This is a genomic window from Streptomyces sp. NPDC028907 (genome assembly GCF_055564995.1).
In genome coordinates this window covers 57672-115342 of record NZ_JBVHVE010000016.1, presented here as the reverse complement: position 1 = coordinate 115342, position 57671 = coordinate 57672, and the positions used below count along the sequence as shown (strand labels likewise).

35 protein-coding genes (2 of these 35 cut by a window edge) are annotated in these 57671 nt (G+C 72.1%); 17 read left to right on the top strand and 18 right to left on the bottom strand.

The window, feature by feature from the left end:
• Together ACZ4UU_RS37085 and ACZ4UU_RS37080 are read right to left on the bottom strand one after the other, a co-directional pair.
• Positions 1 to 406 carry the 5' end (the start) of a B12-binding domain-containing radical SAM protein gene (locus tag ACZ4UU_RS37085; RefSeq protein ID WP_471907815.1) on the bottom strand. The gene continues 1523 nt to the left of window position 1, outside the view, so 406 of the gene's 1929 nt are visible here — the first part of the coding sequence; its start codon is at positions 404 to 406; its stop codon lies beyond the left edge, outside the window.
• A gap of 198 nt (positions 407 to 604) precedes the next feature.
• Complete coding sequence (locus ACZ4UU_RS37080) at positions 605 to 1804, bottom strand: MalY/PatB family protein (protein WP_471907814.1); 1200 nt, start codon at positions 1802 to 1804, stop codon at positions 605 to 607.
• 343 nt (positions 1805 to 2147) lie between these two features.
• Between ACZ4UU_RS37080 and ACZ4UU_RS37075 the strand changes: the two genes are divergently transcribed.
• Positions 2148 to 4544, top strand: a complete 2397-nt coding sequence (locus ACZ4UU_RS37075; protein WP_471907813.1) for a non-ribosomal peptide synthetase — start codon at positions 2148 to 2150, stop codon at positions 4542 to 4544.
• Positions 4545 to 4597: 53 nt separating this feature from the next.
• Here ACZ4UU_RS37075 and ACZ4UU_RS37070 read toward each other — a convergent pair whose 3' ends face one another.
• From ACZ4UU_RS37070 to ACZ4UU_RS37055, 4 genes are read right to left on the bottom strand one after another with little or no spacing between them, the layout of a single operon-like run.
• A complete protein-coding gene (locus ACZ4UU_RS37070; RefSeq protein WP_471907812.1) occupies positions 4598 to 5830 on the bottom strand; it encodes a cytochrome P450 in 1233 nt (410 codons plus the stop codon).
• On the bottom strand, positions 5820 to 6029 hold the full coding sequence (locus tag ACZ4UU_RS37065; protein WP_471907811.1) for an MbtH family protein: 210 nt from the start codon (positions 6027 to 6029) through the stop codon (positions 5820 to 5822). Before ACZ4UU_RS37065 ends, ACZ4UU_RS37070 begins: the two co-directional genes overlap by 11 nt.
• A gap of 42 nt (positions 6030 to 6071) precedes the next feature.
• A complete protein-coding gene (locus tag ACZ4UU_RS37060) occupies positions 6072 to 13082 on the bottom strand; it encodes an amino acid adenylation domain-containing protein (protein ID WP_471907810.1) in 7011 nt (2336 codons plus the stop codon).
• A gap of 20 nt (positions 13083 to 13102) precedes the next feature.
• Positions 13103 to 16273 carry a non-ribosomal peptide synthetase gene (locus ACZ4UU_RS37055; RefSeq protein ID WP_471907809.1) on the bottom strand — a complete coding sequence of 1057 codons (3171 nt, stop codon included), beginning with the start codon at positions 16271 to 16273 and terminating at the stop codon, positions 13103 to 13105.
• A 348-nt stretch (positions 16274 to 16621) separates the two neighbouring features.
• Between ACZ4UU_RS37055 and ACZ4UU_RS37050 the strand changes: the two genes are divergently transcribed.
• The 10 genes from ACZ4UU_RS37050 to ACZ4UU_RS37005 all read left to right on the top strand — a co-directional run bounded on the left by ACZ4UU_RS37050 (position 16622) and on the right by ACZ4UU_RS37005 (position 32856).
• Complete coding sequence (locus tag ACZ4UU_RS37050) at positions 16622 to 16885, top strand: phosphopantetheine-binding protein (protein ID WP_471907808.1); 264 nt, start codon at positions 16622 to 16624, stop codon at positions 16883 to 16885.
• Positions 16886 to 16888: 3 nt separating this feature from the next.
• Complete coding sequence (locus tag ACZ4UU_RS37045; protein WP_471907807.1) at positions 16889 to 19966, top strand: non-ribosomal peptide synthetase; 3078 nt, start codon at positions 16889 to 16891, stop codon at positions 19964 to 19966.
• An 87-nt stretch (positions 19967 to 20053) separates the two neighbouring features.
• Positions 20054 to 23080: a type I polyketide synthase gene (locus tag ACZ4UU_RS37040; protein WP_471907806.1), complete on the top strand. Its 3027-nt coding sequence runs from the start codon at positions 20054 to 20056 to the stop codon at positions 23078 to 23080.
• On the top strand, positions 23077 to 24198 hold the full coding sequence (locus ACZ4UU_RS37035; protein WP_471907805.1) for a MupA/Atu3671 family FMN-dependent luciferase-like monooxygenase: 1122 nt from the start codon (positions 23077 to 23079) through the stop codon (positions 24196 to 24198). Before ACZ4UU_RS37040 ends, ACZ4UU_RS37035 begins: the two co-directional genes overlap by 4 nt.
• Complete coding sequence (locus ACZ4UU_RS37030) at positions 24195 to 26006, top strand: condensation domain-containing protein (RefSeq protein ID WP_471907804.1); 1812 nt, start codon at positions 24195 to 24197, stop codon at positions 26004 to 26006. Before ACZ4UU_RS37035 ends, ACZ4UU_RS37030 begins: the two co-directional genes overlap by 4 nt.
• Complete coding sequence (locus ACZ4UU_RS37025) at positions 26003 to 27298, top strand: MFS transporter (RefSeq protein ID WP_471907803.1); 1296 nt, start codon at positions 26003 to 26005, stop codon at positions 27296 to 27298. The genes ACZ4UU_RS37030 and ACZ4UU_RS37025 overlap by 4 nt, the downstream gene beginning before the upstream one ends.
• Entirely contained in the window at positions 27291 to 28583 is a 1293-nt protein-coding gene (locus ACZ4UU_RS37020) for a condensation domain-containing protein (RefSeq protein WP_471907802.1), read from the top strand. Before ACZ4UU_RS37025 ends, ACZ4UU_RS37020 begins: the two co-directional genes overlap by 8 nt.
• Entirely contained in the window at positions 28580 to 29269 is a 690-nt protein-coding gene (locus ACZ4UU_RS37015; protein ID WP_471907801.1) for a thioesterase II family protein, read from the top strand. Before ACZ4UU_RS37020 ends, ACZ4UU_RS37015 begins: the two co-directional genes overlap by 4 nt.
• 166 nt (positions 29270 to 29435) lie before the next feature.
• Positions 29436 to 31040 carry an amino acid adenylation domain-containing protein gene (locus ACZ4UU_RS37010; protein WP_471907800.1) on the top strand — a complete coding sequence of 535 codons (1605 nt, stop codon included), beginning with the start codon at positions 29436 to 29438 and terminating at the stop codon, positions 31038 to 31040.
• Between the two features lie 25 nt (positions 31041 to 31065).
• Positions 31066 to 32856 (top strand): 2-isopropylmalate synthase, encoded by a 1791-nt coding sequence (locus ACZ4UU_RS37005; RefSeq protein WP_471907799.1) that lies wholly within the window; start codon positions 31066 to 31068, stop codon positions 32854 to 32856.
• Between the two features lie 72 nt (positions 32857 to 32928).
• Here the strand turns inward: ACZ4UU_RS37005 and ACZ4UU_RS37000 are convergent, their stop codons facing one another.
• Together ACZ4UU_RS37000 and ACZ4UU_RS36995 are read right to left on the bottom strand one after the other, a co-directional pair.
• Positions 32929 to 33630 carry a PE-PGRS family protein gene (locus ACZ4UU_RS37000; protein ID WP_471907798.1) on the bottom strand — a complete coding sequence of 234 codons (702 nt, stop codon included), beginning with the start codon at positions 33628 to 33630 and terminating at the stop codon, positions 32929 to 32931.
• Positions 33631 to 34038: 408 nt separating this feature from the next.
• A complete protein-coding gene (locus ACZ4UU_RS36995; protein ID WP_471907797.1) occupies positions 34039 to 34200 on the bottom strand; it encodes a hypothetical protein in 162 nt (53 codons plus the stop codon).
• 110 nt (positions 34201 to 34310) lie between these two features.
• Here ACZ4UU_RS36995 and ACZ4UU_RS36990 point away from each other — a divergent pair, with 110 nt between their 5' ends.
• Positions 34311 to 35081: a hypothetical protein gene (locus tag ACZ4UU_RS36990; RefSeq protein ID WP_471907796.1), complete on the top strand. Its 771-nt coding sequence runs from the start codon at positions 34311 to 34313 to the stop codon at positions 35079 to 35081.
• A gap of 6 nt (positions 35082 to 35087) precedes the next feature.
• Here the strand turns inward: ACZ4UU_RS36990 and ACZ4UU_RS36985 are convergent, their stop codons facing one another.
• Together ACZ4UU_RS36985 and ACZ4UU_RS36980 are read right to left on the bottom strand one after the other, a co-directional pair.
• The gene (locus ACZ4UU_RS36985; protein ID WP_471907795.1) at positions 35088 to 36272 is read right to left on the bottom strand and encodes a Rieske 2Fe-2S domain-containing protein; all 1185 of its coding nucleotides are present in this window, start codon (positions 36270 to 36272) and stop codon (positions 35088 to 35090) included.
• Between the two features lie 240 nt (positions 36273 to 36512).
• Positions 36513 to 36719, bottom strand: a complete 207-nt coding sequence (locus ACZ4UU_RS36980; protein ID WP_471907794.1) for a DUF2180 family protein — start codon at positions 36717 to 36719, stop codon at positions 36513 to 36515.
• A gap of 252 nt (positions 36720 to 36971) precedes the next feature.
• On the opposite strand from ACZ4UU_RS36980, the gene ACZ4UU_RS36975 reads away from it, so the two are divergent.
• Positions 36972 to 38204 (top strand): malic enzyme-like protein, encoded by a 1233-nt coding sequence (locus ACZ4UU_RS36975; protein ID WP_471907793.1) that lies wholly within the window; start codon positions 36972 to 36974, stop codon positions 38202 to 38204.
• 64 nt (positions 38205 to 38268) lie between these two features.
• Here the strand turns inward: ACZ4UU_RS36975 and ACZ4UU_RS36970 are convergent, their stop codons facing one another.
• Genes ACZ4UU_RS36970 through ACZ4UU_RS36955 form a run of 4 tightly spaced genes read right to left on the bottom strand, consistent with a single transcriptional unit; the run spans position 38269 to position 41122 of the window.
• Positions 38269 to 38619, bottom strand: coding sequence for a zinc ribbon domain-containing protein YjdM (locus tag ACZ4UU_RS36970; RefSeq protein ID WP_471907792.1), 351 nt, complete (start codon positions 38617 to 38619; stop codon positions 38269 to 38271).
• Between the two features lie 36 nt (positions 38620 to 38655).
• Positions 38656 to 39051: an anti-sigma factor antagonist gene (locus tag ACZ4UU_RS36965; RefSeq protein ID WP_471907791.1), complete on the bottom strand. Its 396-nt coding sequence runs from the start codon at positions 39049 to 39051 to the stop codon at positions 38656 to 38658.
• Positions 39048 to 40784, bottom strand: coding sequence for a SulP family inorganic anion transporter (locus tag ACZ4UU_RS36960; RefSeq protein WP_471907790.1), 1737 nt, complete (start codon positions 40782 to 40784; stop codon positions 39048 to 39050). The genes ACZ4UU_RS36965 and ACZ4UU_RS36960 overlap by 4 nt, the downstream gene beginning before the upstream one ends.
• Entirely contained in the window at positions 40781 to 41122 is a 342-nt protein-coding gene (locus ACZ4UU_RS36955) for an ArsR/SmtB family transcription factor (protein WP_471907789.1), read from the bottom strand. Before ACZ4UU_RS36955 ends, ACZ4UU_RS36960 begins: the two co-directional genes overlap by 4 nt.
• 237 nt (positions 41123 to 41359) lie before the next feature.
• Between ACZ4UU_RS36955 and ACZ4UU_RS36950 the strand changes: the two genes are divergently transcribed.
• From ACZ4UU_RS36950 to ACZ4UU_RS36940, 3 genes are all read left to right on the top strand, one after another.
• Complete coding sequence (locus ACZ4UU_RS36950; protein WP_471907788.1) at positions 41360 to 41800, top strand: VOC family protein; 441 nt, start codon at positions 41360 to 41362, stop codon at positions 41798 to 41800.
• 213 nt (positions 41801 to 42013) lie between these two features.
• Positions 42014 to 42451: an NfeD family protein gene (locus ACZ4UU_RS36945; RefSeq protein WP_471907787.1), complete on the top strand. Its 438-nt coding sequence runs from the start codon at positions 42014 to 42016 to the stop codon at positions 42449 to 42451.
• 29 nt (positions 42452 to 42480) lie between these two features.
• On the top strand, positions 42481 to 43581 hold the full coding sequence (locus ACZ4UU_RS36940; protein ID WP_471907786.1) for an SPFH domain-containing protein: 1101 nt from the start codon (positions 42481 to 42483) through the stop codon (positions 43579 to 43581).
• Positions 43582 to 43690: 109 nt separating this feature from the next.
• On the opposite strand, the gene ACZ4UU_RS36935 is transcribed toward ACZ4UU_RS36940, so the two are convergent.
• Positions 43691 to 44116, bottom strand: coding sequence for a hypothetical protein (locus tag ACZ4UU_RS36935; RefSeq protein ID WP_471907785.1), 426 nt, complete (start codon positions 44114 to 44116; stop codon positions 43691 to 43693).
• 143 nt (positions 44117 to 44259) lie between these two features.
• The gene (locus ACZ4UU_RS36930) at positions 44260 to 44835 is read right to left on the bottom strand and encodes a hypothetical protein (protein WP_471907784.1); all 576 of its coding nucleotides are present in this window, start codon (positions 44833 to 44835) and stop codon (positions 44260 to 44262) included.
• Positions 44836 to 45413: 578 nt separating this feature from the next.
• Here ACZ4UU_RS36930 and ACZ4UU_RS36925 point away from each other — a divergent pair.
• Positions 45414 to 47315 (top strand): NAD-binding protein, encoded by a 1902-nt coding sequence (locus tag ACZ4UU_RS36925; RefSeq protein WP_471907895.1) that lies wholly within the window; start codon positions 45414 to 45416, stop codon positions 47313 to 47315.
• A gap of 128 nt (positions 47316 to 47443) precedes the next feature.
• Here the strand turns inward: ACZ4UU_RS36925 and ACZ4UU_RS36920 are convergent, their stop codons facing one another.
• Positions 47444 to 51403 carry a non-ribosomal peptide synthetase gene (locus ACZ4UU_RS36920; protein WP_471907783.1) on the bottom strand — a complete coding sequence of 1320 codons (3960 nt, stop codon included), beginning with the start codon at positions 51401 to 51403 and terminating at the stop codon, positions 47444 to 47446.
• Positions 51400 to 57671: the 3' portion of an amino acid adenylation domain-containing protein gene (locus ACZ4UU_RS36915; RefSeq protein WP_471907782.1), read on the bottom strand. The gene runs 688 nt beyond the window's last position; the window shows 6272 of its 6960 coding nt (coding positions 689–6960); its start codon lies beyond the right edge, outside the window — the gene reads right to left on this strand; its stop codon occupies positions 51400 to 51402. The genes ACZ4UU_RS36920 and ACZ4UU_RS36915 overlap by 4 nt, the downstream gene beginning before the upstream one ends.

The window sequence follows — 57671 nt, the reverse complement described above, 5'->3', positions numbered from 1 at the left end:
GGTCGCTGCCGTACGGCCGGTAGCCGTCCGCTCCGGCGGCCAGCCGGTACTCCTTGGACGGTAACCGGGTCCACTCGGGGGCGAAGTCGGTGTAGTGCGTGGCCTCTGTCAGTGGTCCCGCGTCGTCGACGGCACGGTGCACGGCCACGCAGAGCGCCGCGTAGAGGCACATCGGATCACCGGGATAGGTGATCTCTCCCTCTGCCTGGGTCATGACGGGTGCCAGGACCGACAGCACCGGGAAGTAGCGGCGTGCCGTGCGTCCCCGTGTCAGGTCGTCGAGCAGTCTCTCCCGGCGTACGCGGCGCAGTTGCCGGAAGGAAGCGAGGTCCGCCGCCTCCCCCGGCTGATGTACACGTACATTTCCGCCGGTGAATTGCACGCTTTCGACAGTGTGAATGGTCATCAGCCCTCCGGATCGTTAGACGGCACTGATTGAGTTGGCCGTCTGATCCCGGTTGTGCGGGTCCGACACGGAGCACCTGATAATCGGTTCGACTGGCATGGTTTGTCGACCGTGCGCGTAATCAAGAAAACCCCCGTGATCTTTGTTGTCACCTTACTAGGCGGCGCCCGGTGCGCGTCAACAGGACAAAGAAGACAGTCACTTCGGCAGGCGCCGGACAGCGATGTGCATACGGTCCAGTGTTTCGTCGAGCACCTTGAGGGAAGTGCCGAAATTGAGGCGCACGAATCCGTTTCCCGCCGCGCCGAAGGACGGGCCGGAGAACAGCAGCACCTTGGCCTCGTCGCGGAAGAAGCCCATGGGATCGTCGCCCACGTCCAGGCGGCGGCAGTCCAGCCAGGCGAGGAATCCGGCCTCCGGAATCCGGTAGGACACTCCCGCGGGCAGCCGCTCGGCCACCCGGTGGCGGTTGCGGTCGAGCAGTGCCATGACCTCCTCCAGCCAGGAATCGCCCGAGGTCCAGGCGGCCTTGAGCGCCTCCACCGCGAGCACGCCGACCTGACCGAAGAGCAGGCCCCGCCGGGCGTCGACGGCCTCGCGCACGGCCTTCGGGCCCACATGGGCGACCGCGCAGCGGATCCCGGCCAGGTTGAACGCCTTGCTGCCCGAGGTCAGGGTGACGGTGCGGGCCGCCACCTCGGGGCCCAGGGAGGCGAACGGGATGTGCCGGTGCGGGGCGTGGGTCAGATCCGCGTGCACCTCGTCCGAGACGACCAGCAGGTCGTGACGGAGCGCCAGCTCCGCGAGCGCCTCCAGCTCGTCACGCCTGAACACCCGGCCCGTGGGGTTGTGCGGGTTCACCAGGAACAGGGCGCGGCACCGCCCGGATCCCGCATCCGCCACGGCGCGTTCCATCCGGTCCGGATCGAACCCCCAGCCCGTGCCGTCGTCCTCGATCGGCACCGTCAGCGGCCGGCGCCCGATCCGCTCGATGACCTCGACGAACGGGGGGCAGGCCGGGGTGTGCACCAACACCGCCTCGCCGGGAGCGGTGGCCAGCTGGAGGACGGCCAGCATCGCCTGGTTGATGTCGGTGAACAGCCGCACGTGGGTGGGGTCCGGGGTGTGTCCGTGACGGCGCCGGGTGCGCTCGGCGAACACCTCGCCGAGCGGACCACCCTCCGACTCGTCGAACCACGTCGGATAGCCGAGGTCCCCCGCGACGCGGCGTGCCACCGCCTCACTGATCGCGGGTGCCGTGGGAAAGTCCATGTCCGCGACCCAGGAGGCCAGCACGTCCGCTCCGGCGTACGCCCATTTCTCGCCGTCCCGGCGTGACAACTCGCCAATGTCGAGAGAATCCAGTGCCGACTGCGCGGCCAAAGCGGTGGAGTTCATGGTGCGACCTCCCGGCCGTTCGGGAAAGTCCCGCTGCGGAGCCGATACCCCGAAAGACATTGCATCAGGTTGTGCTCCCACTTCTCGAATAAATTCTGTGACGCTCGTCACCTTGTGATGGCCGGAGGTGATCGATAATCTCGCCAACCAGTCGTTGTCGCAATGTACTTGGCAATGCGTCAGCCAGGGACCGGTCGCGTGCCGAATACGCGCATGCGCCGCCCGGAACTCCGAGACGGAAGGCGGGGAATTGACTTTCTATGCCGTTCAGCTCCCAGGCGACCGGACGAGCGGCGGTTCCCAGCCGCGCCGCACGGGAACGGCGCGCCGGAATGTCCCCGCGATGCACGACGCCGGCCTCGAGACGCTGGCGAAGACCTGTGGCACCACCCGGGAACGGGTGGCCGTCGCCGCGTTCGCCGCTCTGCTGTACCGGTACACCGGCCGCAACCACGTCGAACTCGGGCTGAGCCGGGACCGCTCCGACGACACCGCCGTCCGTCTGACGGTCACCGGGGAGGCCACCTTCCGCGCGCTGGTGGAGGACGCCGGAGCGGCACAGGAGCACCCCGCGGAGGGCCGCGTCCGCACGGTCGTCAGCAGCGGAGCGACGGTGCCGGCCGACGTCCCGTACGAGGCACTGCTCGTTCTGCCCGCCGTCGGCGAGGGTCCGCTGCCGGTCGAACTCCGCTACGACCAGTCGGTCTTCGACGCCGCCACGGCCGAGCGACTGCTCACCCATTTCCACGCCCTGCTGGCCGAGGGACTCGCCCGCCCGGACCTGCCCCTGGCGGAGCTGGAGTACCTCGGCGAGAGCGAGCTGCACCGGATCCTCGTCGACTGGAACGACACCGCGGCGGAACTGCCGCACCCGCGATCGTGTCTGCACGAGGCGTTCGAGGCTCGGGCGGCGCGCGCCCCCGACGCCGTCGCCGTGGCCCAGGACGACCAGCTGCTGACGTTCCGCCAGGTCAACACGGCCGCCAACCAGCTGGCCCACCAACTGCGGCGACTCGGCGTCGGCCCGGACCAACGGGTCGGCCTGTACCTCGACCAGTCGCCCGATCTCCTGATCGCCATCCTCGGCGTGCTCAAGGCGGGCGGCGCCTACGTACCGCTCGACCCCGGCTACCCGAGCGCGCGCGTGGCCACCATGATCACGGGCGTCTCCTGCGTGGCCGTGATCAGCCGAAGCGACCTCGCCGACGGCCTCCCGAAGGCCGAGGGCCCCGGAGCCCATCTGATCGTCCTCGACCGCGCGGCCGACGAGCTGGCAGCCGAGCCCGACCACGATCCGCATCCCCTGGCCGGTCCGGACAACTTCTGCTACGTCATGCACACGTCCGGCTCCACCGGCACGCCCAAGCCCATCGCGCTGTGCCATCGCGGCGTGATGAACAACATCGCGGACCTCAACACCCGCTTCGACGTGGGACCGGGCGACAGCGTCCTGGGCCTGTCGTCGCCGAGCTTCGACATGTCCGTGTACGAATTCCTCGGCGTGCCCGTCGGCGGGGGCACCCTGGTGCTGCCCTCGCCCGGCCGCACCCGGGACCCCGGGCACTGGGCCGAGCTGTCGGCCCGCCACCGGGTCACCCTCTGGAACACCGCGCCGGCGCTGCTGGAACTGGTCCTGGAACACCTCGACCACGCCGAACGGTCCGCACCCGACGAGCAGCGGGCCGACCCGCAGCCGGCCGGCCGGGCGCTGCCCCTGCGCGACCTGCGGCTGGTGATGCTCGCCGGTGACTGGATCCCACTGCGGATGCCGGACCGGATCCGGTCCCGCGCACCCGAGTGCCGTTTCATCTCCCTCGGCGGCGCCACGGAGGCGTCCATCTACTCGACCGTCTTCGAGGTCGAGGCCACCGACCCGGCCTGGACGAGCATCCCGTACGGGCGCCCGATGGCCAACCAGCGGGTGTACATCCTGGACGACGCCCTGCGGCCCGTACCCCCCGGTGTCACGGGCGAGTTGTACCTGGCCGGCACCGGGCTCGCCCGCGGGTACCTGGACCAGCCCGAGCGGACCGCGGAGCGCTTCCTGTCGTGGTCGTACGGACCTGTCAGCGAGCGCCTCTACCGCACCGGGGACCTGGCCCGGTTCGACGCGAACGGACTGATCGAGCTGATCGGCCGGGTCGACCTGCAGGTGAAGATCCACGGCCTGCGCGTCGAACTCACCGAGATCGAGGCGGCGTTGCGCGCCCACCCGGCGGTCAAGGAGGCCGTGGTGACGGCACAGGCCGATGCCGCCGGCGCCCCGGTGCTGGTCGGGTACGCCGTGCCGCACGAGAGCGCCGGCTTCCGGGCCGACGACGTACGCGAGCACCTGGCGTCCCTGCTCCCGCCGCACATGGTCCCCGGTGCCCTGCTCACGCTGCCGGCGATGCCCCTCAGCCCCAACGGCAAGATCGACCGCAAGGCCCTTCCCGCCGCGTTCGCGCCCGGACCGGCCGGACCGGACCTCGCGGTGCCCGCCGAGGACCGGCCGCAGGGCCCCTGGGAAGCACGGCTCGGCACGGTCTGGCAGGAGGTCCTGGGCGTCGCGTCGGTGCGCCGGGACGACGACTTCTTCATGCTCGGCGGCGACTCGATGAAGGCGATGCGCACCATGACGCTGATACCGGGCTTCACCCTGGCGGACCTGTACCGGTATCCGACCCTGCGGGAGCTGGCCGGGCATCTGGCGGACACCGTGGGCGACCCGGACGCCGGGCGGCCCGGCGACTCCGCCTGACCGGCCGGCCGCACCGGCGGGCAGCACCGTGGCGGGCCGCCCGCCCCGGCCCGTCACGAGCCCGCCGAACATCGCACCGGGAGCCGGCTGACGCCGGTCAGAAAGCTGGAGGTCATCCGCTCGACCGGCCCGGCCGGCTCCAGTTCACCGACCTGACCGCGCAACTCCTCCAGCATGACTCGCAGTTCCACCCGGGCCAGCGGTCCCCCCAGGCAGAAGTGCGGGCCGTGGCCGAGGGTCAGGTGCCGGTTCGGGGTACGGGAGATGTCGAAGCGGTAGGGATCCTCGAAGATCTCCGCGTCCCGGTTCGCCGAGATGTTCCACAGCGTGACGATGCTGCCGGCGGGGATCCGCCGGTCCCTCAGCTCGATGTCCACCGTGGCGGTACGGCCGATGTGCGTCACCGGAGTCGTCCAGCGCAGCACCTCCTCCACCGCGGGGTCGAGCAGCCCCTCGTCCCGGCGCAGTCGCTCCCACTGCTCCGGATGCTCCATCAGTGCCAGCGCCGCCCCCGCCGACGACAGCCGTGTCGTCTCGTCGCCGCCGATGATGATGTTGTAGCAGTTCAGCAGCACCTCGGCGTCGCTGAGCCGGGCACCGTCGGCCTCCTCGGTCGCGAGCAGGCTCACGATGTCCTCCCCGGGCGCCTTGCGGCGACCGGGGAGCAGTCCGGCGTAGTAGAGCAGGATCTCCTGCTGGGCCTGCGCGGCCTCCTCCTGGGACTCCTGGGAACCGTCCGCGCCCAGCGCGGCCATGGTCATCTCCAGCATCGCGGCACGGTCCGAGGGCGGCACGGCGAGCAGCTCGCAGATCGCGACGAGCGGGATCTGCGCCGCGACATCGGCGACGAAGTCGCCCCCGCCGGCGTCCACCAGGGCCGCCACCAGGCTGCGGGTAGCGGTCCGCACGCCGTCCACGACCGGGGCCATGGCCCGGGCCGAGAACGCGCCCATCAGCATGCGGCGCAGGGCGGTGTGCCGGGGCGGATCGGTGACCACCAGCATCTGGCCGCCCGCTGAGTCCCCGCCGGTGAGCAGGGTGCCGAGCATGTTGCCCTGCTCCGAACTGAGCCGCGCGGTGTCCCGGTAGACCGCGGCGATGTCACGGTAGCGCGTGACCGCCCAGAACCCCGGGCCGCCGTTGCCGGTCTCGCACCGGACGACCGGGTGCTCCTCCCGCAGTCGGCGCCAGGTGTCGCAGGCGTCCGGGTCCGGGTGCACGGCCGGATCGATCATGTGGAAGGGAATCGTGGGCCCGCCGACGGTGCCGGTGATGTCAGCGGTCATGCGATGCCCCGATGAGGTCGTCCGCCCAGGATCGTTCGATCAGCTCCAGGCAGTCCACCCGGGCGGCCGGCCCGTACGCGACCGACCACCCTGCCGGCACGTCCGCCGCCGCGGGCCACAGCGAGTACTCGTGCCGGTCGTTGACCAGAGCGAGGAAGCGGCCCGCGGTGTCGGCCGGGGCGTCGAAGGGACTTCTCACAGGTGTCTCCTGACAGGTCGGGCAGGATGCCGGCGCGATCGCTCACGCGATGTGGTCCGGGCCGTCCAGGTGCCGGGCGAGCACGGCGGCGATGTCGGCGAGGGGGCCGGGGGCGAGCATGTCACCGTGCCGGCAGGCGATCGGATGACTCTCGATCCGTCCGCTCGTGTACGGCGCCCAGTCGCCCGGCCGCTCGGGATCCGGCGCCTTGTCCTGAATCGCCTCGAAGAACAGCACGTCCACGTCGACGGGCCGGGAGTCGTGCCGCCGCTGTGCGTTGAGGTTGTTGGTGAACACCTCGGCCACCGAGGCCAGCTGATCGCTCGACAGCGTGCCGAGCGGGCTGCCGTGCTCCGCCAGGACGCGCAGGGCCGCCGCCGGGTCGAGCGGCGGCGCGCCGTCCGGGTGCCGGATGCCGAGCGAGTGCAGCACCTCCGCGAGGGCCTCGGGCTGGTCGTAGTCCACCGGGCGGGCGTCCGGGCGCCGGGGATAGGAGTCGAGCAGCGCCAGCAGCGCGACCTCCTCGCCCTCGGCGCGCAGCAGCCGGGCCGCCTCGTGGGCGAGGATGCCGCCCATGGACCAGCCCAACAGGTGGTAGGGGCCGTGGGGTTGGACGGAGCGCAGCTGTGCCACATGGTCCCTTGCCATCGCGGCCAGGTCCGGGATCAGGGCGGCCGGGTCGTCCAGGCCGCGGGACTGGAGGCCGTAGACCGGGCGCTCGGCATCCAGGTGGCGCAGCAGCCCCGAGTACACCCAGCCGAGCCCGACGCCGGGGTGGAAGCAGAACAGCGGCTCCCTGCCGCCCTGCGGCCGCAGCGGGATCAGCACGTCCAGCGCCCCGTCCGGGTCGACCTGCGGCGCCGGACCGTCGAGGAGGGCGGCCAGACCGGCCACGGTCGGGACGCGGAACAGCGTGTCGATGCCGAACCGGGCCCCGAAACGGGAGCGCAGCAGCCCCAGCAGCCGGAAGGCGAGGAGTGAGTGACCGCCGAGGTCGAAGAAGCTGTCGTGCGCACCGGGCCGGCCGGCCGGCCCGTCCGTGCCCAGGACCTCGCCGAAGAGGGCGGCCAGCTCCTTCTCCAGGGCGGTGCCGGGCGGCCGCTCCTCGCGGCCCGCCGCGCTGCCGGCGTCCGGCGCGGGCAGCGCCCGCCGGTCCAGCTTGCCGTTGGGGGTGCGGGGCAGGGCCGGCAGGATGACGACCATCGGCACCATGTGCCGGGGCAGTGTGCCCGCCACGTGGCGGCGCAGCGCCAGGGCGTCGGCCGCGGCTCCGGGTTCCAGGACTACGTAGCCGACCAGCCTGCGGTCACCGGGCCGGTCCGCACGGACCGCGACGGCCGCCTGAGCGACGTGGGGATGGCGGACGAGGGCCGCCTCCACCTCGCCCAGCTCGATCCGGAAGCCGTTGATCTTGACCTGGTCGTCCAGCCGTCCGAGGAACTCCAGGTTGCCGTCCGGCAGCCAGCGCACGAGGTCGCCCGTGCGGTACATCCGGGCTCCCGGCTCGCCGTGCGGGTCGGCGACGAAGCGTTCCGCGGTCAGCGAAGGCCGGCCGAGGTATCCGGTGGCCAGGCCCGGCCCGCCCAGATAGAGCTCGCCCGGCACGCCCACGGGGACCGGGCACAGTCCCTGGTCGAGAACGTAGGCGCGGGTGTTCCAGGACGGGCGGCCCACCGGGGGTGCCTGGTCGAAGGGGCCGCCGCCGACCCAGCCGGTGGCGTAGACGGGAGCCTCGGTGGGGCCGTAGATGTTGACGACGCGTGCGCCGGGGAACGCCGCCGCGATCTCGTTCGCGACCGCGGCGCCCAGCTGTTCGCCGGCCAGCACCACCGTTCCCGCGGTGACCGCCGGGTCCAGGCGCCGGACCAGGTCGGCGAAGACCGAGGGGACCCCGCTGACCAGGGCCGGCGCGGTGACCGGGCCGGCCGCCAGGGTCTCCTCCTCCGCCAGGGCGAGCAGATCCCGGTGGATCCGGACGGTGCCGCCAGTGGCGAGCGGGCCGAAGACCTCGAAGACGGAGATGTCGAAGCTGACCGAGGTGGTGGCCTGTACCTGGGCGAGCCCCTCCGTGCCGAGGAAGCCGGCCGACCAGGCCAGCAGATCGGTCATGTTGGCGTGGGAGACGACCACGCCCTTGGGCCGCCCGGTGGACCCGGACGTGTAGATGATGTACGCCGGGTCCGCCGGGCTCAGCGGGCGCGGGCGCTCGGTGTCGGTGACATCGCCGTCGGGCCGGCATGCCTGGTCGACCGCGGGATCGTCCAGGACGAGCCGCGGGACGCCGGCCGCGGGCAGCGCACGGTCCGTCCCGGCGGTGGTCACCAGGAGCGTCGGCCGGGCGTCCGTCAACAGCAGGGCGATCCGTTCCCGCGGGTACTGCGGGTCGATGGGCAGATAGGCGGCGCCGGTCTTCAGCACCGCCACCAGGGCCACGAGCAGCTCGGCGGAGCGGGGCAGGGCGAGCGCGACGATGCGGCCGGGGCCGGAGCCGCGGGCGAGCAGTTCCCGGGCCAGCCGGTTGGCCCGGGAGTTCAACTCCGCGTAGTCGAGCGTGGCGCGGCCGTCGACGACGGCCGGCGCGTGCGGCCGCTCCCGCGCCCGGTCCTCGAACAGCGCCGGGAAGAGGCGGTTGCCGTCCCGTGGGACGGGATCGCCGTGCCACCGGTCGAGTCGGCGCAGTTCCGCCTCCGAGAGCAGCACGGTGTGTTCGTACCGGTCCCCGGGAGCGGTGGCCAGCGCGGTGAGCGTCCGCCGGTAGTAGCCGCCGATCTCGGCCACCTGCTCGTCGGTGAACCGGTCGGCGTCGTAGCGCAGATGCAGTCGTACCGCGGCCGAGGTGAGGTCCTGGGAGAACTCGGCGCCGAACGGGATGCTGGTGTTGGTGACGCGCCGCTCGTCGAGCACCTCCAGTTCGGCCGCCCTGTCCAGGACCGAGCGGTAGACGTGGAAGCGGGTGAAGTTGAAGAAGCTCTCGAACAGCTCCCGACCGCCGACGGCCCGCTTGATCTCCGGCATGGGGAAGCGCCGGTGCGGCTGTACGGCGATGTCGGTGCGGTTGACGGCGGTCACCAGGTCGTCCCAGGTGCCTCCGGTCAGCCGGGTCCGGAAAGGCAGGGTGTTGAGGAACATGCCCAGCACCCGGTCGCCGTCGCGGTCCTCGGTACGGCCGTTGTAGACGACGCCGGTGACGACGTCCGGGCTTCCGGTGAGCAGGGAGACCACGCGCAGGTGGGCGGCGAGCAGAAGGGTGCGCACGGGCACCCCGAGCCGTTCGGCGCACTCGTTCAGTGCCGACGCCTCGTCCTGCGGCAACTCCACGGGGACGATGCGCATGTCGGGCCGCCCCGTCGCGGGCCGCAGCCGGGGCAGCGCCGTGAACTCGCAGTCGGCCAGGTGCTCCACCCAGAAGGCGCGGTGCTCCTCGTCGGCCACGGCGGCGCGTTCTTCCGCGACGAACGCGCCGAACCGGGCCGCGGGCGGTTCGGGGAACACCACCGCGGATGTCCGGGAGCCGTCGGCGCACCGCAGATAGCGGTCGAACAGCTCGGTGATCAGCGAGCGCTCGCTCCAGCCGTCGAGGATCGCGTGGTGCTCCGTGACCCACAGCTGGAAGGTGTGGTCGGTCAGCCGCTGCGCGTGGAACCGGATCAGCGGGGCCTGCTCCCAGGAGAACGGGGTCTGCTTCTCGGTCGTGAACCGCTCGTCCAGGGCGGTTCGTCGGCCGGCCTCGTCCAGATGGCGCAGGTCCTCGAAGGAGACCGGGGCCGTGACGCGGCGGTGCACCAGCTGGAGCGGTTCGCCGAAATCCTCCAGGTGGAAGGAGGCCCGCAGGATCTGGTGGTCGGCCACCATCGAGTCCACGGCGGTGCGCCAGGCGTCCTCGGACCAGGTGGCCCGGATGTGGTACCCGCAGACGTTGTGGTAGATCCGCTCGGCCGCGTCCAGCCCGCTGTGGTAGAGCATGCCGGCCTGCAGCTGGGAGAGCGGGAAGGCGTCCTCGACATCGGCGGGCAGCGCGGCCCGGTCCTCGGCGGTCAGCAGCGACAGCGGGCGGTACCGGGTACCCCCGCTGCCGGGGGCGACGAGGGAGGTGTGCGGGGCCAGGTCCCGGATGGTCTGGTACCGCAGGAGGTCCTGGAGCCGGAAGTCCAGCCCTCTCTCCCGGGCCCGGCTGAGCAGGGCGATGGTGCGGATCGAGTCGCCGCCCAGCAGGAAGTAGTTCTCATCGGTGCCCACCCGCTCGTGGCCGAGCACCTCGCTCCAGACCTGGACGAGGATTTCCTCCGGCCGGTTGGCCGACGCGGTGACCGGCGTGTCCGCCGCGCGGGACGGAGCGGGCAGTCGGCGCCTGTCGACCTTGCCGTTGACGGTGAGCGGGAAGCGGTCGAGCACCACGAAGGCTGCCGGAACCATGTGGGGAGGCAGCGCGTCGAGGAGGTGGTCCCGCAGCTCTGCCGGGCCCAGGCCGGCCCGCTCGGACACGACGTGGGCGACGAGCCGCGGGCCACCGTCCGGGCCGTCGTCGACGGCGGACACCAGGGCCTCCCGTACGTCCCGATGCCCGACGAGTGCCGCCTCCACCTCCCCGGGCTCGATCCGGAAGCCCCGGATCTTCATCTGGTCGTCGGCCCGGCCGCAGTACTCCAACTCCCCGCCGGGCAGCCGCCGTACCAGGTCGCCGGTGCGATAGGCGCGGCCGCCGGGCAGTGTGACGAAGCGGGCCGCGGTCAGCTCCGGGCGCCCGAGGTAGCCACGGGCGAGTCCGGCACCGCGCACGTACAGCTCGCCGGTGACCCCGTCGGGCACGGGGCGGCCCCGGTGGTCGAGGACGTCCAGCGCGAGGTCCGGGATGGCGACGCCGATGACGCTGCCGGTGCCCTCCTCGGCGTCCTGCGGCGAGATCGGCCGGTAGGTGACATGGACGGTCGTCTCGGTGATGCCGTACATGTTCACCAGGCGCGGTCCGTTGGGATGCCGGGCGAACCACGGCCGCAGCGTTCGCGGCTCCAGCGCCTCGCCGCCGAACACCACGTACCTGAGGGCCGGTACGGCGACGTCCGCGCGGTCCTCCTCGCGCATCAGCAGGGCGAACGCCGACGGGGTCTGGTTGAGGACGGTGACACCTTCGGCGGCCAGCAGCCGCAGAAACGCACCGGGGTCCCGGCTGATCTCGTACGGGACGACGACGAGCCGGCCGCCGTGGACCAGGGCACCCCACAGCTCCCACACCGAGAAGTCGAAGGCGTAGGAGTGGAACAGCGTCCAGACGTCGTCGGGGCCGAACCCGAACCAGTGCCCGGTCGAGGTGAACAGCCGGGCCACATTGCGGTGCGGGACGAGAGTGCCCTTGGGTTCTCCCGTGGAACCGGAGGTGTGGATGACGTACGCCAGGTCGTCCGGGTGGACCCGGTGGTCCGGGGCCTCGTCCGGGTGCGCGGCGATGACGGCCGCGTCGTCCCGGAGCGAGACGACGGTGCCGGTGAAGCCGTCCAGCCAGGCGCCCGGCCGCCCGTCGACCAGTACATGGGTCAGCGCGGTGTCCCTGACAATGAAGGACAGCCGGGCGTCCGGGTACGCCGGGTCCAGCGGGACGTAGGCACCGCCGGCCTTCTGGATGCCCAGGATCGCCACGACCAGGTCCGGGGACCGTTCGGCGCTCAGGCCGACCAGGACCTCGGGGCCCACGCCGAGCTGCCGCAGGTGCCGGGCGAGCCGGTTGGAGCGCCGGTCGAGCTCGGCGTAGGTGAGCCGTTCCCGGCCGTGGCGGACCGCGACGGCGTCGGGCCGGTCGGCGGCGTGACGGGCGAACCGGTCGAGGACGGTCTCCTCGCTCGCCTCCGGCGCCGCGTGGGCGGTCGGCCGGGCGGCGGGCACCGCGAGGGTGTGCACCGGGTCGCCCGGGCTCCGAACGACCTCGGTGAGGAGCTGGGCGTAGTGCCGGGCGAACTGCTCGGTCAGCCAGTGGGGCCAGGCGGCGTCGAAGCGTGCCTCCCCGTCCGGCGTGACGGTCAGCCGCAGCGCGTGGGGGTGCGGCGCGGGAGTGTCCTGGCGGGTGACGACGACCCCGTCCGGCAGCTCCCGCACACCGGTGTGCCTCGCGCGCGACTCGAATGCGACGGGGAGCGGCGGCTGTTCGTCCCACCAGTCGGCCCCGGCGCCGCGAGGGACAAGGTGCCTGAGCCGTCCGAGTACGGTGTGGAAGTCCGGGTCCCCGGCCAGGTCCGCGTGGACGGTCAAGGGAGCGGTGAACGGGCCGACGGCGGAGGCGAACGCGGTCCCCCGCTCGTCGCGGACCGTGGCGAGAACGACGTCGTCGGTGTCCGCGTACCGGGCGACCAGCAGGGCCAAAAGGGCGCTCAGCCCGTCGTCGAGGCGGGCGCCGGCCGCCGCGCACAGGTCGCGCAGGCCCGTGACGGCCGCCTCCGGAAGGCGCACCCGGTGGGTGGCGGCCCGGCCGTGAAGGACGCTCGGAAGCCGCGGCGATGTGAGGTTCTCGGCGTCCGCGGCGGCGGGGCCGTCCACCGCGGCCGCGGCGTACTCGGTGAACTGCGGTGCGGGCGAGGCGGGCAGGTGTGTCGCCCGCGGTCCGTCCTGGGCCTGCCAGGCGGCCAGGAGGTCGTCGAGGAGAAGGTCCAAGGAGCGTTCGTCGGCGACCAGCCGATGCAGGGTCAGCGTCAGCCGGAGGCCGGTGCGGCCGGCGGGTTCCACCGCTGCCCGCAGCAGCGGTCCCCGCTCCGGGTCGAAGGCGGCGTCCGGCCGCGTCCACAACGACGGCGGTTCGCTGGGCACCGACTGCACCAGGGTGGTGCCCTCGAAGGTGAAGCGGGTGCGCAGCGCGTCGTGGCGCCGGACGCACTCGGCCACGGCGGACCGCAGCCGCGTGGTGTCGGTGGTGCCCTCGAAGGTGACGGTCAACCGCAGCTCGTGGGCTGTGTGATCCGGTGTCAGCTCATGGGCGACGTAGAGCCGCTGCTGGTGCGGTGTGGCCGCGACGGCGGTCGGCGGCAGGGCGGCCATCGGTGCCTGCGCATGGCCCGCCTGATGGGTGCTCACTGATCATCGCCCCTTCGTCGTCACGGGTGTCGCTGCTGGGATCGTTCGGTCCGTCGGCGCCATTCGCCCAGGGCCCTGGCCCGGGACGCGCCCCGGGCGGGTGGCCGGGCCGGGCGGGCGTCCGGGGTGTCCGTGCCGCCCGGTGGGGCGTCGAGCCGCCGGGCCAGGCCGCGGACGGTGGTGTGACGGAAGAGTTCGGCGGCGGTCAGCTCCGGATACCGGTCTGCCAGCAGGACGAGCACCCGCAGGAGTCCGGCGGAGGTGCCGCCGAGGTCGAAGAAGGTGGCGTCCAGGTCGGCGACGGGAGCACCGAGGACGCGTTCCCAGGCCCGGCGCACGGCGTCGAGGGCCCGCCCGGCGGGCTCCGCGTCCGGCGGGCCGGGCCGGGAGGACATCGCGCGCGCCGCCCAGCCGCCCGCGGTGGTCCGGTCCAGCTTGCCGTTGGGCAGCTGGGGCAGTTCCCCGACGAGCAGCCACACGGCGGGCACCATCGCCGGCACGAGAGAGGCGGCCGCGTACTGCCGTATCTCCTCCGCCTGCTCCGGTGGCACCGGCACGGGGGTGCCCGGTTCGGGGGCGCCGCTCGCGGGGACGAGACACGCGGTGACCGTGGCGCCGTCGGAGGCGACGGTGACGAGGGCGTCGCGGACCGCCGGATGGGCGCGCAGCACGCTCTCGATCTCAGCGAGTTCGATCCGTTGCCCGAGGATCTTCACCTGCCCGTCGGCACGGCCGAGGAACCGCAGGCCGTGCTCGGGGTCGAGAACCGCGAGATCGCCGGTGTCGTACCCGGCGCGGCCGTCGTACTCCCGGAACCGGTCGGCGGTCAGGTCGGGCCGCCGCCAGTAGCCGGAGCCGACGCCCGCTCCGAGGACCAGCAGCCGGCCCGGCACGCCGGGCGGCAGCGGCCGATCGTGGGGATCGACCACCAGGCACTCCTCGCCCCCCAGGGGGTGGCCGATGTGCACGGGTACGCGCGGCCGTACCCGCCAGACGGTCGACCACACCGTGGTCTCGGTCGGGCCGTAGCAGTTGAGCACCTCGCCGGGGACCAGTGCGTCCAGCCGGTCGGCCAGGTCGCGCGGGAGCTGTTCACCGCCCACCAGCAGGGTGCCGAGCCGGCCCAGCAGGCGGCGCCCGTCCGGGTCGTCGGCCAGGATCCGCGCCACCGTCGGGGTGCACTGGTAGAGGGCACCCGCGGGTATGTCCTGCCCGGCGACCTCGCGGTGCCCGGTGAGGAGTACGGCGCGGCCGGCGGTGAGCGGCCAGTACAGCTCCAGTGCGCTGATGTCGAAGGAGACGCTGGTGGCCGCGACGGTGACCGCGGGCGGGCCGGACAACTCCCGGTCGAATGCGGCGAAGAGCGCGTACAGGTTCTCGTGGCGGACGATCACGCCCTTCGGCCTGCCGGTCGACCCTGACGTGTAGATGACGTAGGCGGGGTCCTCGGGGCGGATCCGCGGCCATCGCTCGGGTACCGGGGCCGCCGCGTCCGGTGCGAGGACCACCGGTCCGGCGGCCCCGGCGTCGGTGCCGGGTACCGGTGTGCCGATGATCGCGGACGGCTGGGCGTCCTCGATCATCAGCCGGAGCCGGCCGGCGGGGTAGTCGGGGTCGAGCGGCACATAGGCGGCGCCCGCCCGCCAGACCGCGAGCAGTGCCACCAGCAGATCGGGGGTGCGCGCCAGCCGCACGGCAACCCGGTCACCGGGCCGTACCCCTGCCTCGATCAGGGCGGCGGCCAACTGCCCGACCCGGTGGTCCAGTTCGGCGTAGCCGACCTGCGCGCCGCCGTGCATGAGCGCGGTTGCCCCGGGGGTGCGCCGGGCGTGCTCGGCGACGTGGTCGGGTACGGCCCGGGGGGCCTTCGGGTGCGCTTCCGCGCGGACCTTCGTGACGGCTGCCGGATCGCTCGCCCCCGCGCCGGTGCCGGTCTTCGGGTGGCCCTCGTCGGTCAGCCGCAGCCGGGTGAGCGGGACGGCCGGTTCGGTGGTGAGGGCGCGGAGGGCGCGTAACAGGTGCTCGGCGAATGACGCGGCGGCGCTCGTGGGTAGTTGGGAGCGGTCGTACTCGACGCTCAGACCGTCGCCGCCGTCGGGGGCCCGGTGCAGGGTCACCGCGAGCGGGTACTCCCCCGCCGCCACGGAAGGTGGGGTGAGCCGCCAGACCAGGCCGCTCGCGGTGACCTGGGCGGGCGCGGACGCCTGCGTGCAGATGATGCCGGTCAGGGGTTTGCGTCCAGGGGTGCGCTCGGCCCGGCTCACCCGCAGGATGTCCTCCACGGGCAGCTCGGCGTGGTCCAGCGCGTCGAAGAGGGCGTCGGCGGCGAGGTCGCACACGGACGCGGTGTCGGCCCCGGCCAGCCGGAGGCGGACCGGCAGGGTGTTCTGGAGACAGCCGATGACATCCTGGTCGGCCTTGGTGCGGGTGGTGGCGACCGTGGCGAGCACGATGTCGTCGCTGCCGCCGTACCACCCGGCCACCACCCCTACGGCGGCTAGGAGTTGGGCGAACACGGTCGCTCCCGTCGCCCGGGCGCGCTGGTGCAGAGCCGCGCTCAGCGCCGCCGGGATGGGCAGGGTCACCGTGGCATGGCCGGGCGGTTCGGCGGACGCGATCGGGGGCAGTGCGGTGTGCGCGGGGCAGTTGTCGAGTTCCCGGGACCAGAAGGCCTCCAGCGCCGCCACCCGGTGGGCGGCCGGTGCCGGTCTGCGGTCTTCGGCCCTCCGTGGCGGTGTGCCGGCGTAGGCGTCGGCGAGCAGCCGCAGCAGGACGGCGGCCGACTCCTCGTCGAACACCGCGTGATGGATCCCCACCAGGCAGTGGGCGCCGTCCCCGGTGACGACGACACGGATCCGGCACAGCGGACCCTGCCCGTGGACGAACGGGGCACCGGTCTCGGCGATGCGCGCCGTCAGCGCCGTGTCGTTCGCGGTCCGTTCGGTCGAAATGTCGACCTCTGCGGCGGTGTGCAGGCGCCGCAACAGGCCGTCGGCAGTGGGGTGCAGGGACGTCCGCAGCGCCGGCTGTGCGACGACGACCGACCGGACGGCCGCCGTCAAACGGTCGGGGTCGACCGGTCCGTCGACGCGGATGTGATGGAGAAGGGTCGCCCGGCCGCCCTGTTGGTCGAGCAGGAAGAATCGCGTCTGTTCAGCACTGGCCGGACCGATCGCATTCTCTAAATCCACGTCGCCAGACATTCGGAGAGCCCCCGCCTCAAATCCGCGTGACGAATTAACAGAGCCACCCTAGGAAGATCCGTTTTCCGGTGTCAAGGAAGAAGATCGATTGACTTCCCCCGGGGCACATGGGCTGATTTCCTTACGCAATAGGACATTAACTATGTGACGCGCGTCACATTGATCACTGATGGGTGGCACTGTAACGTGGCCCGGGCATTCAATCTGTAGGTCCTTGAGATTATGGGCAGTTGAGGCGGCGACCCAGCAACTGGCGCCTGGCCGGCCCGGGAAATTTTCCGCCATGTACGCGCGTGGCGAAGAATTCGGACCAATGGAATTCGGGGGACTTCTTCAATGGAATCGAATTTACACCCGCCCGGCGCCTCCGCCGGTGAGGCCGTGGACCTGGCGGAGAGCCTTTGGAGCGAGATCCTGGGCCCCGATGCCGATACCGGCACCGGTTTTCTGGAGAACGGTGGCGACTCGTTCCGCGCGGTCCTGCTGACCACCCGTCTGTACGAACTGACGGGGCGTGAGGTCGAGTACCTCGACGTGCTCGAGGCGGACGGGGCCGCGGCGATAGCCCGTCTGCTCACCACCGACACCCCGGGGAGCTGACCCATGGGCTGGGAACTGGCACCCAACCAGATCGACCTCTACACCGCCGACCACGCCACCGACGATCCGGCCACGTATCTCGTGAACGCGGTCTACCGGATCACCGGTCCCGTCGACCCCGACCGCCTCGCCCGGAGACTGGAGCGACTCTCCGCCGCCCACCCCGTGCTCACCGTCAGGGTGGTCCAGGACGGAGCCTCCTGGTTACTGGAGGAGGTGTCCGACCGCCCGCACCTGCTGTGCGTCACACTCGACACCGACCCGGACGGTACGGCGGCCCGGCAACGGGTGCGCGACGAACTGCGGGTCCCGCTGGACCTGACCGAGGGCCCGCTGCTGCGGGTCGTCCTGCTCCAGTACCGGCCGGACACCGCCGATCTCCTGCTCGTGGCGCACCACTTGGTCGTCGACGGGCACTCCCTGGCACTGATCGCCCGCGGGCTGCTGACCGACGAGCCCTGCGCGTCCGGTCCCGCCTTCGCCGACTGGGCCGCGACCGCCCGCGACCGGCACAGCGCCCGCACCGCCGACGCGGCCGCTGTCCGCGCCGAACTCGCCGCCGCGGACAGCGCGCCCTCCCTCGACTGGGCCGCGCCGGACGGCCCCCCGCCCCAGGACGAGCCGACCGGCGGAGTCGCCGAGGCCATCGTCCCCGCCGCGCTGCACGACGGCATCCGGCGGCTGAGCGCCGGCCTCGGCATCACGGCCCACTCGGTGGTGCTGGCCGCCGCGGGGTTCGTCATCGGCCGCAACTCCGGCTGCTCCCGGCCGGTCGTGGGTACCACCGTCTCCCGCCGCCCCGCCGCCCACGCCACCACGGTCGGGTACTTCAACACCACGACCCCGGTGCCCATCGGCCTCGACGACACGACCACCGTGTCGGACTTCCTGCGCGCCGTGCACCGGCGCGGAATGCGGGCGTACCGCGAGGCGGACGTGCCCCTGTCCGCCGTCTGGCCGTCGTCCTCCGGCACCACACCACAGGTGGTGCTGGCAGCCATCGACGCCCTGCCGCACCTGTCCGACGGCGAGCTGACCGCCGTACCGCAGCAGGACCAGGGACTCGGCACGGCCCACTTCCCGCTCACGGTCGGCCTCTACCAGCAGCCCGACCGGCAGGGCGGGATCCGGATGCTGCTGCGGCACCAGCGCGCCCTGGTCGACGACTCGGCCGCCGCCCTGTTCTTCCGGCAACTGCTCCACGTGCTCGGCGAGTTCACGCACACGCCGGAACAGCTGCTCGGTGCCGTGGACACACTGCCCGGCCCGGAGGTGCTCGCAGGGCTCGACACCGGGCGCGGCGCGCGGCTCGACGTACCCGCCCGTACCCTGACCGAGCTGTTCGAACAGCAGGCCGCCACCCTCGCCGACCGCATCGCCGTCGTCTGCGGCACGGACCGCCTCACCTACCGCGAACTCGATGCGCGCTCCAGGGCTCTGGCCGCAGCGCTCGGCGAGGCCGGGGTACGGCCCGGCGACCGGGTCGGCGTCTGCCTGGACCGCGGCACCGGCCAGGTGACGGCCGTCCTCGCCGTGCTGCGCGCCGGAGCGGCCTATGTGCCCCTCGACCCGGACTATCCGCCGCAGCGTCTCGCCTTCGTCGTCGAGGACACCGGCCTGCGCACCGTCGTCACCCAGGAAGGACTGCTGTCCGGGACGCAGGGGCTGCGTGTGGTCCCGGTGGACGCCGAGCCCGAGAATCCGAACCGGACGCTGCCCTCCGTGCCCCCCGACACCACGGCCTACGTGATCCACACCTCGGGGTCCACCGGCCGGCCCAAGGGCGTCCTGGTCAGCCACCGCAACGTGGTCGCGCTGCTCGCCGCCACGCAGCAGGAGTACGCACCCGGACCGGACGACGTCTGGTCGTACTTCCATTCCCTGGCCTTCGACTTCTCCGTCTGGGAGATCTGGGGCTGCCTGCTGAGCGGCGGCCGGCTCGTCGTCGTCCCCTACGACGTCTCACGTGACGCCGAGGCCTTCCACGCCCTGCTGTGCGCCGAGGGCGTGACCGTCCTCAACCAGACGCCGTCCGCGTTCGCCCAACTCGTGAACACCCGCGCCTTCCAGGGCGGCGGCCTCGCGGTACGGCTGCTCATCTTCGGCGGCGAGGCCCTGGACCGCGGCATCCTGCTGCCCTGGATGGACCGCTATCCCGAGGACGTCTGTCGCGCCGTCAACATGTACGGGATCACGGAGACCACCGTCTTCTGCACCTGGCACACCGTCGACCGCGCCGAGGCACTGCGCGGCAGCCGCTCCATCGGACGGCCCGTCCCCGGCTGGGACATCCACGTCCTGGACGGCCGCGGACGCCCGGTCCCCCCGGGTGTGCCCGGGGAGATCTACGTCGGCGGTGCCGGTGTCGCCCAGGGGTACCTGGACCGGCCCGAGCTGAACGCCGAGCGGTTCCTGAACGGCCTGCCGGTCCTGCCCGGCCGGCGCCTCTACCGCAGCGGCGACCTGGGCCGCTTCCTGCCCGACGGACGGCTGGAGTACCTGGGCCGCCTCGACGAACAGGTCAAGATCCGCGGACACCGCATCGAGCCCGGCGAGATCCGGCACTCCCTGCTGGAGGATGCGCGCGTGCGGGCCGCCGCCTGCGTGGTGCGCACCCCCGGCGGACCGGACACCGCACGCGTGGACGCGTATGTCGTCACCGACCATCCGGACGCGCTCGCCGACATCCGGCACCGGCTTGCCGACCGGCTCCCCGGCCATGCGCTGCCCGCCACCCTCACCCCGGTGCCCGAACTGCCGCTGACCCCGAACGGCAAGCTGGACACCGCCCGGCTGCCCGACCCCGCGCCGGCCGTGCCCACCGTCGCCCCGGACGCGCGGCCGGCTGAAGCCGACGGCCCCTGGGCGGCCATGGCCGCGACCTGGCAGGAGGTCCTCGGTGTGCCCGTGGGCGCGGACGACAACTTCTTCGACCTCGGCGGCACATCGGTGCAGGCGGTCCTGCTCATCAGCGCCCTGCGCGAGGCGAACTTCCCCGACGTCCGCCTGCGGGACGTCTTCCGTAACTCCACCCCCAGGCGGCTGGCCGCCGCGCTCGACCAGCGCCCGGCGCGGTCATGACCCCACGAGTCCGGTCCGGGGGAACGGACCGTCCTCGACAGGTCATTGGTTCCCGGCCTGGTCGCACGCACCCGAAGGAGCACCGGCATGACTGAGTCGGACCGTCCGGACAACGCCGTGGCCGTCGTTGGACTGGCGCTGCGGGTCCCCGGGGCGTCGGACCCCGGCACCTTCTGGGCGAACATCGTCGCGGGCCGGGTCTGCCTGCCCGCCGCCCGGGAGAACCGCGCGGACCCGGCCGACGGACCGCTCGTCGCGGGCCAGATCGACCGCTACGAGCGGTTCGACGCCGAACTGTTCGGCATGACACACGCCCAGGCGGCGACCACCGACCCCCAGCACCGCGTGCTCACCGAACTGACGTGGGAGGCCCTGGAGGACGCCGGGATCGACCCCGAGCGCGATGACGGCCGGGTCGGTGTCTTCGTCGGCTGCGGACCCGACGACTATCTGCACCAGCACGTGCTGCGCGACGACCGCGTGGTGCGCGCCCAGGGCACCGAGCAGATCCTGTTCGGCAACTCCCGCGACTACCTCGCCACGGCGCTGTCGTACCGACTCGGCCTCACCGGCCCCAGCATGACGGTGCAGACGGCGTGCTCCACCTCCCTGGTCGCCGTCCACCAGGCCGTGCGCAGCCTGCTGACCTACGAGTGCGACATCGCCGTAGCGGGTGGCGTGACCGTCTTTCCCGTCGAGCGGCCCGAGTACCGGTGGTCCGAGGGCGGCATCTACGCACCGGACGGCCGCTGTCGCGCCTTCACCCGGGGCAGCGGCGGAACCGTTCCGTCCGGCGGGGCCGGCGTGGTGGTGCTGCGGCGCTCCGCCGATCTGCCGGAGCCGGGCCGCGCCGCGCGGGCGCACATCGTGGGCAGCGCCGTCAACAACGACGGCGCCGACCGCATGGCCATGTCCGCGCCGAGCCCGCGCGGGCAGGCCGAGGTGATCCGCGAGGCCCTGGAGGTCGCCGGTCTCGCCGCCGAGGACATCGGCTACGTGGAGGCGCACGGCACCGGCACGGTCCTGGGCGACCAGGTCGAACTGGCCGCGCTCGCCGAGGTGTACGGCGCCGCGACGCCGGGCTGTGCGATCGGCGCGGTCAAGCCGAACGTCGGCCACACGGACACCGCCGCCGGAGTGGTGGGGCTGATCAAGACGGTGCTGGCCCTCCAGCACGACACCGTGCCGCCGGTGCCCGCCCAGCCCGGCGACGGCGCGGACGCCGAATTGGGCGCGGCCAGGTTCTTCATCCCCCGCCAGGCCCGGCCGTGGAACGGGACGGTGCCGTCCCGCGCCGCCGTCAGCTCCTTCGGGCTCGGCGGCACCAACGCGCACGTGATCCTCGCCCCCGGTGCCGGCGGACCCGTCGCCGACGGCCCCCGGGCGGCCGGTGGGCCGGCCGCCTCCGACGAGCCGCGTGTGGCCGTGTTGACGGCCGCGACACCCGGCGCCCTGCGCGACCGCGCCCGGGACCTCGCCACCTGGCTGGACGGTCCCGGCGCGGACAGCGACCTCGACGACGTTCTCGGCACCCTCTGGCACGGGCGGCGCCACCTGGCGCACCGGGCCGCGACCGCCCTGCCCCCGGATCCCGAGCAGGCACACGCGGCACTGCGAAAGTACCTGGAGGAGGTGGCCGAGGGCGCGGACGTGCCACCCGCCCGGCCCGAGCCCACCGTGGCCGTCCTGCTGCCCGGGCAGGGCGTGCGGCTGTCCGCGGCCGACGCACCGGCCGACCGGGATCCGGCGTTCGCGGCCGACCTGACCCGGTTGCAGGACGCCGTGCTGCGCGCGGGCGGACCCGACCTGCGGGACTTCAGGACCTGGGACGGCGACGACCCCCGGCTGCTGGACACCGCGGTCGCACAGCCGCTGCTGTTCACCCTCGGCCTGGCTCACCTGTGGTGGCTGGAGCGCCGGGGCATACGACCCGGCATTCTCCTCGGACACAGCATCGGCGAGCTGACCGCCGCCGCGTACGCCGGGGTGTTCGACGTCGAGGACGCCGCGGCGGCCGTGGTCCGGCGCGGGGCCCTGATGGGCGAGGCCGCGCCCGGAGCGATGCTCGCCGTGCCGCTCGACGAGGCGGCCGCACGCGGGATCGTCGACGGGCTCCCCGCCGACCTGTGCGGTGTCAACGGCCCCGACGCCGTCGTCCTCGGCGGCGACCCCGCCACTGTCGCCGAGATCGAACGGCGATGCGCCGAGCGTGGGCTCGCCACTACCCGGCTGGCCACCTCCCACGCCTTCCACACCCGCTCGATGGATCAGGCCGCCGCCCGTTTCGAGGAGTTCCTGCGCGCGCTGCGGCTGTCCGCACCGCGCACCAGGGTGATCTCCAACGTCTCCGGTGCGGAGCTGACGCCCGGACAGGCCACCGACCCCGGCTACTGGGCGGCCCAGCTCCGCGGAACGGTACGGCTGGCCGACGGAGTCCGTACGCTGCTCGCCGGACCCTGCGACGTGGTCGTCGGTGTGGGCGGCAGCCGGTCGCTGACCAACCCGGTGCGCCAGGCGGCCCGTGCCCTGGGCACGGCACGACCACCCCGGATCGTCGAACTGCTCGGCGGCTCCGACCAGGACGTGACGCTCGCCCGCCACACCGCCCTGGCCCGGCTGTGGGCGGCCGGCTGCGCCGTCGACCTCGCGCCGCCCCGCCCGGACCGGCCCGCCCCGCTGCCGCGCTACCCGTTCGCGGACACCCGGCACTGGATCGACGCGCCCGACACACCGTCCGACGACGTGGGCGACGCCCCGCACGGCGTCCAGGAGACCGACCCTCCCGTCGCCGCCGACGGGCCGGCCGTCCCCGCCGCGCAGCCGGCCCCCGAGGCGAGCGAGATCGCCACCGTGATCACCGAGATCTGGCAGGACGCCTTCGGCGGTGCGCCCCTCGCCCCCGAGGACAACTTCTTCACCCTCGGCGGCACCTCGCTCCAGGCCGCTCAGCTCATCAACGTCATCAACGACACGCTGCTCCTCGCCCTGGTGCTCGGGGACCTGTACGAGCACTCGGACCTGGCCGCGTTCATCCACCGGGCCGAGGAACTGGCCGGCGAGCGCGACGACGAGGAACTCCTACGGCTGTTGAACGAGATCGAGGAAGTGCCGTGACCGACCTGTCCCGCCGCCTGGCCGCCCTCACCCCCGAACAGCGCAGGCTCCTCGGGCGCAGGCTCCAGCACCGCACGGCCCGCGAACCCGCCGAGGCCGCGGCCGCCGGCGCTCCCGAGCGGCAGAGCCTCTACTTCTTCGCGAGCGCCGACGCCGTCTCCGCACCGGAGTACTACCGCTTCGTCCTCGACGCGGCACGCCAGGCCGACACCGCAGGACTGCACGCCGTCTGGCTGCCGGAGCGCCACTTCGTGGACTTCGGCGGGCACTCGCCCAACCCGGCCGTCCTCGCCGCGGCCGTCGCCGTGCAGACCGAACAGGTGCAGATCCGGGCCGGCAGCGTCGCCGCCCCGCTGCACCACCCCGCGCGCATCGCCGAGGACTGGTCCGTCGTCGACAACCTCAGCGGCGGCCGGGCCGGTATCTCCTTCGCCAGCGGCTGGCATCCCGACGACTTCGTCCTCGCCCGCACCGACTACGCGCAGCGGCGCGAGACCACCCTGGGGATCATCGACCAGGTCCGGGCCCACTGGCGGGGCGAGAAAGTGAGCCACCCCACGACCGCGGGCGGCACCGCCGCCGTCCGCACCGGCCCCGCGCCCGTACGACGCGACATGCCCGTCTGGCTCACCTCGGCGGGCAACTCTGCCACCTTCGTCTCGGCCGCCCGCGCCGGGCTCGGCGTGATGACCGCGCTGCTCGGCCAGACGATGCCGCAGCTGCGGGAGAACATCGCCCACTACCGCGAGGAGTGGCGCCGCGCCGGCCACCCGGGGGACGGCGACGTGGTGGTCATGGTGCACGCCTACGTCAGCGAACGCGCCGACCTGGAGGACTTCCTGCGCCCCGCGATGCACGGCTATCTGAGGGCCTACCGGAGCCAGACCACCGCGCCCGGCGAGGACGAGACGCTGCTGCTGGAGAGCGCCTACCTCAACTACCTCGCCGGTCCCTCCCTGCTGGGACCGGCCGCCAAGGCGGCCGCCGTGCTCGGACAGCTGCGGGAGGCCGGCGCCGACGAGGTCGGCTTCCTGGTCGACTTCGGACTGCCCACCGCCGAGGTGCTGGCCGCCCTGCCCGCCCTGTTCTCCTGTGTCCCCGCGGAGCGTGCCCGATGACCGCAGCCGCCGACAAGGCCGCCCTCACGGCCCGGCTCGCGGGCCTCACCCCGCAGCAACGGGCCGCGCTGGCGGCACGGTTGTCCCGCAAGCGCCAGGGGCCGCCGCCACTCGCGCCGCGGACCGGGCCGCGCGACACGGCGCCGCTGGGCATGGACCAGGAACGCCTGTGGATCCTCGACCAGCTCTACCCCGGCACCGTCACGTACACCCTCGGCTTCGGACTGCGCTTCGTCGGTGAGTTCCACCGCGACGCGTTCGACGAGGCCGTGTCCACCGTGGTGGGCCGGCACGAACTGCTGCGCAGCACCGTCGAGGTGGACGGCGCGCAGCCACGGCTGCGCCTGCACCCGGACCGCGGCGCGGACCTCACCTACGCCGACCTGTCAGCAGGCCCGGCCGAGGAGAAGGAGCTGCGCCGCAGGGAGTTCGTACGGCAACAGGTGCGGCGCCCGTTCGACCTGTCCCGGGATCCGGTGCTGCGCATCGGCGTGGCCGACCTCGGTGGCGGCGACCACCAGATCGTCCAGACCATGCCGCACTCCTTCACCGACCAGTGGTCGTACGTGCGGCTCAACCGCGAACTGCTGGAGGCCTACCAGGCCCGGCTGGAGGGCCGGGAGCCCCAACTGCCGGACCTCCCCGTGCAGTTCGGCGACTACGCGCAGTGGCAGCGCGCGTACTTCGAGACCGAGTACGGCGAACGCCACCGCGCGTTCTGGCGCGAGTACCTCGCGGACGTACCGGACGTGCCCCTGCTGCCGTACGACCACCTGGTGGAGACCGAGGACCGGCTCGGTCGTCAGCACAACTTCGTGCTGGACAAGGGCACCGCCGCCGCGTTCATCAGCCGTGCCAAGGCCGCCCGCAGCACTGTCGCCAACGCCATGGCGGCGGCGTACGCGGCCCTGCTGTACGAGGAGAGCGGCGAGCGCGACATCCTGATCGGGGTGCCCAGCGTGACCCGCGGCCAGGCCGCGGTGCGGGATCTGGTCGGCTTCCTGCTCACCAATGTGCCGCTGCGGATCCGGCTGCCCGAGAACCCCACCCCGAACGACTTCCTGGCCGCGGCCCAGGCGGCGGGCGCGGCCGTCGCGGCCCACCACGAGACGCCGTTCGGGGAGATCGTCCGGGCCGCCGCTCCCGAGCGGACCGCACACGGCTATCCGCTGCTGCGCACCATGCTGGTCCACCTGGACCTGGCCGAGACGGTCTCCTACGAGGTGCCCGGCGCCACCGTCTACGCCAACGCCGTGCCCGAGGGCATCTCCTCGATGGACGTGACCGTCGCGTGGTGGCACCTCGGCGACCTGGTCTACGGCCGGTTCGAGTACCGTACCGCCCTGTTCGAGCCGGAGACCGTCGACCGGCTCGCCCGGCGGCTGCTGCAACTGGTCGAGCTCTTCGCCACCTCCCCGGACACCCCGCTCGTGAGCCCCGCAGCCCTGGCCCGTGACACCGTCGCAGCCGCCTGGCGCGAGGCGCTCGACCGGGACATCGCCGGACCGGACGACGGCTTCGCCGCGAGTGGAGGCACGCCGCTGCTGTCCGCACGGCTGGCCCGGCTGCTGCGCGGCGCGGGTTTCGACGCGGGCCCCCGGGACATCGCGCCCGGCACCACGCTCGCCGAACTGACCACACGGCTCCTGGCTCGCGGGAACCCGCTGCGCCCGGGCACTGCGCCGGACACCGCGGTACCCGGTGCGGTCGGGGTCTCGGAGGGTCACCTGGAGCGCCTCTTCGCCGACGTGAGCGGCGCCCCGGTCCGCGACGTCCCGCCCCCCACCAGTCAGGAAGACACCCCATGACCACTGCCGCGGAACCCGAGCGAGTGGCGCCACACCGTCGGCCGCTGTTCGTACTGCTCCTGGCGCACTACCTGTCGTCGTTCGGCAACGCCATCACGGTGATCACCGTCCCGCTGTACGTCCTCCACACCACCGGCAGCTCCGTGTCCACCGGACTGGCCGGCTTCGCCAACACCCTTCCGCTGATCTTCGCGGGAGCCGTCGGCGGGGTGTGGATCGACCGCGTCGGCGGCAAACGAATGAGCGTGCTGAGCGATGTCGTCGCGGGCGTCTCCATCGGACTGGTCCCGCTCCTCGACAACACGGTGGGGCTGCCGCTGCCCGTCCTGATGGGGCTGCTCTTCGGCCGCAGCCTGGGCTCCACGCCGACCGGCGCCGCACGGCAGAGCCTCATCAAGCCGCTCGCTGAGCGGGGCGGGGTCCGGCTGGCCAGCGCCAACTCCTGGATGCAGGGCGCTCCCAGGCTCGGTCTGCTGGTCGGCGCACCGCTGGCCGGCCTGCTGATCGCCGTGTCCGGACCAGTGACCGGCATGTACATCGACTCCGCGTCCTTCCTGCTCTCCGCCCTGCTGGTCGCGGTCGGGGTGCCCCACAGTCCCTCTCCCGGCTCCGCCGCGCAGCGCCGGGAGGGATTCCTGCGGCAGCTCACCGAGGGCGCCAAAGTGGTCCGCGGAATACCCGTGGTCGGCGCCATGACGGCGTTCGTCTTCGTCACCAACTTCCTCGATGACGCCTTCACCCCGGTCATCCTGCCGGTCTACTCGGACCAGGTGCTCGGCAGCGGCCAGTACCTGGGCTGGCTGGTAGCCGCCTCCGGTTGCGGCGCAGTCGTCGGCACGTTCGGCTACAGCCCCGCCAGTGCCCGGTGGCTCACCAGCCATCGCTGGACCCTGCTCGGCTGCTTCCTGGTCATCGGCGCCCTGCGTCTGAGCCTCGCGGGCATGCCGGGCGTGGTGCTGAGCATCGTGATCTCCTTCCTGCTCGGCCTCGCGGCCGGACCGCTCAACCCGGCGCTGTCCACGGTGATGATGGAGAAGGTTCCAGCAGCGGTCTTCGGCCGGGTCTTCGCCCTCACCTCCGCCGTCGGGATGAGCGCCGCCCCGATCGGCATCCTCGTGGCCGGCTGGTCGATCGACGGCATCGGGCTGCGCGGAACCCTCCTGTGCTTCGGCGTCACGTACATCGTCCTGGTGCTCGTCTCGCTGCGCAGCCGCGCGCTGCGCGACATGGACGTCCCGTCTGCGCCGGCCGAGGAGTCCTCGGACACCGACAAGGAGATGGTTCGTGAGTGACGACGCACCGGTCCGGGTGCAGCGGGCCTCCGCGCTGGAACGGCAGTTCTGGGTCGGCGAGCAGATCGCGCCGTCGACCCGGGCCAACCGGGCCCTGGCCCGGATCCGCGCCGACGGTCCGGTCGAGCACGGTGCGCTGGGGGCGGCGCTGAGCGCGGTCGCCGCCCGCCACGAGGCGCTGCGCACCGCCTTCGTCGTCGAGCGGGGGGAGCTGGTGCGCAGGGTGCTCCCGCCCCGGGACGTCCCGCCGCCGCTGTACCTGCCCGCGGGAACCGGCAGCCACGACGCGACCGCCGCCCTGCTGGCCGACGACTCGCTGGACCTTGCCGCGGGACGGCTGTTCCGGGCCGCCGTGGCACCGGACGACTTGGGGGCCACGCTCTACCTGTTGGTGCATCACATCGCCTTCGACGGGATGTCCCAGGAGATCTTCGCCGGCGACCTGGCCCGCGCCTACGCCTTGGCCGTCAAGGGCGAGGACCCCGTGCTGCCCGTCCGCGAACGGGCGGAGCCCGCCGCCCTGGCTCCCGCCCGGCGCGCCGAACTCGCCGCCCACTGGCGGACGATGCTCGACGGGGCGGCCGATCTGCCCCTCCCGGGTTCCGCCGTCGGCCCCAGCCAGCGGCAGCTGGCCCAGGCCGAACTGGCGGAGGACAGCCTGGAGTTACCGGCGGGCACCTGGCGGGCGGTGCGTGCCCGCGCCCGGCGCGGCGGCTGCTCGCCGTACGCCGTGCTGCTGGCGGCCCTCGGCCGGGCACTGGCCGAACTCACCGGCGGCGCCGGCTTCTGCGTCGGAACGCCGGTGGCCGCGCGTACGCCCGACCAGAGCGACGAGATCGGCTACCTGACGAACACACTGCCCGTGCGTATGTCCGAACTGTCCGGTCCCGGAGTCGTCGAACGGGTCTGGGGGTCCCTGCGCGAGAGCGTCATCGGTTCCGCGCTGCCGTGCGACGAGATCATCCGTGCCGCGCGGACGACGCCCGGCCGGCGGATGCCCGTCTACCAGGCACTGTTCGCCTTCGAGAACTGGGAGCGGGCGGAACACCCCGCGGGCCCGGTGCGGATCCGCGCCCTCCCCGTCCCACCCGTCGGCGGGCACGCGGAGATCCAGCTCCAGGTGACCGAGCTGCCCGCCGGCCCCCTGCACTGCGTCGCCCAGGCCCCGCTCAGCAGCCCCTGGCAGGGCCGGTCGACCGCCCTGCTGCACGCCTTCGACGACCAGCTCGGCCTCCTGTGCGCCGACGCGGCCACCCGTTCCCTCGGCCAGGAGAACACGGTATGACCACCTCAGTGATGTGCCTGCCCTACGCGGGCGCGGGCGCGGGCGTCTACCGTCCCTGGCAGCTTCAGGAGTCCGCCGTACTGCGCGCCGTACCCATCCAGGTCCCCGGCCGCGAGCGGGAGTACGGCAAGCCGTTCTACCGTGACTTCTCCGAGGCCGCCGCCGGAACCGCGCGGCGCGTCCGGGAAGCCGCCTCGGACGGACAGCCGTTCATCGTCTTCGGGCACAGTTTCGGCGCGCTGCTCGCCTACGAGGCCGTCCGGCACCTGGTCGACACCGGCGGCCCGCTGCCGGGGCACCTGGTGGTCAGCGGCTCCGTCAGTCCCTCGCACCGGCAGGCCGAACGGCTCGACGGGGACGACGAGGAGGTCGTAGCGCGAGCCAGGGCCATCGCGTGCCGGGACATCCCGGAGTACGCCGACCCCCGGCTGCGGGACATCCTGCTGCCGGTCATGAGGGCGGACGTGAACCTGCTGGCCGATTACACGCCCCCCGCCCGCGATCCGCTGCCCGTCCCCATCACCGCGATCCGCGGCGACCGGGACCACCTGGTGCCCGAGAAGGAGTGGCTGGACTGGGAGGCCTTCACCTCCGCCGGCTTCGACGTCGTCGAGTTCGCCGGGGGACACATGTACGTGACGGACTGGTGGCCGGAGCTGTGGAAGACACTGGAGCGACTGGTGTGAACTCCCCCGGGGGCGACCTGTGCACACCCGGTGCCGGAGGCGTGCCGACTCCCCGTGACTGAGCCGACGCCCCTGTTCGAGGTGCGAGTTCGCCCCGCATCCAGCTGCCACTGCCCTCCGTCCCTCGCCGTACCGCCCGGAAGCCGCGAAGAACAGGACGTGTCCGATGGAACCCGCCACTCTCGTCGACCTTTTCGCCGCCAGCGCCGAACGCCACCCCGAGCGCATCGCGCTGGATGTGCGGGACACCGCGCTCACCTACCGGCAACTGGACACCGCGGCGGCCCGGATGGCCGCCGTCATGGCCCGGCGGCTGCCGGACCGCCCGGCCAGGATCGGACTGCTCGCGGCCCGCAGCCTCACCACCTACACCGGCTATCTTGCCGCGCTCCGCCTCGGCGCGGCCGTCGTCCCGCTCAATCCGTCCTTCCCGGCCGGCCGGCTCCGCGCCATCGCGGACATGACGGATCTGGACCTGATCGTGGTCGACGAGTACGCCACGGCACGGGCCGGTGAACTGGCCACCGCGGAGAGCGGGGACGGGACGGAGGGCCGGAAGCTGCCTCCCCTGGTCACCTTCACCGAGGCCGAGGCGGCCGGCGCAGTGGCGGACGGCGAGGACGAGGTGCGGCCGGCTCCCGTCACGCGGGTGTCGCCGGAGGACGTCGCGTACATCCTCTACACCTCTGGTTCCACGGGCCGGCCCCGGGGTGTGCCGATCCGGCATGCGCGCGTGGTGCCGACGCTGCGCTGGCTGGTCGAGTACAACGCCTTCACACCCGAGTCCCGGGTCTCGCAGAACGTGGAGATCTCCTTCGACGTCGCGGTCTTCGAACTCTTCGCCGCCTGGGCGGGCGGCGGCGCCCTGGTGGTGCCCCGGCCCAACGACGTCGTACGGCCGGCGCCGTACGTGAACGCCAAGCGGATCACGCACTGGTTCTGCGTTCCGTCGGTGGGCGGCATCGCCGCCCGCACCGGAGCGCTGGCACCGAACTCGATGCCGTCGCTGAAGGTCGTCATGTTCGGTGGCGAGCGGCTCCTCGCCGAACAGGCCGAGCAGTGGGCCGCGGCGGCGCCGGGGGCACGGCTGTGGAACCTGTACGGGCCGACCGAGGTCGCGATCGTCTGCTCGGGGCAGGACCTCGGCGGGAAGGGGTCGTTGCTCGCGGCGGGCGCCAACGGGACCCTGCCGATCGGCGAGGTGCCGTCGCACCTGGACCATGTGATCCTCGACGACGAGGGTGAGCCCGCCGAGACGGGCGAGCTGTGCGTCCGGGGAGTCCAGCGCTTCGACGGCTACCTCGACCCCGCCGACGACGTGGGCCGTTTCGTGGAGTGGAGCCCGGGGCGGCCGGCGGTGGTTCACGACGGCACTGCGCCGCTGACCCGGGACCTCTGGTACCGCACCGGCGACCGGGTGCGCCGGGAGAACGGTGCCCTGGTCCACCTGGGCCGCCTCGACCACCAGGTCAAACTGCGCGGCCACCGCATCGAGCTGGGGGAGGTCGACGCGGCCCTGGCCCGGCACCCCGCCGTGCGCGACGCGGTCGCGGTGGTGCAGGAGCACGAGAGCGATGCCGAGTTGGTCGCCTATTACACGGGCGAGGCGATCTCGCAGAGCGATCTCACCGTGTTCCTGCGCGCCCGGCTGCCCGTCTACATGATTCCGAGGCGGTTCACGCATCTGCAGAAGCTGCCGCTCAACGCCAACGGCAAGGTGGACCGCACCGCTTTCGCGGCCGGACCGCACGCCGCGGCGCAGACCGGCTGAGATCCGGATTCCAGGGAGACATGACATGACCGCAACCCCGTCGCCCCTGCCCGTCCCACCACGGCTCACCACGCCCACGGGACCGCGCGGAGCGGATCAGCCATGGTGGAACACCCAGCTCGGCTCGGCCATGCCCTTTTCCCGCTACGAGCGGCCCGGCGCCCGACTGCCGCTTGCTCTGACGGACCGCACCTGGCCGTCGAAGTCCCTGGACAGGGCCCCGCTGTGGGCGTCGGTCGACCTCCGGGACGGCAACCAGGCGCTGCGCGACCCCATGGACATCAGGCGGAAGAGGGCGATGTTCGACCTGCTCGTCCGCATGGGCTTCAAGGACATCGAGGTGGGATACCCCTCGGCCAGCGAAGCGGATTTCTCGTTCGTCCGCACGCTGATCGAGGAGGACCTCGTCCCGGACGACGTGACGATGACCGTGTTCACACCGGCCCGGCCCGACCTGATCGACCGGACCTTCGAGGCCGTCGACGGGGCGGACCGGGCAGTGGTGCATCTCTGTCATGCCACCGCCTGCCTGTGGCGCGAGGTCGTCTTCGCGATGACCACCAACGAGGTCGAGGAGCTGGCGGTCCGGGCAGCAGGGCACGTCGCCCGGCGCGCGGACGCCGCCAAGGGAACCCGGCTGCGTTTCCAGTACTCACCGGAGACGTTCAACGTGACCGAGCCGGAGTTCGTCCTGCGACTGTCGAACACCGTCGCCGCGCTGTGGGACGCGAGTCCGGACCGCCCGGTCACGCTCAATCTGCCGACCACGGTGGAGACCGACTCCCCCAACGTGTTCGCCGACCAGGTCGAGTGGATGCACCGCAACCTGGACAACCGGCGGTCGGTCATCCTCTCCGTCCATCCGCACAACGACCGGGGCACCGCGGTCGCCTCCGCGGAGCTGGCCGTCATGGCGGGCGCCGAGCGGATCGAGGGCACGCTCTTCGGCAACGGGGAACGCACGGGCAACGTCTGCCTCGCGACACTGGCGCTGAACCTCTTCAGCCAGGGAGTCGATCCCCAGCTGGACTTCTCGGACATCGACGGGATCCGCCGCACGGTCGAGTTCGCCAACCAGCTGCCGGTGCCGCCCCGTCACCCGTACGCCGGCGACCTCGTCCACACGGCCTTTTCCGGCACGCACCAGGACGCCATAGCCAAGGGCCTGGCCGCGATCGGGCGCCGTGCCGCCGAAGCGGGCACGCCTGCCACCGCGCTGCCCTGGGGCGTCCCTTACCTGCCCATCGATCCGCAGGACGTCGGCCGGACGTACGAGTCCGTCGTGCGGGTCAACAGCCAGTCCGGGAAGGGCGGGGTGGCGCACGTGCTCAACACCGCGTACGGGCTGGACCTGCCGCGCACGATGCGGGTGGAGTTCGGCCGCCGTGTCCAGCGTGCCGCGGACCACGGCGGCGGCGAGCTCACCTCGCGCGAGCTGCACGCCCTCTTCACCGAGGAGTACCTGGAGTTCGACCGGCCGCGGCTCATGCTCAAGGAGTTCCGAACAAGGCCCGGTGCCGTCGGCGTCACCCTCGTCGCCATGGTCGTCCTCGCGAACGGCGAGGAGCGGCGACTGACCGCCGACGGAGCCGACGCGGCCACCGCCTTCGCCGCCGCCCTGGCGGGCATCGGCATCACCGTGCAGCGCCCGGAACTGACCTGCCACGCGCTGCCCGACACCGTCGGTGCCCGCTTCGCCGCCTACGCGCGGGTCACCGTCGACGGCACGGTCCACCACGGCGCCGGCATCACCGACGACGCGGAACTGGCCCGGTTGACGGCCGTGGTCTCCGCGGTCAACCGGGCACACGGATGACGCCTTGTCCGGCCTGCCGTGTTCTCGCGAAACCTACGCTCATTTTCCCTGGGTCACGTCACCCTGCCCTGGTCAGCGCACCAGCGCCGCTGCCACGGTGGGCGGCAGCACGTCACACAGGTCCGTGACCCGGACGTGGTCGGCGTGGCGCGCCGTGAACTGCGCGACCGAGACGTCGAGGGGGCCGAAGGACTCCTCGAACACGCGGCGCGCGTGCGGGGTGCGGTCCAGCGCCCAGGCCGCCGTCGACCTTGAGGTGCGCAGGAACCGGCCGGGCTCGGGCCCGACGACGAACAGTTCGGCGTGACGGCCCGTGCGGTCGGCGGCCAGCATGACCAGGTCCTTGAACGTCTGCCGCTTGCGCATGGCGTCCGCGCCGCGCCATCGCGCGAGTTTGAACTCCGCCACGCGCCGGTTCGTCTCCAGGTCGAACGGCCGGTTCGGGTCGTTGCCGGCGGCCAGCGAAGGACGTACGGCGATCTCCTCTCCGTCCTCCAGGAGATGCGGCAGCGCCAGCACGATCCCGGCCGCGTGAATGAGGTCGTTCAGCCGGCCGAGGCTCTCACGAACCGTCAAAGCTGCCACCATCAGTTCCGCACTGATGCCTTGGGCGGCGGCCACGTCACCGATCTCCTCCGCGGGTCTGCCCGCCAGGCCCCGCTCCAGTGAGGCTATGGCCGCGGTCAGCGGCTCGGCGCCCAGGAAGTCCGCCAGCACCGCGACGGCCTCACCCAGTCGAGGAGCATCCGCGCCATCAGCCGCTTCGTGTGTCATGAACGGCATTGTGCCCGAGGGCACTTCGCCCGGCGGGGCTGGAAGGTGGTCGGCAGGCGGCGGTGTCGGGCGAGCCAGGAGCCGGATCGGTGTGGGGCAGGCAGGCACACGGCAGCCCCAGGCGTCGGTCCGGCATCAGGCCCAGCGCGATCTCGTGTCGCCTTCGCGGCGCGGCTCGAAGCAGTACCGCGCCGGGCCGACTGCGTGACGACTCAACAGTGGGCCCTGCGAACGGCCACAGATGGGTACTGCGCCCGATGGGTTTCGCTCCGCACATCGGCCACGGTGAGGACATGACCCGGCCACTGTGATCTCTCCGATCCCACTGCCCCTGAACCTGCTGACCGGCAGGCCACTTGCGTACGCCACCCATCTGTCGGCCGCCCTTGAAAGGGAGGACCTGCCATGTCACTCGACACGCCCCGGACCGAAGTCCGGCTTGAGCGGTTGACGGCGCACGAGGCCCGTCAGCGCCTGGAGGGTCTGTACGAGCAGCGCCCCTTCCGCGAGGAACAGCTCCAGCGACTCACAGCCGCCCACGTCGAAGCGGCCCTGACACGAATGGACCAAGGCACTTACGGCGCCCGCCATTTGTGCCGCGAGCCCATCGACCGCGTGCGGATCGTGCCGCAGGCCGGCTGCTGCGCACGCTGCCGGCCTGCACCCCGGGAGGCCGGACAATGACCACCCCACCCCGCCCCCGTGCCCTGGCTGCCCCGAGCCGGCCCTGGCCTCTGTACCGCCGGTGTTCCGGCATCGCCCTCGACCTCGGCAGCGTCCGCACCCGCGCCTGGGTGTCCGGCCGCAGTGCGATCCTCGACGCACCCACGGTGACCGCCCCCGGCGACGGCGCCCTTCACCCCGTGCGGCGCGGCGCCATCGTCGACACCCCGGCAACCGCCCGGATGCTCAACCGCCTGCTCGGCCACCGCCTGCCCCGCTTCGGCTGCCGCCTGATCGTCCTGACCACGCCCGCGTTGGGCGGCCTCGCCTTCCGTACCGAGGCCCGCAGCGCGCTGCAGACCCTACGGCCGCACACCGTTCTGACCGTCCCCTCCGCCCGAGCCGTCGCCACGGTCGCCGGTGCCGATCTGACCCGGCCTCTGCTCGTGGTGGACATCGGCGCCCATGTCACCGAGGTCGTCCTGCTCGCCGACGGCACCGTGACCGACGCCCGCCGTGCCGTCCTGGGTACCAGCGACCTGGACAGCCTGACCCCGCCCACGCAGATCGCCGACGCGGTCACCGCGATGGTCGCCGCGATGCTGGAACAGGACCACACCCCGCAGACACTCGACGCCCTGCAGCGAGGCGTACTCCTGGCCGGCGGTGGCGCGCTGCGCCCCGACATCACCCACCGCATCACCCGACAGCTGCACAACCCGGTCCAGCCCGTGCCCGCCCCGCACACCGCGGCGGTCCGCGGCGCGGCCACACTCCTCCCTACGTGAACCCGCTCAGCGCTTCAGGACTGGCGAGGACTCCATCCCGCTGCACAGCGACGCCGTGTCACAGGCGGCAGGCCGGTCACGGAGAGGAACGCCGTTGGTACGCAGCACGTCGCGAACGTCGATGATCAGGGGGAAGACCTCGTGATTGCGGTCCTCGCCCTGTTCATCCCACGCCCGCTGTTCGGCTTCGACGGCCATGCGGTCCTCTGCGAACACGCGCTCCGTGAACCGCCTGATGAACGGCCAGGCCAGATGAAGGGCGCCGGGGATCCGAGGCCTCTCGATCATGAGCAGGCCGTAGGCGTGACACGTCCGCTGCTCCGCGTCCTCGGGTACGTACGCGGCCCAGAGGCAGAAGGCCGGCCGTTCGGCCCTCTCGGGGACCAGGTCGAGTGTCTGATAGGGGTACTCGGTGCGGATGGTCATGACATCGCGGGAGTCGCCGCCGCCGATGCCTTCGGCAGCCAGCAGGCCGGCGCTGCGGTTCCGTTTCCCCCCGGCGTGGGTGAAGAGGTACCTGGCCTCCACCGACCGTTCGCCGGTCCGGGATTCCAGCAGCTCGGGGTGGAGCTTGCCGACGACACCCCGGTGGAGGAACTGGTGGTTCATGTCGAGGAGGTTCTCGTGCATGAACGAGTAGTGACAGCGGATGGTCCGCGAGAAGGTCATGGTCTTGTAGCTCGGTGAGCTGAAGGCCGGCAGCTCGGGCAGCGCAGTGGCATCCGCCTTCTCCGGGTCACCGGGGAAGACGAACACCAGGCCGTACGCCTCACGGACCGGGTAGCCGCGGACGCCGCGCGGCGGTCGGCCGTCGCCTTTGGACAGGTAGGGGATCTGCGAGATGCGGCCGTCACCGCGATAGGCCCAGGCGTGATAGCAGCAGCGGAGTGTCTCGCCCTCCACGACGCCCATGCTCAGTGGGACCTGCCGGTGCGCGCACCGGTCCTCCAATGCGTAGACGGCACCGCTCCGTCCGCGGAAGAGCGCGATGCGCTCACCAGCGAACGCGGTCGCGAGAACCCGCCCGCTACGCAGGCGCCTGGACAACCCGACCGGGTACCAGAAGTCCGGGTTCGCGCCTACACGCCGAAGATCCGCCAAGCCCGGGACCGGATCGCGATGTCCCGAGGACCTACGGATCCCGGCCCCGGTGGCAAGCGGTGCGACCCTGTCGGGGTCGTGCTCGGACATACCTCGCTCCCTCGCATCTGGGACTACCGGCACGAAAGATCGCGGGTCACGCCGAGCGTCACCGGCCCCTCCGGTGCAGCAGACAGGGCCCCAGCGCCCTCATTCTGATCGCTGCCCGCCTCCTGTGCCGGACCAGTGCGTCCGGACGGGTGCGCGCCGTACCGGGCCGAGGAGTGTCCGCGGAGCAGCACCGGGCACCCAGCCTTCAGAAGCATCGGAATCCCGGCCGCTGCGTCGTGCTCATACGGCGTTCTCCGCTGCCCGGCACGTCGGGCAGGTCAGTCGGCGGGCGGGCTGGTCGTGGATCACCTTGCCAGGATTCGCGGGCTCACGAATCTGCTCGGTCTCGGTGCGTACATGGTCGACGCAGAGAGCGGCCCCGCAGACGCTGCAGACAGCTACCGCAGCCACCGCGATTCCCTGCTGGACGCATTCGAAGCAGTGCATCAGACCGGACCCTTCAGTCTGCGGCCGGGAGGGTGCGCATCGCGCCCCTCCTCCCCGCCCAGGGTGTCCCCCCAGAAAGACGGCCGCAACAAAGCGGAGCTCGGTCCTCGGGTGATCGCCGTACGCGTCCGGGCAAGGCGGCCGGCCATCAGCACAGCGTGTGGCGAGCTGTCCGTTCTCACGGATGACGGCATATGGCAGGCTCTGACAGGCTGTTCTTGCAGTCATGTCCTGCACAGAAAGTCGACCCTCTTGTCCACCAAGCCGTCTGCAAGCGCCAATCCGGCCTTCAGCGTCCGCGTCCACGTCCCCGAGCGCGCGCTGCACCTCGTGAAGGCGGTCGTCGCAGACGCGCCGGGCGCGGTCAGTGAGCGCACCGACCCACCCGATGCCACCGGCGCGTACCGAGTGCTGCTGGATGCCGACAGCGGCTCGACACTGGCCTGGCTGACCGACGCTCTGCGGGACCGACTGGGAGCGGATCTGCTGCTGTGTGAGGACCTGGTGTTCGCCGCCGCCTCCACCGGCAAACTCAGCCTGAACGTCCGCGCCGCCACGGCCACCGAACACGATGTCGCGTTGCTGGACGCGGACGCCGACCGCCGGGTGATCAAGCATTTGGTCGACCACCCCGAACACGTCAACCGCTTCACCGGCCGCGCGCACCGCGTGGCGCTCATATCCGATGCGAGCGCGGTCCTGGACTTCGAGCGCCTGCCCGCGCCGGCTGCCTTGCCGGCGGTGGAATCCCAGGCTGTCCACCTGCGTCGCGCAACAGGCCTGGACATCCTGCCTCTGCCCGTCGCCGTCGAAGCTCCCGGCGACCTGGCGACCGCTGTCCGGCTCCTCGCCCCAGGCGTCATCGCAGCCGTCCTCATCCACACCCGCATCGATCACGTCCACGCGGCTCAGGCCGCCCTCACCGACCATCCCGTGCTGCTGCTGAACTCGATAAACGACGGGCTCGTCGTGGCCACCGCCGCCGCGGCTTGCACCACGCTGTGGCGGCACGAGGTCGACGTACGCAGGGCCCGGGTGGTGTGCGTGTCCGCAAACCCGGTCGGTGACCTGGGCGGTCTCCTCCTGGCCAGCGGAGTCACCGACCTCACGTTCTACGATCCGCTCGCCCAGGGAATTCACGCCCTTCACGAGCTGGCTGACCGGACAGACCTGATCATCGACCTGTTCGGACTGCTCTCCCCACCGCCCGGTATCCCGGTCCTGCACGCACGCCCGGAAACGCCACCGCCGTTCGCCGCAGCCGCCACCGGCCCCCGCCCCTTGCACGCCCTTCCCGGCCTGCTGAACGCCGCGGTCGCCACCGGCAAACCCGTCACCGCCCGCGCCCGCATCGCGGCGGTGCGCGCCCTCATCGAGCGGACACAACCAGGCCAGACACTGCCCCCGCTCGATCATCCGGGCCTCACTGCGGCCGTCACCTCGGCCGCCGTCAATGCCCTCACACGCGCTTCGGGCGGGCGTTGAGCCGCAGCGGCAGCGTGCTCTTGATGTCACTGTTCCCCGTCACGGGACATACGGCTACGGCGTGTCAGACCTTCTTGACCACGCTGGACTTGAGTTGCATGGCACCGAACCCATCGATCTTGCAGTCGATGTCGTGGCCGTCCACCCCGTCGACAAGACGGATGTTGCGTACCTTGGTTCCGGCCTTGACACCGGTCGGACTGCCCTTGACCTTCAGTGTCTTGACCACCGTGACGGTGTCGCCGTCGGCGAGCACGTTGCCGACCGAGTCCCTGATCACCTTGTCCGCGGTACCGACCGCGGATTCCTCGGACGGCGACCACTCATGCCCGCATTCGGGGCAGACCAGCAGCGCCCCCATCTCATAGGTGTAGGCGCCGGAACATTCGGGGCAGGGGGGAAGGATGTCGCTCATGGCACGGATGTCTCTCAGTCGGTGTCGATAGGGATGTCAGGTGGGCCAGCCGTCGGTGCGCCATGCCTGCTGCCTCTCCTCGGAGTCCGAGGGGCGCCCGGCGTGGGCGGTGAGGGCGGCAGCCAGATCGCTGTGGACCGGGATGTCGGGGCAGTCGCCGGGCGGGACGAGCGAGCCATCGGCGGGGATCGCGGCAAGCTCCAGGCCGCGGCCGGCCGCGGCGAGACGGCGAGCGGCCTCGGTGATGGCCACCTGCCCCTCGGCCGACCAGCTGCGCAGTTCGGTCAGATCGATGATCACCGGTCCGGCACCACGGGCGACCGCCCAGCCGATGGCGCCACTGAAGCGGCGGACCGCCTCCGGGCCGAGGTACCCGGCGACAGAGAGGACGCCGAGCTCCCGCTCGACGGTATAGCGCCATTCGATGGTCATGCTCGTGAACTTCCTTGCCTGTGCTGCTCGCGGTTTCGTGACTGCTGGGCCGGTAGGGCGGACAGCACTCCGGCTGTCTCCAGGTATTCGCGGGCGCCCTGGATCGCCTCAGGGGTGGTGGCGTACTCCCGATCCTCGTGGCGCAGCACGTCCAGCGCCCCGACAGAGTCCAGGACCTGACGCTGGCCGGGCCGTACGCCGGAGGTGAGGACGAGGATGCCGCGCCGCTTCAACTTCTCCACGGCGTCCTTGAGGACCAGGGCGCCGGTCGCATCCATGGTCGACACCCGTGACATGCGCAGGATGACCACCCTCACGTCGGCGATCTCGGTCAGTTCCAGCAGGAAGCGGTGTGCGGCGGCGAAGAACAAGGGCCCGTCAATGCGGTACGCCACGATGTGCTCGGCCAGCAGCGCATGCTCCTCAGCACTGTGATCGCCCCGGTCGAGCGGCACCTGGTCGAGACGGGCCTGCTTGGCCACGGCACGCAGGGCCAGAGCGGCCGCGACGAGGAGACCGATGACCACGGCGTAGACGAGGTCCAGTACGAGGGTCGCGGCGGCGGTCAGCACGAGGATCAGCGCGTCCGAACGGGTCGCCTTCGCCATCGCCTTCAGCGAGCCGACCTCGACCATGCGGATCGCCGTGGCCAGCAGCACGCCTGCCAGCGCCGCGAGCGGGATTCTCGAGACGAGCGGTGCCGCCGCGAACACGATCGCGGCGAGGATCGCGGCGTGCGTCAAGGCAGCCAACCGGGAGCCGGCGCCCGTGCGGACATTGACGGCTGTGCGGGCGATCGCGCCGGTCGCCGGGACGCCACCGAACAGCGGGGCGGCGATGTTGGCCAGGCCTTGGCCGAACAGCTCGCGGTCGGGGTCGTGCTTCTGCCCGACGGTCATGCCGTCGGCGACCGAGGCGGACAGCAGGGATTCGAGGGCGGCGAGCGCGGCCACTGCGACGGCGGGAGCCAGCAGGGAGCCGAGTGCGCCGAGGTCGAGGAACGACAGCGTGGGTGCGGGTAGCCCGGAGGGCAGGTCACCGATCGGCTGCGCCGCGTTCAACCCGGCGGCCTGTGCCACGACGGTGGCGGCGATCACCGCGACGATGGAGAACGGAACGGTCGGCCGCCATCGGGCACCGACCAGCATGACGACGGCCACCGCGACCGCGAGGCCGACGGCTGTCCAGTTCGGCGACCTGACGAACTCCTCGACCGTCCGCCAGGTGACGACGAGCACCCTGTCGCCGTCCGGTCTGGGCACGCCGAGGGCGTTCGGGACCTGCTGCAGCCCGATCACGCAGGCGATACCCAGTGTGAAGCCCTCCACCACGGGTGCGGGCACGTACTGCATGTACTTCCCGGCGCGCAGGGCAGCCAGCGAGACGAGCATGAGGCCCGCTATCAGCCCGACGGTCAGCACCCCGGTCGGCCCGTACTGCCCGACGATGGGGACGAGAACGACGGTCATCGCGCCGGTCGGCCCGGACACCTGGAGATTCGACCCACCGAACAGTGCTGCCAAGGCACCCGCGACCACAGCGGTCGCCAGCCCCGCCGCGGCGCCGAGCCCCGAGGAGACTCCGAAGCCGAGGGCCAGAGGCAGCGCGACGATCGCCACGGTAAGACCGGCGAGCACGTCCCGGCGTGGATCGCGTCCCATCTCCGCGAGATCGGAGCGAGTGGGCAGCAGCGCGGTGATCCTGGCCCAGGGCTGACCGAGGGTGCTGCTCATCGCCCGGGGACCTCGGCTTCCCGCAGCTCAGTCAGCAGTTCGTTCTGTCCGGTGAGCATCTCGGTCAGGATCCGGCGTGCGGCCGCCATCAGGTCGGCGACGTCTCCGCCGGCCAGCTCGTAGAACACTGCCTGGCCCTCCCGCGTGGAGGTGACGATTCCCGAGCGGCGCAGCACCGCCAGCTGCTGTGACAGTCTGGACGGCTCCACCTCGATCGCGACCAGCAGGTCTCGTACGGCTTTCGGCCCGTCCTGCAGCAGCTCCAGCACGCGTATGCGTACGGGATGCCCCAACATGCGGAAGAACTCGGCCTTGGCCTGATACAGCGGAACGGACACGACTCCTCGGCTTCCCCTACAACGCCGCGCCGCGCGGGCGCGCAGAAGGCTGTGCCCGCCGACTACCGGATGGCGGACACAGCCCACACAGCATCTAACGAATTGCATAATTTAGCAATTGATACATCCATTGATGATCGGGGCTGTCATGGGAGGATGTCGAGAAAGTGCCACCGGCTCCGTCCCAGGGACATCCGCGGCCACCACCGGCCGCTCGATGAAGAAGGAGAAACCGGCATGGCGATTCAGCGGATGGACAACGTCGGCATCGTCGTCGAGGACATGGATGCCGCCATCGCGTTCTTCGTGGAACTCGGTATGGAGCTGGAGGGCACGACGGAGGTCGAGGGTCTCGTCGCCGACCAGTGCACCGGACTCGACGGCGTCCACTGTGACATCGCGATGCTCCGGACCCCGGACGGTCACAGCCGGATCGAGTTGGCGAAGTACCGCAGCCCCGCGGTGATCAGCGCCGGACCGCGCAACCGGCCGCACAACATTGTGGGCACGCACCGCGTCATGTTCGCCGTCGACGACCTTGAGGACACCGTGGCCCGCCTGCGCCCGCACGGCACCGAACTCGTCGGCGGGATCGCCCGGTTCGAGGACAGCTATCTGCTCTGCTATGTCCGCGGCCCGGAGGGCATCATCGTCGGACTGGCCGAGCAACTGCGCTGAGAAGGAGGAACTGTCAGGTTCGACTCCACAGATCCCACCTGGCCGCTCCCTCAGGGCGACATTCCGCCTGCCGCACGACCCCGGGACACCCACGGAGACCCCGCTGATCTTCGCCACTCCTTCAACAGTCAAGAACTGCGGTGGCCGGGTATGTCCCGCCCGGCGCTCTCGGACGTAGCCTGGTGGAGAAGGCCCCCGAAGGAGGGCGGTTCGATGTCGTGGTTCGTATGGCTGCTCGCCGCCGCGGCGCTGGGTGCCGCGGAGTTCTTCACTTTCACACTGGTATTCGGGTTGCTGGCGGGCGCTGCGTTGGTTGCCGCCGTGGTCGCCGGCGTGGGCATCGGCATTCTCGGCCAGCTCGTCGCCCTCGCGGCAGCAGCGGCAGCGGGCCTGCTCGTCATCCGTCCCGTCGCGCTGCGGCACATGGCACAGCAACCCATGACGCGCGAAGGCAGCGACGCTCTGATCGGCAAGCGGGCCGAGGTCATGCAGGAGGTCACCGCGACGTGCGGCCTGATCAAACTCTCCGGCGAACAGTGGTCCGCCCGCGCCCTCGACGAGAGCCTTGTGATCCCGGTGGGGGCGTTGGTGGATGTGATGGAGATCGAAGGCGCCACGGCCGTCGTCTACCCCCGCGAGCTCCTTCCATGAACGGCTGAACACACAGCAACGGAGGCACTGTGGATCCAGTTGTCATCCCCATTCTCGTGGCGGCCATTGTCGTTGTCTTCCTCGTGGCCTCCGCCGTGCGGATCGTCCCGCAGGCGCGCCGCTACAACATCGAGCGGTTCGGCCGATATCGCCGGACGCTGCAACCCGGCCTGAACCTGGTCCTGCCGGTCGCGGACCGCGTCAACACCAAACTCGACATACGCGAGCAGGTCTACTCGTCCGACCCCAGGCCGGTGATCACTGAGGACAACCTCGTGGTGAACATCGACACCGTGCTCTACTACCAGATCACGGACCCGCGGGCGGCGGCATACGAGGTCGCCGACTACCTGCAGGCGATCGATCAGCTCACCGTGACCACGCTGCGCAACGTGATCGGCAGCATGGACCTGGAGGAGACGCTCACCTCACGTGAGGAGATCAACTCCCGGCTTCGCGCCGTCCTCGACGATGCCACCGGCAAGTGGGGCATCCGGGTCAACCGCGTCGAGATCAAGGCCATCGATCCACCGCACACCATCAAGGAAGCGATGGAGAAGCAGATGCGGGCCGAGCGGGACAAGCGCGCGGCCATCCTGCACGCCGAAGGGGAGCGGCAAGCCAAGATCCTCACCGCGGAAGGCACGAAGCAGAAGGACATCCTGGAGGCCCAGGGCACGCAGCAGGCCATGATCCTGCGGGCGGACGGCGAGGCGAAGGCAGTTGAGCTGGTATTCCAGGCCGTCCATCGCAACAATGCCGACCCGAAGGTGTTGGCCTACAAATACCTTGAGACGCTCCCGCACCTGGCGAGCAGCGACAACAACACGTTCTGGGTGATCCCGGGAGAGCTGACCGAGGCCGTCAGGACGGTCACCAGTGCGTTCGGTGATCAGTCGTCGGCGGGTCCTCCCGCACCCGCGCAACGTGCGGAAGCAGCCGGCGACGAGGCGTCGTCCCAGCCCCTGATTCCGGAGCTCGATACCGGCTCAACCATTTCGCTCGACGCCGCGAAGGCTGCCGACGAGGCGGAGAAGCAGGCCGCCGCCGCGGTGAGTGACGCCAAGGCGGAAGCCGAGGCGGCGATGTCGCCCCAGGTACCGCACCGGGGGAAGACATCGGCCGATTGAACCCCGCCTTGGGCCCGAACAGCCCGACACCGGCGCTGTCAGGGCCCAGAGCGGCACCGCCGTCGGTGAGCTCACCGGCCGGCTGCGTGGCATCGAGCTCGGTGCCGGATCAGAACTTCGGGTCCAGGTACGACCCCCACCTGAAGTCCCCCGACCTCGACAGGAACACGGATGTAGTGAGCGAAACCGAGTCCCAGTGGGGGTTCTTGGGATCCAGCGTCGTCTGGTGGACGTAGAAGTCGTCGTCCGGGTACAGGCAGTCCTGCCAGGTGTAATCGCCCGCACCGAGGCGGAAGTTCGGGCGTTTCCCGGAGCCCAGGATCTGACCCCAGTCGTAGTCGCCGCTCGTGACGAAGATCTGGCGTTCGACGCAGGACGTGTCCATGTCGCTGGTGGGCGGGTCCTTCAGATACTGGGTCTTGGTGTTGTAGGCGGTGGGGAAATCGTCAGCCGCCGAGGCGGTGCCCGGGACGCTGAGGGCGGCCCCGCCGAGGAGGGCCATGGCGGACAAGAGGATCCGTGGCGTTCGCTTCACGTTCTCTTCCTTCCGATGAGACTGACCGGAATACCGGAGGCAGCCAGACACGGTCGATGTCCACCGTTGTCCTGCACCTCGGGCAACTGGCCATATTTCTAAGGCCAGTTCGACGGGACCGGTCCCGCCTCAGTCATACCGAGTCAGGTGCGCAGCCGCGCGAGTTCGTCTGCGCGGCGGTGGTCCTTCGGGCGGCCGAGGGCCCGCCGCATGCGGATCAGGTCGTCGAGTGCGGCGTAGCGGATGGCGAATCCCGCAGGGTCACGGGTGGTCTCGGCCGAGGTCAGGCAGGGGGTGACATCCATGGCACCCCAGGGCAGGGCGGGAGTGCACAGGTCTCCGCTGGCACCGGTGACCCGGTACCCCACCTGTGAGCGGTCGAGATCGGGCGGTTCGGTGCAGCCGCACAGCACCAAGGCGTCGCGCAGGGCGTGCGCCTCGTCAGGGGTGCCGTCCCAGAGCAGGTCGAGATCCCCGGTCAGTTCGGTGGAGCCGTGCATGATGCCGGCGACCTGACCGATGACGACCGCGCGTGATCCGGCGTCATGGATCGCCTGGAGGAAGGGGAAGGGGTCGAAGCCCAGCGCCCCGTCGGTGGCGAAGGTGCCCAGCAGATCGTCGGCTTCCTCCGGGCTGCGCCCGATGGGGGCGCGTTCTCGCGTTGCGTCTTCGGTCCGGGCGACGGCCCGCCGCAGGCGCAGGGCAGCTGTCTGGCTCATGGGCCCATCCAACACGGTCGCCTCCTACCGCTGACCAGGGGTCCGGCCTGGTCCCCCTGGCCAACTGGACGCCCGCCCGCTCGACTTGCCGAGCAGACCCCTGTGGTCGGTACGGGACTCGAAGAGGGTGCGTCAGCTACGGCCGGCCGCGGGGCCTGCTGCCGGTACAGGCAGGATCCTTGCCGTCACCAGGTGGTCATCTCTGCCGGAGTATGGCAATGAGTCGAAGAGGCACGCATGCAAGGCTCTGCAGTATGGGGTGGACTTCCCGGACGGTGCAGGGCGCGCTGGGGAGCCTGGTCGTCTCGGGCGTCGTGGTGCTCTCGGTCAGCGCGGCGGGTTCGGGGCACGGGACGTGACAACCGGGTCCGGATCAACCGGGCTGGTCGCGGACGGCCCAGGGTAGGGACCACCCCGGCGACCGGACGGTCGCATGCCAGGACGGCACGAGGCCGGCCGCACGACCCGCTTTCCCGCGCAGGGTGTCCCTGCCAGGCGCCCGGAACACCGACCAGGAGGTCACGGACGACATGGTCCTCTTCCCGCAGCCGACACGAGCAGTTCCCCAGCCGGGACACATGATCGTGTGCGGTGACGACGCGCTCGCCGAGCGGCTGGCCGCCGAGCTCACGGCGGTGTACCGGGAGCGTGTCACGCTGGTCGTGCCGGCCGGGCGCGGGACCGGATCCACCGAACCGGCGCGAGCCGTCACGATGTTGGGCCGGGTACAGGCCGCCGTGAACCGTACGACCGGACCGGCAGCCGACGGGGGCTCGGACGCACCCCTTGTCCTCGAAGCGCCCACGCTCACCGAGGCCGTTCTGGCTGAGGCGGGCGTGCGGGAGGCCGCCGCGCTGGCGCTTGTGCATGACGACGACGAGGCCAACATCCACGCGGCGCTGTCCGCCCGCCGCCTCAACCCCCGGCTACGGCTGGTCATCCGCCTCTACAACCGCAAGCTCGGCCAGCACCTGGAGGAACTCCTCGATCAGGCTGCCGTCCTCGCCGTCCCCGGCCTGGACCCGGAGGCCCTGGACACCTCCACCACCGTCCTGTCCGACGCGGACACCGCCGCTCCCGCACTCGCGGCCACCGCCGTCGCCGGCACCAGCAAGGTCATCCAGGCCGACGGACTACTGCTGCGCGCCGTGGAGCGCACCCCGCCCACCCACGGCGAGACGACCAGTCCCGGCCTGTGCACGCTCGCGCTGCTGTCATCGACCACCAACGACCCGGCAGGCGCGGAAGGGTCGGACGCCAGCGGCCCGGAAGGACCCATGCTGCTGCCGGACGACGTCACCGTGGCGGCGAGCACAGGCCACGGCACCGTGGTCCTGGAACAGGTCACACACTCCGCCGCCGCTCCCCCACCGAGGCGACTGGCCGGACGCGGAGCCCCGTTCGGGTCACTGTTCTCACGCCGACTGCGCTGGACCCTGGCTGGGCTCATGGCCTGCGTACTGGGCCTGGCCGTCGCAAGCTGGCTGACCACTGGTGACCATCCCCTGCACGCCTCCTACCTCACCCTGCTCGATCTCTTCGCGATCAACGATCCGGCGATCGGCGAACCCACCGCCCGCCAAGTGCTCCAGCTCCTCGCCGGGCTCGCCGGGCTGCTCCTCCTCCCCGTCCTGCTCGCGGCCGTCCTGGAGGCCCTCGGCACCTTCCGTACCGCCTCCGCGCTGCGCCGCCCTCCCCGTGGCCTGTCCGGCCACGTCGTCCTGCTCGGGCTCGGCAAGATCGGCACCCGAGTACTGACCCGACTGGACGAACTAGGCATCCCCGTGGTCTGCGTGGAGGAGGATCCAGAAGCCCGCGGCATCCCGACCGCCCGCCGCCTGCGAGTACCCACCGTGATCGGTGACGTCACCCAGGAAGGGGTCCTGGAAGCCGCCAAGGTCCACCGCGCGCACGCCCTGCTCGCCCTCACCAGCATCGACACCACGAACCTGGAAGCCGCCCTGTACGCACGCTCCGTCAAGCCCGATCTGAGGGTGGCTCTGCGGCTGTACGACGACGCCTTCGCCGCAGCCGTCCACCGGACCCTGCGCGCCGCGCACCCCCGGGCCCTCTCCCGCAGCCGTAGCGTCTCCACCCTCGCCGCCCCCAGCTTCGCCGCGGCCATGATGGGCCGCCAGATCCTCGGAGCCATCCCGGTCGAACGCCGCATCCTGGTCTTCGCCGCCCTCAACGTCGCCGGACACCCCCACCTCGAAGGACGCACCATCGCCGAATCGTTCCGGGCAGGCGCCTGGCGCGTCGTCGCCCTGGACACCACGGAACCGGACGATCGCCTCCCGGACCTCGCCGCCACCCCACCGCACCACGACGCAGACCGAATCGCGGGCCTCATCTGGGACCTGCACCCCGGTTACGTCCTGCGCCCCCAGGACCGCGTGGTCCTGGCCGCCACGCGACAGGGCCTGGCCGAGCTCCTCGGCCGACAGCCTCAGCTCCGAGCACGCTCGTCCGACGGGTAGAGCATCAACGAGAGGCAGACGGCCGGGCGTTGAGCGGCCACCGCTGAGCGGGGCCGACCGCCGGCTGACTCCCCGCCGGTACAGGCAGCGTCTCCTGGACGCCGCGGTGGAACAGCCGCGCCCGGCCCCTATCGCGTCTCCCGGTCGATCAGGCGGGCGAGTTCGGTGACGTGCGGGGGTGTGAAGAGGGTCAGGTGGTCGCCTTCCAGGACGTGGCGGGTGAGATGTGCGGGGGCGCAGACGCGGGACCAGGAACGGGTTGCGGCGCGTCGGAAGTCCGGGTCCTGTCGGTCGGCCTGTACGAGACACACCGGCCCGGCGTACGCCGACGGACGGTAGGCTCGGGCGGCCCTCAGGTGGGTGCGGTTGGCGCGCAGGCGGAGGTCGAGATCGAGGCGTTCGGCGGCGGTCGCCCCGTCGTGGGGCCGCCCGAAGGCCGCTTCCGGCCTTTCGCTGTCCTCGTCGAACTCCGGGAGATGCTCGGAAAGGTAGCTCTCGACGAGGAAGAGCATTGGGCACCGCTCGCCCTGCTGTTCGAGGAGTCGGGCCATCTCGAAGGCCACGAGCCCGCCCATGGACCAGCCGAGCAGCAGATACGGGCCGGTCGGCGCCACGGCGCGGATGGCCTTCAGGTAGCGGACGGCCAACGCCTCGATGCTGTGGTCCTCATGCGGTGCGCCGTCCGCCGAGGCGGTCGGCGGTGTCTGGAGGGCGTGGAGCGGGCTGCGGAGTTCCGGGCAGGCGGCGAGGTGGCGGAAGCCGATGGCCTCCCCGCCCGCGGGGTGGACGCAGAACAGCGGGGGGCCGTCGCCCCTGGGCCGTAGCGCGACGATGTCCTCGGAGCGGGCGCGGCCGGCGGCAGTGTCCCCCTTCAGCAGACGAGCCAGGTGCCGGGGGGTGGCCGGTCGGCCGGAGCACCCAGGTTCCGGGTCCGGCTCCGTGAACAGGACGGGCACCCGCAGCGTCGTGCCGAACTCCGCGTTGAGCCTGGCGATCAGACGGACGGCCAGCAGCGAGTGCCCGCCCAGGTCGAAGAAGTCGTCGTCCGCGGCGACCGGGCCGACGTCGAGCAGTGCCTCGAAGACGCGGGCCACGGCCGTCTCCACCGGGCCGTGCGGCGGTGTCCCGGTCCGGAGCGCCGAGGCGACCGGCGGCGCGCTGCCCCCGCCGGAGGTGAGGGCCCGTACGGCGGCCTGGTCCACCTTCCCGTTCGGTGTGAGGGGTATCTCCCGGGCCCTGGCGTACGTCAGCGGCACCAAGTGGGCGGGCAGTCGTTCGGCCAGGTAGTCGCGCAGGGACCCGGGGGCGGTGGCGGCGTCGGCGACGGTGTCGGCGGGGATGACACAGGCAGCCAGGTGGTCGCCGCGTTCCTCGTCCGTGACCAGGACCACGGCCGCGTCCCGCACCCCGGGGTGGCGCAGCAGCGCGGCTCGGATCTCCTCGGGCTCCACCCGTACCCCATTGACCTTCAACTGGTCGTCCACGCGCCCCAGATAGCGGATCAGGCCGTCCGGGCCGACGCAGGCGAGGTCGCCGGTGCGGTACAGACGGCGGCCGGGCTCCGGTGAGAAGGGGTGGGGCACGAATCGTTCGGCGGTGGCGTCCGGGGCGCCGACGTAACCGCGGGCGAGGCTCGTGCCACCGATGTGGATCTCTCCCGGCACACCGACGGCCACGGGTTCGAGGTCCTCGTCCAGGACCAGGACCTCGACGTGGTCCATGGGCCGGCCGATGGGCACGGGGCCGGGGCCGTCCTCGGCGCTCACCTCGTGGACGCACACGCCGACGGCGGTCTCGGTCGGACCGTATTCGTTGAACACCCTCGTCCCCGGGGCGCCGGCCAGCCAGGGGGCGATGGCCTCGCCGTCCAGGGCCTCGCCGCCAAGGACGAGCGACCCCGCGGTGTCGGCCAGGTGTCCCGGCTCCAAGGCATGGTTGACGACCTTCAGGTGTGACGGGGTCAGCTTGAGCAGGTCCAGGCCGGATCGGCCGGCCAGTTCCGCCGAGAGGGCGAGGGCGTCCCGCCAGGCGGGGTCGAGGTGGACGGGTCGACCCGTGACCAGGGGCAGGAACAGGCTCGTCACCGTGAGGTCGAACGCGATCGAGGAGTGCGCCATCGCGCCTCCCTCGCGGTCACCGAACCGCCGGCCGCGGCCGGCGCCCGCGTCGCCCGTCCCTTCCTGATCGCCGTCGGCGAGGTAGGTCCGGGCGCTCCACAACAGGTAGTCGCAGACGGCCCGGTGCGGGAGCATCACCCCCTTCGGGGCCCCCGACGAGCCGGAGGTGAACATGATGTACGCGAGGTTGTCGGGCCGCACGTCGTTCGGTGTGGCGGCCCCGGCCGTCGTGTCCGCGCCGTCGGGCGGCAGTCCGCGCAGATCGACGCACTCGACGCCCTGCGGGACGCCGGCCTCGTCCGGACGATCGGTGAGCAGCAGTCCGCATCCCGCGCGCTCCAGCAACTCCCTCGTACGCAGGGGCGGGAGCTGCGGATCGAGCGGGACATACGTTCCACCGGCCTTGAGTACGGCAAGCAGCGCCACGATCAGCGGGGCCGAGTGGGCCGCGCTCACCGCCACCGGGGTTTCGACGCCGACGCCCCGCGCGCGCAGCGACCGGCTCCATCGGTCGGCGCGTAGGTCGAGTTCCCGGAAGGTCAGCCGCTCGGTTCCGGCCACGACGGCGAGGGCGTCCGGGGCGCGCCGCGTCTGCCGCTCGACGAGATGGTGCAGACACGAGCCGTCCGACGGTCCGGGCAAGCGGTCCCGGGGCGGGGCGGCGCCGGTCGCCGAAGGAAGGCGTATCCGGCGCACCGGGGTGGCGGGCGCGGCGAGGAGCGCGGCGAGGAGCGTCGTGTACTGGTCGGCGAGGACGCGCACGTAGGCCTCGTCGAACTGCTCACCGTCGTAGTGCCACCTCGTGCGGCCCTCGGCCGGGCCCAGCGTGCACAGCAGCCGCAGGGCGTGGTGCTCGCTCTCGACGTCGTCCCAGAGCACGGCGAAGGCCACGCCGGCGGCCGGTCCGCCCCGGGTGGCCGGGGTCGCGGTGAGGTCCTGGCAGACGAAGCCGATGTCGTGGGCCGCCGGTTCCCCGGGGGCCGGGGGCGGGGCGTCGTCGTGTGCCTCCTCGGCGTCCGACAGGGCGCGTTCCGCCCGGGCGGCGAGGGCGTCCAGGACCACGGTGGGGTCCAGCCGGGCGGTCACGTCGGTCCAGTGGGCGAAGTGGCCGAGGCCGGTGGCCGTCTCCTCGAACTCCCGGCCGGTGAGCAGCGTGCCGACGGTGAGGTCGCACTGTCCGCTGATCCGGCTCAGCAGCGTCTGCCAGCAGGCGAGCAGCACGGCTCCCGGGCGCACTCGCCGCTGCCGCGCGTAGGCGTGGACGGCGGCCACGACGCCGTCCGGCAGGGCTGCGGTGACGGTTCGGCGCTGCGGTCGGCCGGGGCCGCCGTGCCGGCGCAGCGGCAGGGGAAGTCGCCGCGCGGGAGCGTCGGCCGGCGAGGGCCGCCTCGGCTGCGGTCCGTACTCCTGGTGCTGCCATTCGGCGAACTGGCTGTACTGCAGGACCTCGTCGGTGGGCGGTGTGCCGGCGTACCGCTGGGCCAGTTCGTCGGCGAGCAGCCGCAGCGCGGGGCCGTCGGCGGCCAGGGCGGTGGTGGTGAGCAGGAGTGCGTGGCGCTCGGGGCCGAGGGTGAAGAGGGTCGCCCGCAGGACCGGATCGTCCGGTCCGCCGTGTGGGAGCCGTCGGGCGGCACGGGCCGACTCGTCGACGCGCCGCCATCGCGCCGCTTCGTCCAGGTGCCGCAGGTCCTCGTGGGTCCAGTGCGGGCGCAGGTCGTCCGGGTCCTGGACGACGAGCAGCGCGGTGCGTACTCCAGGCACCCGCTGATAGGTCGACCGGAGGATCTCGTGCCGGGTCACCGTGTCGTGCAGCGCGGCCGCCAGGCGTCCCGCCTCCAGGTCGCCGTCGGCGGTGACGAGGAGCTGCGCCCAGGACGGCACGCCCAGTTCGGTGAGCCGCCACAGCCGCTGCTGCTGGAAGGACAGCCGGTATCCCTCCACCTGCCGTATCTGCTCGGTCCGTGTCGTCACTGGTACCTCACCATGTCGCCCATCGCGACGAGGAGTTCACGCTCGCCGCGGAAGGGGTTGCGGGCGTGGGCGGCGAGGATGTTGTCCAGCAGCATCACGTCGCCGCGTTCCCAGGGGAAGCTGACCTCCAGTTCCTGGTAGACCCGAAGGATCTCCCGCATGGCCTCGTCGGGTATCGGTGTTCCGTCACCGAAGCGGCAGCTGCGGGGGAGTTCCTCCGGGGCCATCGTGGACAGCAGGGACTCCCGGACGTCCGGGGCGAGGCAGGCGGTGTGCCAGTGCTGTGCCTGGTTGAACCAGGACCACTCGCCGGTGCGCGGATGGCGCAGGACGGCGGGGCGCACGACGGTGGTGCGCAGCCGGTCACCGTGCCATGTGTGGCGCAGCCCCTGCCGGGCGCAGCGGGCCTCGGCCTCGGCCCGGTCGGTGGTGCGGAAGACGTCCCGCCAGTCGAGGCCCAGGCCGGTGCCGTAGTTGCGGATGTACATGACTCCCTTGGCGGTGAACTCCTCGCGCAGCGCCGGGTCCAGCCCGCGGTGGACGGCGCGGCTGTCGACGACGGGGGTCTCGCCGCCGGACTCGGCCGGGCGGGCGCAGCAGAACCAGATGCGGGTCGGGCCCTCGTCGTTGAAGGAGTTCTCGTTGTGCCAGAGGAGTTTCTCCTCCGGCGGGAAGAACACCGGCGTGTAGACGTTGCCGCCCAGCGAGGCTCGCGGGTGCTCGCCGTTCTCGGCGAAGAGGTCGTCGACGAACACGGAGGCGAAACGCTCCAGGGCGTCGGGGTCGGTCACCGAGAAGCCGCGGAACAGCAGGGCGCCGTGCCGTTCCAGGTCCGCGTCGAGCCGGTCACGGTGGGCGCGTGCCCAGGCCACCAGGTCGACGTCGGGGCGCAGCGGCCGCAGCACGACGGGCAGGTCGACGCCTTCCCGCAGGGGCTCACGGGCGACGACGTCGCCCGCGGTGAGGGCGACCTTCGTGGGCGTGATGGCGCGCAGTGCCCCGGGGCCGCGCCGCCTGCTCCGGCCCGGTGTGGGCCCGACCGCGGTGCTGGGCGGCGTCGTGGGCAGGGGCGCGTCGGCTATCGAGGCGTCGGGCCGGGCGGCCATGTCCCCGACCAGCGCGAGGTACTGCTCACGCAGTTCCTCCATGGTGGAGGCGTCGAAGAGGGCGGGGTCGTAGTTGAGGAAACCCGCGATCCCGGAGTCGTCCTCCTGAAGGACGATGGTGATGTCGAAGCGGCTGGTGTCGATGAGGTCCGCGGAGAAGGGGCTGATCCGCAGTCCGGCCATGGAGTCGGCCGCCCGCCGGTTGTTGTTCAGCACGAACTTGGTCTGGAACAGCGGGCTGTGGTTGCGGGTGCGGGGCGGGCTGAGGGCCTTGACGACCTCCTCGAACGGCAGGTCCTGGTGCGCGTAGGCGTCCAACGCCAGGGACTTGGTGCGGTCCAGCAGCTCCCGCCAGGTCGGGGCGCCCGTGAGGTCGGCGCGCAGCACGATCTGGTTGACGAAGAACCCGATCAGCGGTTCGGTCCTGGTGTCGGAGCGGCCCGCGACGTCCGAGCCGACGACGAGGTCGGTCTCCCCGGTCCGCCGGTTCAGCACCGCGTACAGGGCGGCGAGCAGCGCCATGAACAGGGTGCTGTCCGTCTCCCGGCACAGCGCGCGCACCCCGTCCGCGGTGCCCACCGGGATCCGGAAGCGCAGGCTCTCACCCCGGTGTTCGGGGTGGGCCGGACGGCGCCTGTCCAAGGGCAGTCCGGGCAGGTCGAGAATGCCGTCGAGACGCTGGGTCCAGTGCTTCACCAGACGGTCGAAGTGGCCTGCCTCGGCGAGTCGGCGCTGCCAGATCGCGTAGTCGGCGTACTGCACCGGCAGGTCGGCCAGCCGGTGCGGCCGTTCCTCGCGGACGGCCGCGTACAGTTCGGCCATTTCCTCCAGCAGGACGCCGGCCGACCAGCCGTCCACCGTCACGTGGTGGGCCGTCAGCAGCAGGACGTGGTCCGTGCTGCCGAGCCGGAGCAGACCGGCCCGCAGCACGGGTGCGGCCGCTAGGTCGAAGGGCTTGGCGTACTGCTCCCTGGCGAGCCGCCGGGCTTCGCTCTCGCGCTGCTCGGGCGGGTACACGGTCAGGTCGGTGACGGGCAGCGCGGGCGGCTCGGCGGGCAGCACGGTCTGGTACGCCCGTCCGTCGCGGGCGGTGAGCACGGTCCTGAGTGCCTCGTGCCGCCGTACGATCTCCGCCAGCGACCTCCGCAGCAGGTCGATGTCGAGTTCGCCGGTCAGCCGCACGAAGACGGGAAAGTTGTACTGGGCGGTTTCCGGGTCCAGTTGGTGGAGGAACCACAGGCGTTCCTGGGCGAAGGAGGCCGGTACCGTCGCCTCCCGCTCGACGGGCGCCAGCGCGGGCAGTGCGGGGCGGTTCTTCTCCGTGAGCAGGCCGTCGACCAGGGCGGACAGGGCGGCGAGCGTGGAGGCGTCGAAGGGCCCGCGGATCGGCACCTCCACCTCGAACTCCTCCCGCAGCCGGAAGACCAGGCGGAACGTGAGCAGGGAGTGGCCGCCGAGGTCGAAGAAGTCGTCCTGGGGGCGGATGCCGTCGCGGCCGAGCAGTTCGCTCCAGATGGCCGCCATCCGCCGTTGGGTCGGCGTGAGCTCGACCTCTGGCTCCTTCCCCGTGCGCCCGGCAGCCTCGTCGGCCGGGTCGGAGGCGGTGGCCAGCAGGGCGGTGAGCGCGGCGCGGTCCACCTTGCCGTGGGCGGTGAGCGGCAGTCGGCGCAGCACGACGTACCGCGACGGGAGCATGTGGCCGGGGAGCCGGGTGCGGATGCGGTCCTCGATGCCGGGCAGTGCGGCGAGGGCGGCGGGCCGCCACAGCGGTTCGGTCGCGAGCCGCTGTGGCGGGGCCACGGTGTCCGCGGGCGGCCGGGGCGCGGGGGCCGTTCCCCTGCGGTGCAGCAGCAGGTCGAAGGATCCGTCGGTACGTCCGTCGGCCCAGCTCGGTTCGGCGTCGTACCCATGGCGCCCGGCCAGACGGCACAGCTCCTCGGGGTCGGCGCCCGGGCCGACGACGTCCGCTGCCGCGCCCGACAGCCGGGCCAGCAGCCGCAGGTCCGCTGTCAGGCGGCTGTTGGGGATGCCGCGCAGCGCGAGCCGGTCGGGGCGTTCGGAGCCGAGCAGCGCGTCCAGGGCGGCGAGGTCCATGCCCTCCGCCTGCCAGTCGCGCCACCGCGGTGACCCGTCGGCGGCCGTGTCGTTCGCGGTGCGCTGGCCGGCGACGGTGATCACGACGTCGTAGCGGTACCGGGTCAGTTCGTTGTCGGCCGTCCCCCGCTTCGGCAGGACCTGTACGGAGTCGATGCGCGGCCGGGTGCGCAGCTCGTCGAACAGCCTGGGGTGGAGGCAGAGTTCGTTCTCGGCCTCCATGCGCCAGAGGGTCCCGGCGCGCAGTGCGTCGGCGGGCGTGCCCGGCCGTGCGCGGTGGGCGGTCACGGAGGCGTGGAAGGCCTCCAGGAGAGCGAGGTTGCGCAGGTCGCCTAGGAAGACGTGGCCGCCGGCGGGCATTGCCTCGAAGGCCTGGTCCAGGACCCCGAACAGGTAGTCCGCGGAAGGGAAGTACTGGACGACGGAGTTGAGGATGACGGTGTCGTAGGTCTCGCCGCGGCGGATCGCGAGGTGGGCGGGGTCGGACCGCAGCGCGATCCGTTCCCGGCCGCTCGCCCCGGTGCCGATTTCGCGCCGCAGCCGGTCGACGACCTGCTCGGACAGGTCGACTCCCTGGTAGACGTCGCAGTCGGGGGCGACTCGCGAGAGGATCAGGCCGGTGCCGCAGCCGATCTCGAGCACCCGGCGGGGTTCGAGCGCGCGGATCCGGTCGACCGTGGCGTCCAGCCACTCGCGCATCGCGTCGGCCCGGAGGGGCTCTCCGGTGTAGCTGCTGTTCCAGCCGGCCAGGTCGAAGGACGGGTCGGCGGGGCGCCCGGCCGAGCCGTAGGTGTCCTCGTACAGGGTCCGCCAGCGGCTCACCCAGTCGTCCTCGGCCGCGGGGCCGGAGGCGGTCTCGGTGCCCGGGCTGACGAAGGCGACCAGTTGCCGGGATTCCGGGGTGTCGCCGTGGGCGATCACGGCGGCCTCCCGGACCTCCGGGTCCTGGGCCAGCGTGGCGGCCACCTCGTCCGGTTCGATCCGGTGGCCGCGGATCTTCACCTGGTCGTCGAACCGGCCCAGGTACTCCAGGTCCCCGGTCGCCAGTCGCCGCACCCGGTCGCCGGTCCGGTACAGTCGCCCGCCCGGCTCCTCGCCGAAGGGGTCGGGGACGAAACGCTCCGCCGTCAGGCCGGGGCGGTTCCAGTAGCCGTGGCAGACGCCCGCACCGCCGACGTACAGCTCGCCCGGCGCACCCACCGGCACGGGGTTCAGCCACGCGTCGAGGACGTGGAGCCGCACGTTGTGGAGAGGCCTGCCGATGGGTACCCGGCCGAAGCCTCCGGCCGGGTGCGCGCTGTCGTGGGCGGCGCAGGCCACGGCGGTCTCGGTGGGGCCGTACTCGTTGACGATGCGCGGCCCGCCGACTGCGGCGCGCCATGCCGTGAGCCGTTCCTCGTGCAGTTCCTCACCGCCGACGACCAGGGTGCGGGTCCAGTCCGCGGCTCGTGCCGGGGCACCCGAGTCGGCGAGCATCGCCAGGTGTGACGGGGTGAGCTTGACGAAGGCGAGGCCCGTGTCGGACTCGGCACAGGTGCGCAGGGCCTGGCCTGGTGTGCCGGCGTCGTCGGCGAACAGCAGCCGTCGTCCCGCCAGCAGCGGTGCGAACAGGCTCGTCACGGTCAGGTCGAAGGAGAGCGAGGAGTGGACCGGGACGGCGCCGTCGGCCTCCGGTGGCAGGAACGTTTCAACGGCCCACAGCAGGTAGTTGGCGACCTGACGGTGGGAGAGCATGGCGCCCTTGGGCCCGCCCGTCGAACCGGAGGTGTACATCAGGTACATCAGGTCGTCGGAGCGGAAGTCGCCCTGCGGCGGGGTCTCGGCCTCCTCCCGGGCCACTCCGTCCGGGTCCAGGGTGACCACCGAAAGGCCCTCGCCGGGCGCCGGGTTCCGCGGGCTCGCGTCGGTGACCAGCAATCGGGCTCCGCTGTCGTGCAGCATGTGGTCGAGCCGGGCCTTCGGGTAAGCCGGGTCGAGCGCCAGGTAGGCGGCACCGGTCTTGAGCACGGCGAGCAGCGCGATCGCCGCCTCGGGCGCGCGTGGCAGCAGCACCGCGACCACGCCGCCGGGACCCGCGCCGAGGTCGTGCAGCCGGTGGGCGAGCCCGTTGGCGCGCCGGTCGAGGTCCCGGTACGTCAGGTCGGGGCGGCCCGCGGCCGACACGGCGACCGCGTCGGGCGTGGCGCGCGCCCGCTCGGCGAAGAGCCGGTCCACCCGGACGTCCTCGGGGCGGGGCACCAGGTTGCCGGTCCCCTCGCGCAGCGCCTGACGTTCCTCCTCGGCCGTCAGCAGCGGCAGAGTGCCGATCGGTGCCGTGGGGTCGGCGGACACGGCGGACAGCACAGTGGTCAGGGAGCGGGCCAGCCGCTCGCCGGTGGCGGTGTCGAACAGGTCCGTGCAGTGGATGAGCCGGCACTCCAGGCCGGCGTCGGTCTCCCAGACGTTCAGGTCGAGATCGAAGCGGGCCGCGTCGTGGTCGAGGTGGTCGAGCGGGGTGAGAGTGATCCCGCCCGGCAGGGTTCCGACCGCGCGCGGCGGGGTGTTGTGCAGGGTGAAGTTGACCTGGTAGACGGGGTTGCGGCCGGGGGTGCGCTCCGGGTGCAGCCGCCTGGCGACCAGGTCCAGCGGGACGTCCTCGTTCTCGTACGCCTCCAGGCAGGTGGTGCGGACCTCGGCGAGGAAGTCCTGGAAGGACGTCCCGGGGCGGATCCGGGACCGTAGCGCGACCGAGTTGGCGAAGAATCCGACCAGGTCGTGGAAGCCCCGGTAGCGACGGTTGGCGACGGGCGTACCGACCACCACGTCGTCGTGGCCGCCGTAGCGGGCGAGCACGATCTGGAACGCCGCGAGCAGCACCATGTACAGCGTGGTGCCGGTGCTCGCCGACAGCAGCCGCAGCTCGTCGCCCACCTGGGCGGGCACCGTGAACGCTGTGGACTCGGCGCGGCCCGAGGGGCGTTCGGGCCAGGGGCGGTCGGTGGGCAGCGGCATCGGGTCCGGGGCGCCGGCCAGGCGGCGCTCCCAGTAGTCGAGCTGGCCCGCGGCCTCGGCGCCCTGGGCCCATTCCT

Excerpts from the sequence above, each read along its gene's own strand:
- ACZ4UU_RS37080 (WP_471907814.1), bottom strand. The coding sequence starts at position 1,804 with ATGAACTCCACCGCTTTGGCCGCGCAGTCGGCACTGGATTCTCTCGAC.
- ACZ4UU_RS37040 (WP_471907806.1), top strand. The coding sequence starts at position 20,054 with ATGACTGAGTCGGACCGTCCGGACAACGCCGTGGCCGTCGTTGGACTG.
- ACZ4UU_RS36960 (WP_471907790.1), bottom strand. The coding sequence starts at position 40,784 with ATGAGCAGCACCCTCGGTCAGCCCTGGGCCAGGATCACCGCGCTGCTG.
- ACZ4UU_RS37045 (WP_471907807.1), top strand. The coding sequence starts at position 16,889 with ATGGGCTGGGAACTGGCACCCAACCAGATCGACCTCTACACCGCCGAC.
- ACZ4UU_RS37070 (WP_471907812.1), bottom strand. The coding sequence starts at position 5,830 with ATGACCGCTGACATCACCGGCACCGTCGGCGGGCCCACGATTCCCTTC.
- ACZ4UU_RS36985 (WP_471907795.1), bottom strand. The coding sequence starts at position 36,272 with ATGTCCGAGCACGACCCCGACAGGGTCGCACCGCTTGCCACCGGGGCC.
- ACZ4UU_RS36925 (WP_471907895.1), top strand. The coding sequence starts at position 45,414 with ATGATCGTGTGCGGTGACGACGCGCTCGCCGAGCGGCTGGCCGCCGAG.
- ACZ4UU_RS37030 (WP_471907804.1), top strand. The coding sequence starts at position 24,195 with ATGACCGCAGCCGCCGACAAGGCCGCCCTCACGGCCCGGCTCGCGGGC.
- ACZ4UU_RS37010 (WP_471907800.1), top strand. The coding sequence starts at position 29,436 with ATGGAACCCGCCACTCTCGTCGACCTTTTCGCCGCCAGCGCCGAACGC.
- ACZ4UU_RS36990 (WP_471907796.1), top strand. The coding sequence starts at position 34,311 with ATGACCACCCCACCCCGCCCCCGTGCCCTGGCTGCCCCGAGCCGGCCC.
- ACZ4UU_RS36945 (WP_471907787.1), top strand. The coding sequence starts at position 42,014 with ATGTCGTGGTTCGTATGGCTGCTCGCCGCCGCGGCGCTGGGTGCCGCG.
- ACZ4UU_RS36930 (WP_471907784.1), bottom strand. The coding sequence starts at position 44,835 with ATGAGCCAGACAGCTGCCCTGCGCCTGCGGCGGGCCGTCGCCCGGACC.
- ACZ4UU_RS36965 (WP_471907791.1), bottom strand. The coding sequence starts at position 39,051 with ATGACCATCGAATGGCGCTATACCGTCGAGCGGGAGCTCGGCGTCCTC.
- ACZ4UU_RS36980 (WP_471907794.1), bottom strand. The coding sequence starts at position 36,719 with ATGCACTGCTTCGAATGCGTCCAGCAGGGAATCGCGGTGGCTGCGGTA.
- ACZ4UU_RS37000 (WP_471907798.1), bottom strand. The coding sequence starts at position 33,630 with ATGACACACGAAGCGGCTGATGGCGCGGATGCTCCTCGACTGGGTGAG.
- ACZ4UU_RS37025 (WP_471907803.1), top strand. The coding sequence starts at position 26,003 with ATGACCACTGCCGCGGAACCCGAGCGAGTGGCGCCACACCGTCGGCCG.
- ACZ4UU_RS36970 (WP_471907792.1), bottom strand. The coding sequence starts at position 38,619 with ATGAGCGACATCCTTCCCCCCTGCCCCGAATGTTCCGGCGCCTACACC.
- ACZ4UU_RS36950 (WP_471907788.1), top strand. The coding sequence starts at position 41,360 with ATGGCGATTCAGCGGATGGACAACGTCGGCATCGTCGTCGAGGACATG.
- ACZ4UU_RS37015 (WP_471907801.1), top strand. The coding sequence starts at position 28,580 with ATGACCACCTCAGTGATGTGCCTGCCCTACGCGGGCGCGGGCGCGGGC.
- ACZ4UU_RS37050 (WP_471907808.1), top strand. The coding sequence starts at position 16,622 with ATGGAATCGAATTTACACCCGCCCGGCGCCTCCGCCGGTGAGGCCGTG.
- ACZ4UU_RS37005 (WP_471907799.1), top strand. The coding sequence starts at position 31,066 with ATGACCGCAACCCCGTCGCCCCTGCCCGTCCCACCACGGCTCACCACG.
- ACZ4UU_RS37075 (WP_471907813.1), top strand. The coding sequence starts at position 2,148 with ATGCACGACGCCGGCCTCGAGACGCTGGCGAAGACCTGTGGCACCACC.